This is a genomic window from Agrobacterium tumefaciens, from assembly GCF_013337285.1.
GTDB lineage: Bacteria > Pseudomonadota > Alphaproteobacteria > Rhizobiales > Rhizobiaceae > Agrobacterium > Agrobacterium burrii.
Genome location: NZ_SUPW01000003.1, coordinates 285,784 through 343,454 on the forward strand (window position 1 = coordinate 285,784; position 57,671 = coordinate 343,454).

Here is a 57,671-nt window from a genome sequence, read left to right on the forward strand (position 1 = left end):
GGGCCGCTTCCGTTTCCGGCAACCAGTCGAAATTCGAAAGCGCTGCCGAATTGACGAGGCTCGGATTGTCGATTTCGAAACCGGAAGGCAAGAGATCCGTCACGAGAATGCGCGACTGCCAGTTATTTTGCGGCACGACGTTAAGCACCGCGACATAACGCTCATTTTGCGTGACCTCGCTCGGGTTCACCTCCTCGCCATCCATGGAGTAATAGGTGCGGGTGATGGTGAAACCCTCGCCGCCCGCCGCAAGCGGTTGCGCCGGCGGCGCCACGGTGGTGACAACAGCCGTGACCGGATCGGCCGAGGCATTGGCGATCTTCAAGGGAGCGGCCAGCAATTCATCGCCGCTCATCCGCTTGCCGAAACCGCCGGTCTGCAGATCACCGTTCACGTCGAGGCGGATATCCTTGTCCTCGCCTTTGACGGCACGGGCGGCCAGCAACATCCACGCCTGTTCCTGCGTGCTGGTATAGGGCTTCTTTTCCCATTCCTTCGCCACCGCGCCGGCAAGCTGCGGCACGACGGCCGGAACCGGACGGCTTTCGGCCGCGAGCGCCAGCGTCGCCGCGCCGTCACGCAGGGCGGAGCCATAATCGGCACGCGCAAAGCTGACATTGGTGGTGCGGCTTGCCATATCGAGCGAAGCGCCGAACACGGCTTTCGAACGGGCCTGATCGCCATAAAGCGAAAGGGCTGCGGCAACCTGCGCCTTGGCAAGCGGGGTCGGGAAATCGGCAAGCGCCGTATCCGCGTAGTAACGCAGATCGTTGATCGCCGCCTTGCGGTTGCGCGCCAGCACATAAAGCGAATAGGCGATCTCGTTGCCGCGATCCTTGACGTTGCTGTCAGAGGAAAGACCGTTCTGCAGGTTGTTCAGCGCCTGCACCATGGCCTCATCGGGAACATCGTAACTCTGTTCGCGCGCCCTTGTCAGGAAGTCACTGATATAGGCATCGAGCCACAGATCGCCGTAACCCGGCGACCAGAGGCCGAAACTGCCGGAACTCGACTGGAAGGACAGCACGCGGTAGATCGCTTCCTGCACCCGCTTGCGGGTATCGGGGTCTTCGGCCATGCCGCTATCCTTCGTCAGCTCCGAAAGGTAGAGCAACGGCAAAGCGCGGCTCGTCGTCTGCTCGGCGCAGCCGTAAGGATATTTATCCAGCATCATCACCAGCGCCGGAATATCGAAGGCGGGCGAGCGCGTGACATTGACGGCGACCGAAGAGCCGAGCAGCATGCTGTCGGCCAGAAGATCGCCGTTGATCGTCAGGCTGCTGTTCGGCGCGATCTTGATTTCGCGCCGCGTTGTGACAGGCAGAACGGCCGGGCGCACCGGAACATTCAGAACCTGCTCCAGCGAGACGCCTGATGCATTGGAAACCTTGATGGTGATCGCGCCATTGCCGGGCTGTTCGCCCGTCAGCGGAACGGTCAACGATGACTTGCCGCCCTTTTGCAGCGCCAGCGTCTGCGACATCTCGCCCTGATCAACTGTCAAGGCCGTGTTGCTGGTCACATCCAGCCGGTAATCGCCGGCATCGCCATCTGTATTGGCGATATCGAGCCGCAATTGCGAGACATCGCCGGGGGCGAGGAATTTCGGCGCGCTGGCCGTCACCACGACCGGATCGCGAATGATGGCATCGGAGACCGCATGACCGACGCCCGTTTTCGTCCAGGCCACAGCCATGATGCGGGCCGTGCCGTTGAACTGCGGAATATCGAAGCTCACCGTCGCCTTGCCGTCCGCGTCGAGTTCGACCGGACCGGCAAAGAACGCCACCAGCTTTTCGGTGGGTGGGCTGCCCTGAAGGGCCGCCCCGCCGCCATCGCCGCCGGTGCGCAGCCGGCCGGTGGCGCCCAGCGAACCGTCGATCAGGCGGCCATAGAGGTCGCGGATTTCCAGCCCCAGCCGCCGCTGGCCGAAATACCATTCGTCCGGCTTCGGCGGCTCATAGCGGGTGAGATTCAATATGCCGACATCCACGGCCGCAACGATGGCATAGGCCTTTTCGCCGACACCAGCGCCCGCAACCGTGATCGGAATTTCAAGCGGCTGGCGCGGCAGCGTCTTCTGCGGCGCGCCGAGGGTAACGGCAAGCTTGCGCTCGGCAGGATCGACAGCAAGCCATTTGATGCCGATGGCGCGCATCGGCATGCGGCTTTCCTGCGCATCGCCGGGCCGGAACAGCGTGGCCGTGACGTAAGCGCCCGCACCCCATTCCTCGGTGACCGGAATGTCGATCTCGCCGCCATCCGCGCCGATCTCGGCATTCTGAACGGAAATCAGCTTATCGGAACCGGAAGTGATCATCAGCTCGCCGGCAAAACGCGAGGAAACCTTGAGTTTCGCCGTATCACCGATCTTGTAGCTCTGCTTGTCGAGAGCGATTTCCAGCGCATCCGGCGTTTCGGTCGAACTTGCCTCCACATAGAAGCCGGCATCGAATTCAACGCTGGAAACCGGCGCACCATTACCGGCACCCTCTACTTCCAGCCGGTAGCGTCCCCAGGTGACAGGCACGGAAATCTCGCCGCCATTGGCATCGACCGAAAGCGTGCCCGCTTCCTGCTGCTTGGTATATTCCACCGGCTCATAGCGCCAGGAATTGCCCTGACGATACCATTGATAGTTCCGCTCGACCTTGATGAGCTTCCAGTTGAGGCCGCTCATCGCCTGTTTGGCGCCCTCGGCACCAACGCCGATGATGTGGAAACGGCCGACGGAATTCTGGGCGAGATCGCCGGAAAATTGCGGCTTGATGCCGATAGCAGAGGTTTCCGCCTTGATAGGCAGCGTCAGCGAACGCTCCACGGCACGCCCACCGGCCTCCTGCATGCGCACGGTGATGTTGGCGGAAAGCAGCTGCGTGGTGGACGGCAGGTCGGTCAGATCGACATTGAAGCTCGCCTTGCCCTCTTCATCCAGAACCGGCAGATCGGCAAGCGTGGTGCGGTTCTCCTCTTCGCTTTCCTCATCCGCCAGACCGAAGAAATAACCTTCGAAATCGGCGCTGGTGCGGGTCGGCTTGATGGCGACCTCGCCTTCCAGCGTCAGGCCGGCAGCGGGCGCGCCATAGAGATAACGGCCGTCGACATCGATTGCCGTTTCCGCGCCCGGATCGATCTGCTTTGCCTTGCTTGAAAGATCAAACTCCGTGCGATCAGGCACGAAATCATCGACGAGGAAGCTCTTTTCACTGATGGCAGCTGTCTTCGGATCGGTATGAATGCGCAACGTCCAGGTGCCGCGCATGGCATTTGCCTGCAACGGCAGATCGACCGCATGACCGCCCAGCGCCTTGCCATCGCTGACGAAGCGCCGGTCCTCGACGCCATCGGGACGCGAGAAGATGAAGGTGAGCGGAAGATCCTCGATTGCCTTGCCGTCGACATCACGGGCAAGCGCTGCGGCATGCACGGTCTCGCCGGCGCGGTAGATGCCGCGTTCTGTCCAGCTGAACACATCGATCGCGCCCGGTGCTGCACGTCCCGTCACGCCACGGTCGGAGAGGTCGAAGCCGGCGCGTGTCATATCGAGGAACACGTAGTCCTTGTCGCCGTTGCGCGCCGTCAGGATTGCGGGCGCCTGCGCAGCCGTGCCGCGCATCAGGCCGGCGGAAAACACCGCGCGGCCGTCCGCATCAGTCTTCGCCGTGCCCAGTACCTCATTATTTTTGGCAAGCAACTGCAAATCCACGTCTGCGAGCGGCTTGGCGCTGCCAAGGGCGCGGACAAAGACATTGAGCCCGTCGGTTCCGGCATAGGTGGTGATGCCGGTATCGGATACGAGGAACCATTGCGTGGCGCGCGAGTCCCAGGTCTCCGGTGCGGTACCCGGCGGCACGGCAGTCAGCACATAGATGCCGGGCTTGCGCTCCGGCAAAGCTTCATCCACCGGGAAACTCGTCACCACATCCTTGTTGAGATCCGGCTGGATATCGATCGCGCCCTGCCAGACGAGTTCCCCGATTTCGTTTTCGATGCGGTCGGCGTTGTATCCGTCCATCTGCGTCAGAAACTGCGAATTGGAAAGAAGCGAAGTGATGTTGCGATCACCGACGCGATAGAGCTTCAGATCAGCCTTGTCGGCATTAACAGAAACGATCGGAATGCCGCGGCGCGCAGTACCCGGCAGCACGAAATTTTCGCCCGTAAAACGCACGCTGGCGGCGCGGTCGCGCACGTAAATATCGAGATTGACCTGCTTTTCCAACGGCTCTTCCACCGAAGACGGCAGGCCGGCGCGCAGCGCGATCTTGTAGCGCTGGCCATGGGTCAGGCCTTCCACGCAGATTTCGCTGCCCTTTGCCTCGATGGCCTTGGGGGCTGCCCCATCCAGCGTGATGAAGGAGGAATAATCGACACCGTTCTTCACCAATGGTTCGGAAAACTGCACGCAGGCGCGTGGACTGACACTATCCGTATCCACCGTGTTGTTGATGACGCGGAAACCCTGACGCGTGCGCAGATCGGCATAGGCCGCCTTGGTCTGTGCATTGTCGGTAAGCGCAAGGCTTTCCTTATAGGCATTGAGTGCCGCGCGATAATTCTGGGTTCTTTCAAAAGCCTTCACCAGCCGGTTCAGGGCCTCGGTGCGGGCGCTGACCGTGCGGCTCAGCTGATAGGCGTTGATGGCGGCAGACGCCGCCTGCCCGGCAATCGAATAATTATCGGTGACCTGCGCCGCCTTTTCCGACAATTCCGCCCAGAGCGCGCCGTCATCAGGTGTGATCGCAAGAGCCTGTTTATAGGTCGTGACCGCATCGGGAACATTGCCCGCGGCGGCCTGCTGCCGCGCCGTCTGCACAAGCGCTTCCACGCCCTGTTCGTCACCGTCACTGGCAGCAAGGCCGGCTTTCAGCCGGCGGGCTTCCTGCTGCAGGCTGTCGGTCACGAAGGAAAGGCGCTGCGGCGCGCCGATATCGGCTTCCGTCGCCACTTCCACGATCTTGCCGGCAACGGCGCCGGGGAAAGCGTTCAGCTGATTGAAATCCGATTTAAGGAAGCACCATTTCACCTTGGGATTGTAGGTGAAAGCCTTGCAGGCAGCGTCGCCAACGCAAATCTCGCCGCATTGTTCCAGCGAGACATTCTGCTCCGTCCGAAGATCGAAGCCGAAATAATCGCCGTTTTGCGTGGTTACCACTTTTCGCGAAGGTTCGGCCGCCGTGGCCGGGAGAAAAATCAGGGCGGTAGAGACCGCAACCAACGAAATCCGGACGAGCGCGCGCAACGACATCAGTATTCTCCCGCAACAGACATGTCGGGCGGGACTCTGGTCAAATCCACGCATGGTTGTCAACGCATCTTCGTCAATTCGCAACAGGAGGATGCGTGGAGGCCAGCAGACGGGGAGGCTAGTCTTCTATTTTACGCGCTTCGGAAATCAGCATGATCGGCACGCCGTCGCGGATCGGGTAAGCAAGCCTCGCGCTTTCGGAGATGAGTTCGTTGTGGGTCCGGTCATAAGAAAGACGTCCCTTGGTCAAAGGGCAGACCAGCAGCTCCAGGAGCTTCGGATCGACATTGCTCATCCGGTCGTCCATGGGGCGATCCTATTGCAGCACGGTGCCGCCCTCGCCCGATCCCTGGGCAAGAACGATCTCGGTGATGGCAATCAAGGTTTCGGCCCGTGTCTTCAGGTCGGGCGCTTCAAGCAGCGCCTGTTTTTCGGCAGGACCGAAGGGAGACATCATGGAAAGGGAGTTGACGAGAACACGATTGCCCGCCCTTTCAACGCTTTCCCAATCTGCCTCCAGCTGGTTTGCATCCAGAAACGCGCGGAATACCCGGAGGAGGTTTTCGCGATCCACCGCTTCCTCATTATATTCGCCGGAAAGATCGGCGATGAAGGGCGCATGGTGGAAACTGCGATAAGGCTTGCCGGCCTCCGCCTCTTCCAGCAGGCGGAAACGGCAAACACCGGTGAGGGAGATGACGTAACGGCCGTCCCCCGTTTCAGAAAAGGAAGTGATGCGGCCGAGACATCCGACGGCGCTCAAAGGCCCACCCTCAAGTCCTGACTCCATGACGTGAAGGGCCGGCTGCACCATGCCGATGAGCCGATGCCCGGCCAGCGCCATATCGATCATGGCAAGATATCGCGGCTCGAAAATATTGAGCGGAAGATGACCTTCCGGTAGCAGCAGCGCGCCCGGCAAGGGAAATACCGGCACGATTTCCGGCAGATCGTCGTTCTTCACATATCTCGCATTTCCGACATGCATGGGATCAAGCCCCCTGTTCACTGCTGCCCGGCCGGCGGATCAACCGCCGCGGCCGGGATATGCCCGCATTATGAAAACAATATTGCCGAAAGCTTACGGCGGCCGGCGACGGTTGCCGGGTCCTTGAAGCCCCAGGCCTCGAAAAACTCCAGAAGCTGGCGGCGCGCGCCGTCATCGTCGAAGGTCCGATCCTTGCGCATGACATAGAGCAGATGGTCTGCCGCTTCATCGCGCCGCCCTTGAGCGTTCAGCACCTTGGCGAGCTTTATCCGCGCCTCGTGATGATCGGGATTAAGCGCCAGATCGCTTTCCAGCGCCACCGGATCGCCGATCTTTCGGGCTTCCTCATATTGCGCGATCTTTTTCAAAACGAGCTGAATGCCCGCATCTTCGTTGAGCTCCGCAGGCAGGGAGGAGAGCAGTTCGCTTGCCCGCTCATATTGCCCGGCAGCGATCATGCATTCGGCGATACCGGCAATCGCCGCAGGGTTTTCCGGATCGGCCTGCATGACGGCGCCGAACAGCTGTGCTGCGCCATTAAAATCGCTATCCGCAAGAAGCTGTTTCGCCTCAGTCAGAGCCGCCTCGATTTCGGCTTTCGGATCACCCGCATCCGGGCCGGCAATCTTGTCAATGAACTGCTTGATCTGGCTTTCCGGCACCGCGCCCATGAAGCCATCCACCGGCCGGCCATCGGCAAAAGCGACGATGGCGGGAATGGACTGGATGCCGAGCTGGCCCGGAATGGACGGATGATCGTCAATGTTCAGCTTCACAAGCTTCACACGACCATTCGCCTCGTTGATGACCTTTTCGAGCACCGGCGTCAGCTGCTTGCACGGACCGCACCAGGGCGCCCAGAAATCCACCAGAACCGGCTGGCGGCGCGATTCCTCAAGAACATCCTTGGAGAAAGCAGCCGTCGTTGTGTCCTTGATGTGACCGGAGGCCGCACCATTCAGCTCGCCGTGATGATGCGCGCTCGCAGACATCTGCCCGCCATAGGAACCGCCGTAAGGATTATTGGTGTCGCTCATGCCGGTCTCCCGCAATTTCTGTCATCTGTCTCAGTTGAAGCAAAGATCGTATCTCACTCGCTGACTTTCAAGACAAGCGGCGTATGTCCGGTCGCCTCAAGAAAGCGGATAAGATCCTTCGACGCGATCGTCGTCGTCTGGTCGTTGGAAAGCGGATGGCCATTGACCTGCTCGTTTTCCAGAAGATCACTGTCGAGCACGAAGGTGACCTGCCTGCCAGTGTCGTTGATCGCCCCAAATACCGTTACCGATCCCGGCACGACGCCCAGATATTCGAGCATTTTTTCCGGTCTGCCAAAGGACACGCGGCTTGCAGCCCCTATCGTCTTGTGAACGCTTTTGAGATCGACGACGGCATTTTCTTCGACAGTCAGAACAAAATATTGATCCTTCTTGTCCTTCACGAAAAGGTTTTTCGTGTGACCGCCGGGAATGAGATCGCGCAGCGACTGGGATTCTGCAACAGTAAACACCGGTTCGTGCTGTTTCGTGGCATGAGAAATGCCGAGCCCATCCAGAAACTGGAAAAGCTCCGTTGCCATCCTGGGAGAATTCTCCGCCATATTCCGCCGCCCGCCTCTGCCGATTTCGATATCACTGCATTCCTGATTAAGGGGGCAACCGGCGCTTGGCAACACAGGAAAAAACGCAGAGATGAAAAACCGCCAATCATTTCCGTCGCTTGTCGCATTTTTCAAAGAAATTTTCGCGTTTTTGTCATTTCCCTGTTGCATTCCAAAATCGATTGAGCGATATAGCGCCCGTCGCCGCAACGTGGTGACCCACGGTTCAGCGACTACCCCGGACCGGTGGATTTGAGCGGGTGTAGCTCAGGGGTAGAGCACAACCTTGCCAAGGTTGGGGTCGAGGGTTCAAATCCCTTCGCCCGCTCCAAATTTTCCAAAAGATAGAATCTACGACTGAATACTGAATTCAGACCGGCTGAGTTATGCGGTTCGGCGCTCAAGAGTTCGTCATCCTCCCTTGTCAGAACATTTGTGAAATTATCGAGCGGATGGAACCTCCGGCAGAAATGGCCGTTTCAGATTCGAGGCTCCTAACCTCAGTTCCCCTATGAATTGCCCGCCATGAGCGGGCATTTTTTTAAGGGCGCCTGTCGCCAAAAAATAAATCCGCCCGTCCGGAACATCGCCCACACACGGGGCGTTTCCCTGTGTTGATCAACACCGGGGGAACACCCATGTCCGCAATTTCGAAAACTCTTTTGATTGCAGCATTCGCCGCCGTGACTATGCCGGCCGCTTCCTTCGCCGCAGACATGATCATTTATGGTCAGGATCAGCCTCCGCGGCACAGAACCCACCACGAACCGCGCGCGACTGCGAACACCTATTCGAATCATGCGGAAATGCGCTGCTCCGAGAACATCGTCTCCTATCGGGCGCCTTACCAGCGGCACACGGAACTGGTAACGCTCTGCCATCCGCCACTAAATTGGCGAACGGAGCCGTCCACGGCAACAATATGGTCGCCATGATCTTGCCATAATTCATTCGATGTGCTTTTGTGCAGCCGCCCTTGTGGGAGGGGGTAGAGGTCGAGACCCGCTGGTTGCTTTTGGCAGCAGGCGGGTTTCCCTTTTTTTGGCGACCGCCCTTCCTATTGTAATCCTATAGTCAGGTAGATAATCAAATTAGGCGACCTGAGGCGGATATTTGTCGTGTATCCTTCTTTGGACACGATTACCCATATCGGAAAAAATTTGGAAGAGCCTTGGAAGGTGTGGCAGTGGGTCCTCTACTGACCTTCCCTTTTGAGTGATTCCGTTCCTATGTACGCAATCATGACGAATCTGCTGCATACTAAGTAAGAACTTCCTATCCTCGTCAGTGTCCGGAAAGATATCAACTTTTAATGCGGTTAGAAAAATGGACTGCACGAAAACAAAGTTATGGAAAGATACCGTTTCTATAAATTTTTCGATCTTTTCCATAACTATCGCTGGGGATTTTTCGATCTGGGCGAGAGAAAATTTTGTGTCCTTAAGACCATCCAGACGTTCGACCATTGCAAGTCTCGCCGCCGAATCACGGCTTACAAAGCTATGTAAGCTGTCAGATAACAAAGCCTCAAAATTTGAGAATGCTTGCATCAAATACATACGGTGAAGCATAGGATTGGGCTTGTGAGAAAGCCATTTTATGACTTCTTCCAAGCTAGCTTGAGCGTGATAAAATGCCTCCAATCCTCCGTTATTAGGATCGAAGTAAATGGGATATTGGACCTCATTCGCGATCGCCACTTTGTGGCCATCCGGCAATATTTTTGCAAAGAATGAAGACAGGTGCCCAGACACCTCAATAGTCGTCACTGCTCCGCAAGCTTTACATTTTTCATTCAGCGTTGTTGATGCTTCAATTTCGCTAACCCAGTCCTGCCCTGGTAATGTCGGAGCCGGACGCTCAAAACGAACAATGTCTCCGCATTCCGAGCAGTTGATTGATCCAGTGACTACTGTGCGCATATCGGATCTTCTTGTAGTGAACCACTGGTAGTCGATCGGACGAACAAATTAACACTTATCACAGACCGGCAATATTTATTGTCCAGAATATAAACCAAAATCTACTTTTTTAAATTTCTAAAAATGGTAGCGGGAGAGGGACTTGAACCCCCGACACGCGGATTATGATTCCGCTGCTCTAACCACCTGAGCTACCCCGCCACAGGGGAAACGTGACAGTCATGTGACCGGCCGCTCCATCAGGATGAGCGGCTTATAAGGTGCCGCTCCCCAAAGTGTCAAGCGCAAGATGCGCAAAAAATTCGCTTTCCGCCTCGCGGCAAAAAGTGAACTGTTTCAGGCCGCAACCGGCTTTTCCAAAAGCGCCTTAAGCGAGGCCTCGGCTTCCACCGAGCGTTCCGAACGTTCGATGAAACCGCCGCCGTAAACGCGGGCATCCGCGCCCGGCGCGGAATAGAGCACGCAGGCCTGGCCGGGGGCGACGCCGGCCTCGCCGGTCATCAGATCCACATAGATGCCGTTTTCATCTGCGTGCAGCACTGCTTCCATTGGCGGGCGGGTGGAGCGCACCTTGGCGAAACAGGCAAAGCCCTGCCCGGCATCGTCCGCCAATGCGCCATCTCCCAGCCAGTTCATGTCACGCAGATAGACACGGCGGGTTTCCAGCGCTTCACGCGGGCCAACAATGACCCGACGGCCCCGCGCATCGAGATGCACGACGTAGAGCGGCTCTCCTGTGGCGACGCCGATGCCGCGGCGCTGTCCGATCGTATAATGCACGATGCCGTCGTGACGGCCCAGTACACGGCCGTCCAGATGCACGATATCCCCGACCAAAGCCGCATTCGGCTTCAGCTTGTTGATGATATCGGTATATTTGCCCTGCGGCACAAAACAGATGTCCTGGCTGTCGGCCTTCTTGGCGACGACGAGCCCCATATCTTCCGCCAGCGCCCGCGTTTCGGCCTTGGAGAGACCGCCGAGCGGAAACCGCAGATAATCGATCTGCTCCTGCGTCGTCGCGAACAGGAACCAGCTCTGGTCGCGGTCACTGTCGATGGGACGATAGAGCGCGCGGTGTCCCGACTGGCCGGAGACCGGATTGGGGCGTGAACGGATATAATGTCCGGTCGCCAGCGCATCGGCGCCCAGTTCTTGCGCGGTGGCCAACAGATCGGCGAATTTTACCGTCTGGTTGCAGGCCACGCAGGGGATCGGCGTTTCACCCATCGCATAGGCTTCGGCGAAGGGATTGATGACGGTTTCGCGGAACCTCGCCTCATAATCCAGCACATAGTGGGGAATACCGAGCGTTTCGCAGACCCTGCGCGCATCGTCGATATCCTGTCCGGCGCAACAGGAGCCGGCGCGGTGCACCGCAGCACCGTGGTCATAGAGCTGGAGCGTAATGCCGAGAACATCATAGCCCTCGCGCTTGAGGATACCTGCCACAACAGAAGAATCGACGCCACCGGACATGGCGACAACGATCCGGGTATCTTCCGGCCTCTTGTCAAAATCGAGCGTATTCACGTTTTTTCCCATCGTCAGTCATAACGGGGGTAAAGGCCCCGCCGCCTGTCGGTCATCCGCCACGTGGGCATCAGCCGGAAAAAACCGGACTGTCATGCCTCGTCATCCTGCGGATTTAAGGGCTGCATATAGAAAAGAAAGGCCGCGCACGCAAGTACGGGGCGGAAAACCGCCCCGTAAAGACATACCAAACATGAATAGCGCCGAAGCGTTTAGGCGCCGGCAGCCTTCTGGCCGCTGTTGCCAGTCCACTTGTCGCGCTCCCGCCACAGGGCCGGCAGGGCCAGCAGCCCAATAGCCGTCAGGGCGATCAGCGTCTTGTTCAACTGCGACAGTTCCACCGTACGGCCATCCAGATAATAGACGCCGTAGACGATCGCCACATGCCAGACGTAAACCTGCAGCGAATGGCGGCCGAGTAGCTGAAGGAACTTCAGCGACAGCACCCAGATGACGCCTTCGGCAATGGAGCGCACAAGCGGGCGATGGTGCCTCGGACCGGCGATCACCAGCCATGTCAGGCCAATGCCAACGGCAAGAAAGTTGATGAGATAGACGGGGCCGAAATCGGCGCGGATTTCCATGGTGGAAAACTTGCCCATCATGAATTCCGGCATCAAGCCCCAGGCTGTCGCGATGCGCAGCGGCATGAAGAACAGGCAGGCGATGAGTGCAGCCTTGGGAAGCCAGGTTCTCTCAGGCGAGAAGATAGCCTTCCACGGAATGCGGTTTTGCGCTGTCATCGCTCCAAGCACGAGCGCCGAATAAAACACCAGCTGCCAGCCGAGCAGATTGAAGCTGACGCGGATGCCCTGTTCGTCGGCGCCCTTGACGAGTTCGTTAAGCGGCGCAGTGACAATCTGCTGGAGCCCGAGCTGACCGGCCATCCACACCAGCATTGAGCCGGCGAGAACATAGGCCCACTTGCCGTCGAGGCAGAGCTTGATAAGGATCGGCGCAAACAGCATGTAGACGATATATTGCGGCAAAATATCCATGAATGTCGGCTGGAACAGGAAAGCCGCAATCGCCGCCAGACGTAACGGATCGTCGAACGAGGTCATACCGAGCCAGTTGTACCAGATATAGGGCGCATGCGGGATGACCATACGGAAGAACAGCACGGCGATGACGAGGCCCATCGCATAACGATAAAGCTCCATAGCCCGGTTCCAGATCGCCTGTTTGCCGGCGTCATAACCGTATTTCATCATCTTGCGGGCATAGACCATGCCGATCAAAAGGCCTGACAGGAACACGAAGCCCTGTGCGTCTTCCACGAAGGCAAACTGGCGATGGTTGATTTCCACCAGCCAGAAACCGCCGGCAAACACCAGATGGTTGATCAGCATGAAGACGAGGAAGTAACCACGCATTCCGTCGATCAGGTCAAAGCGTTTCATCTCGATAGCTCTCCGTTCTCGCAGGGGCCTGCGTTGCCCGGCCACCTGGCCCGGCTTGCGGGAGGCTGGCCGGGGGTCGGATTGTCAACGCGGCTTTGCGCCTGTGGTTCCCTTTCCAAAGCGGTTTAGAACCGGCACGAAAAGTCACATTGGCGTGTGTTCCCCGTGGTTAGGCCGCAGGGACTGAATGCTTGATGAATAAAAAAAGGCAATTCCGTGGAGCGTCCAAGCTATGCGCCAGCGAGATATCTTGGCAAAAAGAGCGCAAAGCCTTGCATGGCAGGGCGAAGGCGAACGGCTCGACTTATCGGCACTACAGATATTACCCGTTAGATTTATCAGGCATTTTTCTGGAGAGTTGCCTTGGCTCGCGCATCGCTGGAAAAGCCATGCAGCGTAATGAGGCCAGCGGGCCGAATCACGACAAAGAAAAGCCCGAAGGTTTGTAAAACCTCCGGGCTTTTTCATTCACAAAAAGACTATGTGTCGCCTCATGCAGCGGCCTGAATAGCGGCGACCTGCCAGTTGTCGTTGCCGCCACGGCGCACGAAGGTCCACATTTCCACCGCTTCGGAAGGCTTGTGCTCGTCACCCTCAATAACCTTGCCCGAGGTGCGATCGCGCATGATGTCGATGGCGGAATAACGCATGGCCACCGTCGCGTAGTCCTGGCCCTCTTCGTGCCATGCTTCGGCAACATCACCCTGCAGCAGCGTCACGTCACGGACGTCGTTCTTCACACCGCTCGTGGCGTTATCGCTCAGTTCCTCGGCAAGGTAGGACATAGCTTCCGGCGTCGTCAGCTTGCGCAGCGCACCGTAATCCTCGGCGCCATAAGCGGACTGAACGTCCTGCAGCATTTTCTGGAAGGTTTCGAGGTCGCCTGGGGTGATGCCGATCTCGTCGCCTTCGGAAACAGCGTTCTCATGCGCTACCGGCTTCGCCGTTGCGGCAGTGACTGCCGCCGCGCCGCCCGCAGCACCGGCAAGCGCGCCGATCTTCGGGATTTTGAACGAGGACGCGGACGGACCTGCCTGTGAACCACCATTAAAGGAAGAGCCCGAGTGATCCGTGCGCTGCGAGCCGCCGGCTGCACCATAAGCGGGCTGGCCCTGACGGCGCGATGCGAAGAAACGCATGGCGAGCATGATGAGACCGCCGATAAGCAGCCCCTGCAACAACATGCCGAAGAAACCGGCCATGCCGCCAAAACCGCCGCCCATCAGCATGCCGAATAGGCCGCCCATCAACAGGCCGCCCATCAAACCACCCATCATGCCGCCGAAAAGGCCACGGCTCTGCTGCGGGGCCGCCTGCGCGCCCGGACGGGCCGGCTGTGCGGCACCCGGCGTTGCCTGGTTGGTATTGGGCGTCATGCTGCGGTTGATCGGTGCTGTCTGGCCCGGCGCAGTGCTGGTCGAAGGCGGTGCGGAGTATGTCCGCGTACCACGGCTGCCAAAGCCACCACCGGCACGGCGTGCCTCTGCCATATCAACCGCCACGAAAGACACCGCGATACCAAGTGCGGCGACTGCGAACAAACCCTTGAAGCGCCGAAAGGCAGCAAACATCACTCTCTCCTGTTGGCCGCCCTCCCATGAGCGGCATGTCAGCAGCCGATATAGCAACTCATGATCATCATTTTTAGACCACTCGGCTTAAATTTTTCGTGATATGCAACCAAAACGCGAGACAGCCGCGTATTGCCGTAAAACCAGTGGCTAGAAAACCGAAAAACCCGGCACAGGGTCTCCCCTGCACCGGGCCTTATTGTCCCCTTGGGAGGAACGATAAGTGTATCAATCGACGTTGAAAGTCAGCGGCTTGACCTGGCGGATCGCCGGGTTGGCGCGCAGCTTGTCCAGTACGGTTTCGGAAACCGGACCATCGACGTAAAGCAGCGCGATGGCGTCACCGGCTTCCTTTTCACGGCCGAGCTGGAAGTTGGCGATGTTGACGCCAGCTTCGCCGAGCGTGGTGCCCATGAAGCCGATCATGCCGGGAACGTCGGTGTTGGTGATGTAGATCATGTGCGATCCGACATCGGCATCCATGTTGATGTTCTTGATCTGGATGAAGCGCGGCTTGCCATCCGAAAACACCGTGCCGGCCACCGAGCGGATCTGGTTTTCCGTCTTCACCGTCAGCTTGATGTAGCCGTCGTAGACGCCGGTCTTGTCGCGCTTGACCTCGGAAAGGATGATGCCCTTTTCCTTAATCATGACCGGAGCGGAAACCATGTTCACGTCGGAAACCTGGCTGCGGATGAGGCCGGCCAGCAACGCGCTGGTCAGCGCCTTGGTGTTCATGTTGGCGGTGGCACCGTCATAAAGGATTTCGATTTCCTTGGTGGCGCTTTCCTGCACCTGGCCAACGAAGGAACCGAGAACATCCGCCAGACGGATGAAAGGCTTCAGGCGCGGTGCTTCTTCAGCCGTGATCGACGGCATATTGATGGCGTTGGAGACTGCACCCTTGACGAGGTAGTCCGACATCTGCTCGGCAACCTGAAGCGCGACATTTTCCTGTGCTTCCGTGGTCGACGCACCGAGATGCGGCGTGCAGACGACGTTTGGCAGGCCGAAAAGCGGGCTTTCGGTGGCTGGTTCGACTTCGAACACGTCGAAACCGGCGCCGGCGACATGGCCGGACTTGATGGCTTCGGCAAGGGCCGCTTCATCCACCAGACCGCCACGGGCGCAGTTGACGATACGCACGCCCTTCTTGGTCTTGGCAAGGTTTTCAGCATTGAGGATGCCGCGCGTCTTGTCGGTCATAGGCACATGCAGGGTAATGAAATCAGCCTGGGCCAACAGCTCGTCGAGTTCAACCTTGGTCACGCCCATTTCCTGCGCACGCTCCGGCGACAGGAAGGGGTCATAGGCCAGAACATGCATCTTCAAGCCCAGTGCCCGCGAGCAGACGATGCCGCCGATATTGCCGGCACCGATGACGCCGAGCGTCTTGCCGGTGATTTCGACACCCATGAACTTCGACTTTTCCCACTTGCCAGCCTGCGTGGAGCTATCGGCGGCCGGGAGCTGGCGCGCGACGGCGAACATCAGTGCGATGGCATGTTCGGCAGTGGTGATGGAGTTGCCGAACGGCGTGTTCATGACGATGATACCACGGCGCGAGGCGGCCGGAATATCAACATTGTCCACACCGATGCCGGCGCGACCGATGACCTTGAGGTTGGTCGCCGCTTCGATCAGCTTCTCGGTCGCCTTGGTGGCGGAACGGATGGCGAGACCATCGTAATTGCCGATGATTTCGGCAAGCTTGTCCTTGTCCTTGCCGAGCTTCGGCTGGAAATCAACTTCGACGCCACGATCACGGAAAATCTGGACGGCGGTTTCCGACAGTTCGTCGGATACAAGTACGCGAGGTGCCATGGTTCACGGGCTCCTTGGAGGAAACGATTGAGATGTGCGAATGGAGAATGCGCGGCCCTGCATCTGCGCAGGGCCGATATCAAAATCAGGCGGCAGCCTTGGAAAGTGCTGCCTTCTGCGTCTGGTAGGCCCAGGCGAGCCAGGGCATGACAGCTTGCATATCCGCCGTCTCGATGGTGGCGCCGGCCCAGATGCGCAGACCGGACGGTGCGTCACGGTAAGCGCCGATATCGAGGGCGACATTTTCCTTTTCGAGCAGGGCGACGATGCCCTTGGCGAAATCGGCCTGTGCGGCCGCATCCAGCGCCTGTACCTCGGGATCGACGATCTTCAGGCAGACGGAGGTGTTGGAGCGGGTTTCCGGCTTGACGGCCAGGTTGGCGATCCAGTCATTCTTCTCGATGAAGTCGTAGATGACCTTGGCATTGGCATCGGCACGGCCGATCAGCACCTTCAGCCCACCTAGGTTCTTCGCCCACAGCAGCGCGTCGATATAGTCCTCAACGCAGAGCATGGAGGGCGTATTGATCGTTTCGCCGGTGAAGATGCCTTCGATCAGCTTGCCGCCGGAGACCATGCGGAAGATTTTCGGCAGCGGCCATGCCGGCGAATAGCTCAGCAGACGCTCGACAGCGCGGGGCGACAGAATGATAACGCCATGGCCGCCCTCACCGCCCAGAACCTTCTGCCAGGAGAAAGTCACGACGTCGAGTTTCGTAAAGTCCATGTCCTGCGCAAAGGCCGCCGAGGTGGCGTCGCAGATCGTCAGACCCTTACGGTCGTCAGGAATGAAATCGGCATTGGCAACGCGAACGCCGGATGTCGTGCCGTTCCAGGTGAAAACCACGTCACGGTCGAAATCGACTTCAGCAAGGTTCGGCAGCAGGCCATAATCGGCCTCGAACTTGCGAACGTCCTTCAGCTTCAGCTGCTTGACGACGTCGGTGACCCAGCCGGCGCCGAAGCTTTCCCAGGCGAGCATATCGACGCCGCGTTCACCGAGCAGCGACCAGAGCGCCATTTCAACGGCGCCGGTGTCGGATGCGGGAACGATGCCGATGCGATAATCGGCGGGAACATTCAGAATTTCACGGGTGAGATCGATGGCCTGCTTCAGCTTGGCTTTGCCAACCTTGGCGCGATGCGAGCGACCGAGCGGTGCATCGGAGAGAGCATCTAGCGACCAACCGGGACGCTTCGAGCAGGGACCAGAAGAAAAATGCGCATTGCCCGGACGGAGGTCCGGCTTCACTATATCTGTCATTTGACTACCCTTTCAGATAGGCGCCTCTCGTTAGGGAGAGGTGTCCTGCCGTCGTTGCTATTCCTGTCGTCGGTCTCAGTCAAGCGGAATATGTCGCTGCGCATGGGAATTTTAGTCCATATGCGTCACGCACCGTGTCAGCTGCCGCCAAAACAAAACCGCCCGCACCCGAAGGATGCGGACGGTTTGAAACTACCAGTCTGGCGTGACGTTTATTTATAAACGGCAGGCTGCAGCGGAATATCGGCAGGCGGCATGTATTGCGCCGTATCGCAACCGTTGAAGACATAACGGCCACCGACGCGCACTTCATGCGAATAGAGACCCTTGTCGCGGCCGGGGCCGCCACCGTTCTCATAACCGAACATGTCGCCCTTGTTGATGTGACGGAAACGGTAGCCGATATCGGCCTTCAGGTTACAGGTCACGTCGATAGACGCACCTGCCATCAGGGCGTAAGCGAAGCGCCACTTGCCCTTGCCGCCGTGCTCGGTGGTTGGGTCGCAGCCGAGGCCATTAACGCTGCACGATGTGTTGCGCAGCTTATCCCACTTGACGTACGAGCCACCAATACCACCGCCGACATAAGGGGTGACGCGGCCATAGGTGCCGAGATCGACATAGGCGTTGGCCATCAGCGTATAGGCTCTCAGCGAGCTCAGATCGGCCGAAACACAGCGACCGGGAACGGAGCCGCAGAAACCGCTCGTGGAACCGCGGAAATCCGATTTTCCCATATAGTCGAAGGTCACGTCGCTGCGGAAATAGTTGTTGAACTGATAACCGACACCGGCGCCAATGACATAACTGTCCTTGATATCAGCCGTATCAAAATCCTGCAGATAGCCGCCCGGTCCGCCCTGATAATAATTGGCGCCGCGCAGTTTGTTGAAGGAATAGCCGACGTCGCCGCGCAGATACCAGCCGCTCGACTGGGTGATCGCGACTTCAGGGGCATCGACATAGGCGGGTGCTGGTTCGGCTTGATATAGGTCGGCGCCGACGGCGCTTGTGCCGGTCAGCAGAACGGCCAGAAATCCGGCCAGGGCGTTTTTCATGACTTCCACTCCAGAAGAGGCACGTGCGTTGCGGCAGCTGCCAGTGAACTGTTCAGTTCTGGAGAGTGGCGTAAAATGGTTAAGTCCCGATTAACCACGATCATTCACTATATTTATTAGCAAACACTCAAAGAAAAAGCCGGCTGGAAGGCCGGCTTTTGTCTTGCGTTACTGTCGCGATAACTCACGCGGCCGAGCGGGCGCTGGAGATAACGCCGACCAGATCATTGACGATCTTCTCCACCTTAGCGCTGTCGTCGCCCTCCGCCATGACGCGGATCAGCGGCTCGGTGCCGGAGGGCCGGATGACGAGGCGGCCATTATCGGCCAGCGCACTTTCCGCATCCGCAATTGCCTGCAGCACGATCGGGTTTTCCAGCGGCTTGCCACCGGAAATACGCACATTCTTCAAAAGCTGCGGCACCGGCTCGAACTTGCGGCAAACCTCACTGACCGTACGGCCCGAACGCTTGACCTTGGCGAGAACCTGCAATGCCGCGACGAGACCATCACCGGTCGTGCCATAATCCGACAATACGATATGGCCGGACTGCTCACCGCCGACGTTGAAATTGTGGTTGCGCATATGTTCGACGACATAACGGTCACCGACCTTCGTGCGGGCAAGGGTGAGGCCCTGATCGCCAAGAAAACGTTCCAGGCCGAGATTGGACATCACGGTGGCGACAATGCCGCCGCCGCGCAGCATGTTGTCGGCCGCCCAGCTGTCAGCGATCGTCGCCATGAGCTGGTCGCCATCAACGATCTCACCGCGTTCGTCAACAATGATGACGCGGTCGGCATCGCCATCGAGCGCAATGCCGATATCGGCGCGCACTTCATGCACCTTTTTCTGCAGGGCTTCCGGGTGGGTGGAGCCGCATTCGAGATTGATATTGACGCCGTTCGGCTCGTTGCCGATGGTGACGACTTCGGCACCCAGTTCCCAGAGGGCTGCGGGAGCCACCTTGTAAGCCGCGCCATTGGCACAGTCGATGGCGATCCGCAGGCCGCTCAGCGTCACGTCGCGCGGCAAAGTGCGTTTCACGAATTCGATATAGCGGTAGATGTCGCCATCCACGCGCTTGGCGCGGCCGATCTCGCTGGGCTTTGCCAGCTGCGCGTAAATATCCTTGTCGAGAAGATCTTCGATCTCCAGCTCCAGCTCGTCGGAAAGCTTGTATCCGTCCGGTCCGAACAGCTTGATGCCATTGTCAGAGAAGGGATTATGCGACGCCGAGATCATCACGCCGATATCAGCACGCAACGACCGGGTCAGCATGGCGACGGCAGGCGTCGGAATAGGTCCGAGCAGGAAAACATCGAGGCCGGCTGCGGTGAAACCGGCAACCAGCGCGTTTTCCAGCATATAGCCCGAAAGGCGCGTATCCTTGCCGATGACGACGCGATGGCGATGATGGCCACGGCGGAAGATCGTGCCGACCGCAATGCCCACACGCATCGCCAGATCCGGTGTCATGGGGAAGACGTTCGATTGTCCGCGGATACCATCGGTTCCGAAATAACGGCGTGCCATTTGAACTCCAAATCTTTCGAGCATTCCGGCAAAGCTGAAAACAACCGGAAGCGTTTTTGGCTAGATGCCACAAACCACGATAAACAGCACGTAAATTACCGCAAAAATGGCTTATATCTTGTTACCAAACTGAAAAGGCCACCCGGAAAACCGGATGGCCTTTTACAACAGGTCAGCTTGCGCAAGCGATCAATGTGGCTGCGGCTCCATGCCGCCTTCGGCCTCGCCGTCGCCCTTGGCTTCGCCATCACCCTTCACTTCACTGGGGCCGTCTTTCTTGGCGCCGGCTTTCGGCACCGCCGAACCACGGCTGCCGGGAGAATCGTCACCCAGATCGCGGGCGGGCTTTTCGCCCCTCAGCAATGCCTTGATCTCCTCACCCGTCAGGGTCTCATATTCGAGAAGACCCTCGGCAATTGCAACGAAGCCATCGTGATTGTCCGTCAGAATGCGCCTTGCTTCGGTGTAAGCCTCTTCGATCAGACGGCGAACTTCGGTGTCGATCGTCTGGGCCGTCGCCTCGGAGACGTTCTTCGACTGCGAAACGGAATGGCCGAGGAACACTTCCTGCTGGTTTTCACCATAGGCCACCTGCCCGAGAGCATCCGAAAAGCCCCATTGTGTCACCATGGCGCGGGCAAGCTTGGTGGCCTGCTCGATATCCGAAGACGCGCCCGACGTAATGTTTTCCTTGCCGAAGGTCAGTTCCTCGGCAACACGGCCACCCATCATGATGACGAGGCGCGACACCATCCACTTGTAGCTCATGGAATAACGGTCGCCTTCCGGCAGCTGCATGACCATGCCGAGCGCACGACCACGGGGAATGATCGTTGCCTTGTGCAACGGATCGGCCACGGCAACCTTCAGCGCGGTAATCGCATGGCCTGCCTCATGATAGGCGGTCAGCTTCTTTTCGGCCTCGGTCATGGCGGAGGAGCGGCGTTCCGCACCCATCATGATCTTGTCCTTGGCGTCCTCGAACTCCTGCATGGTAACCACGCGCTTGTTGCGGCGGGCGGCCATGAGGGCGGCTTCGTTGACGAGGTTCATCAGGTCCGCGCCTGAGAAACCGGGGGTGCCACGGGCGAGAATTTTGAGATCGACATTCGGCGCCAGCGGCACGTTGCGGATATGCACCTTGAGGATACGCTCGCGGCCGACAATATCCGGGTTCGGCACGACGACCTGGCGATCGAAACGGCCGGGACGCAGAAGTGCGGGGTCAAGAACATCAGGACGGTTGGTGGCGGCGATCAGGATGATGCCTTCATTCGCCTCAAAACCGTCCATCTCGACCAGCAGCTGGTTCAGCGTCTGTTCGCGCTCATCGTTACCGCCGCCAAGACCGGCGCCACGATGGCGGCCGACAGCGTCGATTTCGTCGATGAAGATGATGCAGGGTGCGTTCTTCTTGGCCTGTTCGAACATGTCACGGACGCGGCTTGCGCCGACGCCGACGAACATTTCCACGAAGTCCGAACCGGAAATCGTGAAGAACGGCACATTGGCTTCGCCGGCGACGGAGCGCGCCAAAAGCGTCTTACCCGTACCGGGCGGACCCACAAGCAGCACACCGCGCGGGATTTTGCCGCCGAGGCGCTGGAACTTCTGCGGATCGCGCAGGAATTCAACGATTTCCTCAAGGTCCTGCTTGGCTTCGTCCACACCGGCGACATCGTCAAACGTTACGCGGCCATGGGCTTCTGTCAGGAGCTTGGCCTTGGACTTGCCAAAGCCCATCGCGCCGCGCGAGCCGCCCTGCATCTGCCGCATGAAGAACAGCCAGACGCCAAGGATGAGGAACATCGGCAGAAGCGTGCCGAGATAGCTCAGGAAGCCGGAGGAACCGTCGCTTTCGGGACGCGCCACAATGGTGACGTTCTTGCTCTGCAAGCGCTCCATCAGGCTGTCGTCGATGACGGGGGAATAGGTCTGAAAGGCCGTGCCGTTTTCGGTATAGGTTCCGAGAACCCGGTTACCGGTGACGGTCACGTCGCGAACTCGCCCGGAATCCACATCGCGAATAAACTGGGAATACGGAATTTCCCGCGAACCCGTTTGCGTCGGCGACGTCTGGAACATGCTGAACAACGCGATCAGCAGGAGGGCGATCACGGCCCACAAGGCGAAATTTCTGAAATTTGGGTTCATCGAACTCCCCGAACTCACACGGACATGTCTGCTGCCCGCTATTATGTGCCCCTAACATAAGGACGACATTTGCCGTTGCCAAGGCGAACGGCGTTATCTGATGCGTTTTGGTGTAAAAAGTATTCCATGGCAATTCACGAAAAAGAGGCGGGATTTAAACCGGGGGCTGTGGATATGCGGCGCGACCGAATAAAACAGCGATTGCATTCGCCAACTCAAGGTCGAAACGCGGCAGGAAAAGATCAAAGGGTGCAAGCCTTGGCGTAATCTCGACGCCCCCCGCAAGGAAGGTCGACCCGGCAACCGCTACGGCGATTTGCGGCAGGCCCGCCATCGCCGATTTTGCCACCCCGGGCGGCACCGAGGAAAAAGGGGTGGCCGCTTCCGCAGCATCACCCACCCTTTCAGCCGCAACGCGGATCGGAAACGTGGAACCGTTCTTCACAAAAAAACGATCGTCCCACAGCCCCTGCTCGGAAACCTCGAGACAAAGCTCCGGCAAGTTTCGCTGCTCGCGGAAAATATAAAGCCCATCCCGCCGACGATCGAGCAGGACGCGGCCGACCGTCATCCGACCGTTTTCACCGGTTTTGAGAAATTGTAGAACCCGCCCCATGCTGCTCCCGGCCGGAAAATAGGCCCTCCCGCCAAGCGTGGCGATGAGCGCTGCCAGCCCGTGCCGGAATTCAGGATGATCGGCCAGTTTGTTGTCCACCGGCAATCTGGCGACCGCGGCATGAAAGACTTGCGCGTGCCCACGCAGGAAATCGGCGCTTTTTTCAGAAAGCGCCTGCCTTTTGGCGGCGGCCTCCACATCAGGCGGCACCTGAGAATCAGGAAGCGCTTGCCGAACGCGTACGCGCTCATATTTTGTATTCTCGTTGCTCGGATCATCAAACCAGCCCCGCGAGCGGGATGATACGAAATCGCGGATCGCCTGTCTCTCACACGAGAGAAATGGCCGCATGATCCAGTGACGCCCATCGTATAAAACAGCATCTGCCATGCCCGAAAGGCCGAGATTGTCTGCACCGCCGCTTCGGGCGGCTCGCATCGCCACGGTTTCCCGCTGGTCGCCAATCGTATGCCCCGTCACAACGAGATCGGCGCCGCCCTCTTGGGCGACCTCGGCAATCAGGCGATAGCGGGCAAGGCGGGATGCTTCGGAGATACCAGAGGCCGGCTTGTTGCCATCCCATCGGCGTGTGGCATGAGGGATGCCCAGCTCGGCGCAAAGCGCGGCAACCTTGCGGGCTTCGTCGGCGGACTCCGCTCTCAACGCATGGTCGACCGTGACGGCGGAAAGTCGCATTCCGTCGCCGCCCGCCTCCATTGTTGCTTCATGCAATGCCAGCAACAGGCCGGTGGAATCACTGCCGCCGGAGATTGCGACGAGGATATGGGCGGGTTTGCGCAGATTTTCGACGAACAACCTTGCCGCCGCAAGCGGCGGAACTGCCTTTTCGCTCAGAATGCGGGCATCAATCGGCATGGAAAGACCGCCATCATGGCAGGAGAAAAATCAGCAGCTCAGTCGCTTCTGTTCGCTCGCAACCTTGTTCAGCACGGTCTTCGACGCACTGGGGTAACGCTTAGGCACCTCACGCAACGTGGCGCAGGCGGTTTCGGTATTGTCGAGAGCTGCAAGCGACATGCCGAGCTTCATCAGCATTTCCGGGGCTTTCGGAGATTTGCCATAGGTCTGATGGCCGTTGAGGAAGGTTTTCGCCGCCTCGTTGAACTTGCCCTGCGAATATTGCGCCTCACCCAGCCAGAAGCTCGCATCCGCGGCCTTGGTGCCTTTGGGGTAACCCTGCAGGTACTGCTGGAACCCCTGTTCCGCCAGCCTGTAATCGCCGGAAAGAACATGGCCATAAGCGGCCTGATAGATATCGCTCTCGCTGGTCAGCGCTGCCGTGTTGACCGGATCGGTCGTCTTGCGCGGTGTATTGCCGGTCGTCACACCGGGAAGGTTGCCGGAAGAATTGTTGGCACCCTGATTGAGCGTACCACCGACAGGCATACCCTTGGAATCAAGCTCAATGGAACCGAGCGTGGTCTCTCCCGGTGCATTTGTCGGGGCAGACGGAGAAACGGAAGCGCCACCCTGGGGTGGCGTTTCGATGATCGTTGCAACGTCGTCGGTCGGCGGCGTGGCCGGACTTGCCGGACTGGCCTCCGCCTTCTTTTTCGGTGCCGTCGGGCTTGCGCTTTTGCCGCCGGCATTGCCGCTTTCCAGTTCCTGGAAGCGGAATTCGTTATCTTCCTGCGCCTTGCGGATCGTTTCCTGCATCTGCAAAAGCTGGAAGCTCATTTCTTCGATACGGCCGTTGAGCTGCCGGATCTGTTCTTCAAGCTGTTGAACCTTATAGGCTTCATTGGCCTGAACCCGCACAATCGGAGCTTGCTGAGAGTTGATCGTGCCGAAGCTACCCCCCGCACCGAACAGCGGACCCGAAACGGCGATGCCGCTCAGACCGGTGCAGGCTGCAAGCCCCAGCATTCCCGCCACGACAAGTTTCTTCATCTCATTCGTCCTGCCTTAACTGATTTGCACCGGAATGATGCAAGCCGGATTTTTTCCATATCAACCAAAAAAGCAACTTAACTTCGGCCAAACTATGAAAAAAACGAAAGGCGGCCCGAAGACCGCCTTCCATTCGAGATCACAATAACGTCAGGCAATCACATGCCCGCGCCACCGAGAACCGTCACGGCGCGGCGGTTCTGCGACCAGCAGGAAATGTCGTCGCAAACTGCGACCGGCTTTTCCTTGCCGTAGGAGATCGTCTTCATGCGGTTTGCCGGAACGCCCTGGGAAGCCAGGAAGTCACGGGTCGAAGCGGCACGACGGGCGCCGAGCGCCAGGTTGTATTCGCGCGTACCGCGTTCGTCGGCATGGCCTTCGACCGTGATCGCGTAGTTGGGGTAACGGGCAAGCCACTGTGCCTGGCGCTGCAGGGTCTGCTGCGCATCGGCGCGGATCGAGGTCGAGTCCGTATCGAAGAAGATGCGGTCGCCGACATTGACCGTGAAGTCCTGCTGGGAGCCCGGCGTTGCGGAACCCGCGCCACCGAGACCGAGTTCACCGGCGTTGTTCGGCATGTTCTTCTTCGCGCAGCCTGCGAGAGCAAGCGCGAGAGTCATGGCGATAACAGCCGGGTTACGGGCCAGTTTCTGCATCGGGCTGAGTGCCGAAATGTTTGTACGGCTCATCGCCGGTCTCTCCTTGGAAATTTCAATAACGTTGCCAGACACTAACTGATCGCGGTTAATAGCCGGCAAACGCTTATGGTTAACAGAAAGGAAACGTCCCACTTTTTTGCTCCCTCACAACACTTTGCGGCAAGAAAGAGGCATTTTCCCGTGTGGCATGCGTAAAACATGACGGCGCCGGAGTTGCCGGCGCCGTCATGGCAGTCAATATCAGTCCAGAAGCGGCGACCATGCCGGGTCTGAAGCAAAGGTCGGCGTCTTGATGAGCTGTTCATTGTAGCCCGTCAGATCGATCGAATAGAGCTGCGGGCCACCTGCACCAGCGTTCTGGCGGAAGAACATCAGCACGCGGCCATTCGGCGCCCAGGTGGGGCCTTCATTGTGGAAACCGCTGGTCAGAATGCGCTCACCCGAACCGTCGGTCTTCATCACACCGATCGAGAACTTGCCGCCCGACTGCTTGGTGAAGGCGATCAGATCGCCGCGCGGCGACCATACCGGGGTGGAATAAGAACCGTCGCCGAAAGAAAGGCGCTGCTGGCCGGAACCATCCGCATTCATCACGTAAATCTGCTGGCGGCCGCCACGGTCGCTTTCAAAGGCGACGCGCTGGCCGTCCGGCGAAAATGACGGCGCCGTATCGATCGCCGACGTGTTCGTCAGGCGGGTCGTGGTGCGCGAGCGCAGATCCATGGTGTAGATATTGGCGTTACCATCCTGCTGCAGGCTCATGATGACTTTCTGGCCATCCGGCGAAAAGCGCGGCGAGAACGTCATGCCGGGGAAGTTGCCGACCACTTCGCGCTGTCCGGTTTCCAGCTGCAGCAGGTAAACGCGCGGCTGCTGGCCTTCGAAGGACATGTAGGTCACTTCCTGGCGGTTCGGCGAGAAACGCGGCGTCAGAACGATGTCGTTCGAATTGGTGAGATTGCGAACGTTGAAACCGTCCTGATCCATGATCGACAGCTGGCGCTTGCGGGCCGTCTTCGGGCCGCTTTCGGAGACGAAAACCACGCGGGTGTCGAAATAACCCTTTTCACCGGTAATGCTCTCATAGATCGCATCCGCGATGATATGCGCGACACGCCGCCAGTTTTCCGGCTGGGTGAAGAATTGTTGGCCGGCCATCTGCTTATTTGCAAACGTGTCCCACAAACGGAACTCGGCACGTAGTCGGCCATCGCTTTCGCGCGTCACGCGGCCAGTCACAAGCGCCTGTGCATTGATGACTTTCCAGTCCTCGAAACGCGGCTGCTGATCCGGATTGGTGATCTTTTCGATGAAGGCGCTCTTGTTGACCGGTTTGAACAGGCCTGAACGCTGCAAATCAGCCGCGATCACCGCGGAAACCTGCGCACCGATTCCATCTCCGGATATGAAATCGGTGATGGCGATGGGCAGAGGCTCGACGTTACCCTTGGTGAGGTTGAGTTCCACCAGCGCAAAAGCCGGTGCGGAGAAAACCGACATAAGGGCCGCGACAGCGAGCACCAGCCGGATCGGCGAAAATATCTTCATGTTGCCAGGCCTTTCAGCATTCATAGCAATTCACTGGGATCGAAGTTCACAATGACTTCGTTCCACGCATCATATTTATCGGCAGGAAGGTTCGTGAACGGAGCAGAACGCATGATGGCGCGATAGGCTCCGCCGGAAAGAGCACGGCGCGTTCCTTCAGAACCACCCGTCGCCTCGATCTCGGGCCGACCGATGATCGTTCCATCACGATCGAGCTTCATGGTGACCCGAACGCGAACGTCCGAGGCATCCGCCATGCCGGGAATGATTTGCCAGTTTTTCTCGATCGCGCCACGCAGCGCATCCATTTCCGTCTGGCTGAGCGTCGAACCGCCCGTCGTCTTTTTACCGCCAAGCGACGCCGTCTGTGTCGACCGCTTCGCGCCGCCACCGGAGGGCGCCTGCTTGTTCAACAGGGCAGCAACATCGTCGGCGTTGAAATCACTTTCCTTGGATGAGGCGGATTTAGCCGTTTCCTGCTTCTTCTCGCCCGGCTTCTTGTCGGAAGGCTTGTCGGTGGACTTTGCCTGATCGGGCTTGGTCTCGGCCGGCTTTTCAGCCGGTTTCTGCTCGGCAGGCTTGGTTTCTGCCTGCTTCGGCTCTTCCGGCTTCGGCGGTTCGGGGCGGGAATTCGGGCGCGGCACGTTCTGCGGCACGGGAATCTCTGCCGGCTCCTGTGTGGCCGGCGGCGGTTCTTCCGCCTTGGTTTCCTGCGGCGGCGGTTCCGTCTTCGGCTGTGGCGTAATTTCCGGCTTGGTCTGCGGCAAGGCGGCCATTTCCTGCGGCTTCGGAGCCGAGGTTTCTTCCTTGACGATTTCCTTTACTTCATTCGCCTTGGTATCGACGACCGGCTGCGGCTTTTCCTGCTTGGGCGGAGCAGCGGCGGCCATATTGTCATTCGGCTTGGTCGTCGGCGTCGGCGGCGCTTCGATATCGGCCGTGTTATTGCCGATATTCTGGGCGTTTTCGATGATGTCAGGACGTGTAGTCGGAACAGGAGCCGATTTTTCAGCTTTCGGCGCGTTCTTGTCGCCCTGCTGGATCTGCGTCAATTCCTCGATGGGCACCAGTTCCACCGGCAAGGCCTCGGCCTGCGACACGTCAAGGGGCTCCGGCGAGCCCAGGGAAACCAGGGCGAAAGCCAGAAGCGACGCATGCACGATCGCGGATGTGGTGATGCTGCCCTTCATCGTTTTACGTCAATTGTCCTGTTTCTGCTGGGTCACAAGGCCGATATTCTTAAAGCCCGCCGCCTGGATACGCGCCATCACATCGGCGACGACGCCGTATGCAGCAACGGAATCCGCGCGCACGAAGATACGTTCGTTATAACCTGTCGTGGCGATTGCCTGCAGCTTGTCAGCCACCTCGGCAGCCTGGATTTCGGTTTCCTGCAAATGGATCTGGCCATTGGCATTGACGGAAATCGTGATCGGCTGCGTGTCCGAATTCAGCGCATTGGCGGATGTCTGCGGCAGATCGATCGGTACGCCCACCGTCATCATCGGTGCCGCCACCATGAAGATGATGAGCAGCACGAGCATGACGTCGACCAGCGGCGTCACGTTGATCTCGCTGATCGCGCCGCCTTTGCGCCGTCCGCCGCGCCCACCCCGGCGTCCACCGGAACCGCCACCGCTGCCACCTGCTGACATACCCATACTATTTACTCCATTTTGCCTTGCGGCAAATTACTGCACGGCATGCAAGTTGCGCGGCCGCTTACTGGGCGGCCTGCCGTGTCTGAAGTTTTTCATCGATCTGGCGCGACAGGATCGCGGAGAACTCGTCGGCGAAACCTTCCATGCGGGCGGAAAGCTTGTGCGCATCGGCCGTGAACTTGTTATAGGCGATAACCGCCGGAATAGCCGCGACAAGGCCGATGGCCGTTGCCAGAAGCGCTTCAGCGATACCTGGCGCCACAACCGCAAGGTTGGTGGACTTCGAACCGGCAATCGCCTGGAACGAGGTCATGATACCCACGACCGTACCGAAGAGGCCGATGAAAGGACCGGCCGAACCAATGGTCGCCAGCGAACCGAGGCGGGCCTCATATTGTTCGCCTTCACGCGCAATCGTCACGTCCATTGCCCGATCGATGCGCATCTGCAGACCGATGGGCGAACGTGCGCCGCGTTCGAATGATTTTTTCCATTCCCGCATGGCGGAAACGAAAATTGCCGCAAGACCGCCATTCTGGCGTTCCGCCAGTGTGCGATAAAGCTCCTCAAGCGACTGGCCCGACCAGAACACCTGTTCGAACTGGTCGAACTGGCGCTTTGCCTTGCCGAAGCTCACATATTTGTCGAAGACGATCGCCCACGTCCAGACCGAGGCGGCGATCAGTCCGATCATCACGAGCTTCACGATGAGGCCCGCCTGCATAAACAGTGCCCAGAGACTTACATCGTGCGTCGCCGCTGCCAAACCTGCCTGTTCCATAAATATCCAATCCCCGAATCCAAACGCCCGGTACGGGACCGGGCGATTCAAACGCGTGTTAACGCTCGAAGTCATGCGGCCGCAGCCGTCAACCCCTTTGCCATACCCCGATACTTGCCAGTAAGCCTTACTTGCCAATAAATTTGGTGAAAGGAAGGCGTGCGCCGCACAAATGCCAGTTGCTAAAGTAAGACACCATTATGGTTAAAGGAGTGTTACAACCGCGCCACGCTGCATGGATTTACTGGACCGGCCCCTCAATTACTTCAGGAATTTTTCCGCCACCGTCTCCGGAAGACGCCTTGGCCGGCCATTGGCATTGATGACGGCGATGATGACCTTGGCCGCAACAAGCAATGTTTCGCCACGCCGGATTTCCTGATTGAGCACCATTTTCGCGCCACCGGCCTTTTCAGTCACGGTGGTGATCGTCAGCACATCATCCATACGCGCCGGGGTCTTGAAATCGATCTCCATTCGATGAACGACGAAGACCAGACCTTCCTCGTCAGCGGTCAGCAGCGTGCTTTGCTCACAACCGAGGCAACGCAGGTAATCGGTGCGTCCGCGCTCGAGGAAATGCAGATAACGCGCATGATAAACGAGACCGGAGAAATCCGTGTCCTCATAATAGACCCGCTGCGTCAGGCGGTGCCCATGTTCGATGAGTTCGCCGGAAAGCGAAACCACAAGCTCGCTCATAATGTCTCCCTGGTAAATTCGTCCGTGTCGATATCGCCTTCGCGGACAATAAGATGCTCGTGGCGCGGCGGCAGCCCCTCGATACGTTCTGCGATAAACCGGGGTCGGAGATCATTTTCCAGCAAGGCGGCGGGCTTGGCGGCAAACCAGCGGAACTCCACTTCGACGCCATCCAGCACCCGATGCACGATGTCGCTCCCGTGGAACGGCAAAGGCTGGGGAAGCGAAATCAGATAATAAAATCCCAGCTCATGCGCTGCGTAATCACCATAGGTGAAAAAATTCTCGACGGACCACAAAAGACGCTCGACTGAACAGTCCCGCTCAAGTTCCTCGCCGATTTCGCGGATGATGGTTTCTTGCGAGCTTTCGCCGATTTCCGCCCGTCCGCCCGGCAAGGCCCAATAGCTGTCGCCAGCACCGCGCTGAACGAGAACATGATCATTCTGGAAAATCAGTGCCGCCACGCGCATGCTGAAAAGCTGCGGCTTCCGGTCCAGCCGGATCATGTGGCGTTCAGAGGCAGAAGTCATTTGTCATCCAGATCGCCGTCATGCCAGACGAGATGTCTCGTGGTCTGCGGCAGGTGCTCGATTTCGTCGGCGATGAAATAGGGCGGAATATCGAGTTCCGTCAATGCCTCACGGGTTGCCGCGACCCAGCGGAATTCCAGTTCATTGTCGCCATCCTGAACGCGGTGAATAATGTCGGTCGGATGAAAGGCCAGTGTCTCCGGCAGTTCCATCAGGTAATAAAAACCGAGTTCGTGCCAGTCCCTGCCTTCATAATGGAAGAAATTCTCAACCGCCCAGAGAAGCCGCCCGACCTTGGCCTCGACGCCTAGCTCTTCAACCATTTCGCGCGCAAGCGTTTCGTCAGAACGCTCGCCCATCTCGGCACGACCACCCGGAAAGGTCCAGAATTTTTCGTGCGATGCGCGATGCACCAGCACATGGCCATCGCGAAACGCAAGTCCCGCAACGCGCATCTGGAAGATGCGCTTCGGCTTGAACTTCATGCGGATGCGGGTGTCTTGGCTTTTGCTGTCATGCGTCATTATCTGGACCTGCCGGCTGGAAACATCAAATCGGTTTCCGTCCATCCTAACGCATCCATTTCGTCTTTTCTTGCCTTCGCATCGTCTCCCACAATGAATTCGTCGAGCTGAGGCGGTTTGATCCCAACATCGCATGCGCCTGTCCACGATGATGCGTCTGGTGCTGAAAAAGATGAGAGAGGACATCATCGCACCGATCCTGCTGGATGCGTGCGCCACGATGGATATTAACGGAGGTGGCGAGGCCGTCTTCATCCAAACCATCGACAAATGCGATCAGCGTTTCATCAAGCTCCGCCTGGGCAATACGCAGTTCCGCCACCGTGGCGAAGGGCTCCACTTGCGCAAAGGCGGCCGGACCGAGCATCCCGCCTTGCAGGGCATCGATATAAAAGCGGTCTACGATGTAGATGTGGTTCAGCGTTGCCCTCAGCGTCGGGAAGAAACTGACACGGGGTGCGATCAACGCTTCCTGCGAAAGTCCGAAGCAAGCCTGATGAAGCCGGAAATTGGCCAGCCGGTTGTTACGTGCGAGTTTGCAGAAAACCCGCAGCGGATCGTAAGCCATCAGCGTCCCTCCCTTGTCGCCGATTGACGGCGTCCTTCAATCGCCCCGCTCAAGCTCCGATCGGCTTTTCAGAACCTTTGCGCCGTCTTCCTGCTCGATAAAAAAGCGGGCTCGTCCTTGCTCGCCTTCCGCTTGATCCTGGAGCCGGCGATTACGCGCTCGACGTCATCAGTGAAGGTCTCGACAATCTTACCTTCGCCTGTCCCACGGCCCCAGTTCCAACGAACTGTCGTTCCTATGCGAAATGCCGACATAATCATCTCCTTACCAAAGACGATCAAATGCCGGCATGCCGGGCTTGTTCCCTCAATCGTCTTCCAGCGTCAGCCGGAACTGCGCGGCCTCGAGATCCTTCGGCGGCTGCATGCCGAGATGTTTCCAGGCGGTTGCGGTCAGAATGCGCCCGCGCGGTGTGCGCTGGATGAAACCCTGCTGGATCATATAGGGCTCGATGATGTCCTCGATGGCATCGCGCGGCTCAGAAAGGCCAGCTGCGATAGTTTCGATGCCGACCGGGCCGCCGCCGAAATTGACGGCGATCATGGTCAGATACCGCATGTCCAGCTGGTCGAGGCCCATATTGTCAACCAGCAACCGCGTCAAAGCCTCGTCGGCAATCTCGCGTGTCACAGCTTCTGCCCGCGCCACCTCGGCGAAATCGCGCACGCGGCGCAAAAGCCGACCGGCAATGCGCGGCGTACCCCGCGCGCGCCTTGCGATCTCCCGCGCACCGCCATCGGTCATATTGAGCCCCATCAGCCGCGCGCCACGCCGGACGATCAATTCCAGCTCATCGACCGTGTAGAAGGCGAGCCGGACGGGAATGCCGAAACGATCGCGAAGCGGTGTCGTCAGCAGGCCGAGGCGGGTCGTGGCCGCGACAAGGGTGAATTTGGACAGATCGATCTTCACCGAGCGCGCCGCCGGCCCCTCGCCGATGATGAGGTCGAGCTGGAAATCCTCCATGGCCGGATAGAGGATTTCCTCCACAGCAGGGTTTAGACGGTGGATTTCATCGATGAAAAGAACGTCGCGCTCCTCGAGATTGGTGAGAAGTGCGGCAAGATCGCCTGCCTTGGCAATGACCGGCCCTGACGTGGACTTGAAGTTGACGCCAAGCTCCTTGGCCATGATCTGCGCCAGCGTCGTCTTGCCGAGACCGGGAGGGCCGACGAACAGCACGTGATCGAGCGCCTCGCCCCGGTTCTTGGCGGCTTCAATAAATACCTTGAGATTGGCGCGGGCTTCTGCCTGGCCGGTAAAATCGTCCAGCGACTGCGGACGCAGGGTGGTGTCGATATCCTCACCGCGCTTTTCCGGGGTAATCAGTCTCTCCGCATCGCTCATTCAGGGCATTCCGTTGTTATAGCCGAATTCATCAGGTAACCGCCGCCGCTATATCATGAGTATCGCAACAAGGCGCTTCACGAAATTCAGGATAGGCCTGGGCTACACGCCCGCTTGCCAAGCCGTTCTTACCTCGAAAGTTCCTTCAGCCCCAGCCGGATCAGCTTGGCGCTATCGCCGCCCTCCCCGCCATTCTTCAGCGCGGCGGCAACCGCATTGGCGGCCTGGTCTCGTGAATAGCCGAGGTTGGTGAGCGCGGAGACCGCATCAGCCACCGGCGCGGAGGCGACGCCCTCCCCAAGTTCCTGCTTCAGCCCGATGGACGCCGAAGCATCCCCGGCGAAAGCGGGCGCCTTGTTGCGAAGTTCAGTCACGAGACGCACCGCCACTTTCGGCCCCACACCGGGCGCACGTGAAATCATCACCTTGTCCTGAAGCGCGATCGCATTGGCGAGTTCGGAGGGCGACAGGGTGGACAAGACGGCCAGCGCCACTTTCGAGCCAACCCCCTGCACGCTCTGCAGCAGGTTGAACCACTCCCGCTCCAGTGCGGAGAGAAAGCCGAACAGCTTCAACTGGTCCTCGCGCACGTAGGTTTCGATGAACAGCACCACCGCCTCTCCGGCGGAACCGATTTTCGACAGTGTGCGCGCCGAACAATAGGCGACGTAACAGACGCCGTGCACATCCACCAGCACATAATCCGCGCCGATTTCCTCAATGCTGCCCTTCAGTTTTCCGATCATGATGCCGCCCGCTCAATGAGACCTTATATTCAACCGGCCGCCAGAAGCCGCCGCATCCTGTCACCGCCGCGATTATGGGCGTGGCAGATGGCGATGGCGAGCGCGTCCGCCGCATCGTTACCCTTGAATTCGGCCTTCGGCATTAGGATTTTCAACATCATGTGAATTTGCTGCTTTTCGCCGTGCCCGACGCCGATGACCGCCTTCTTCACAGCGTTCGGCGCATATTCGAAGACCGGCAATCCCGCCCGTGCCGGAACCAGCATGGCAATGCCACGCGCCTGGCCAAGTTTCAGTGTAGCCACTGCGTCCTTGTTCACGAAAGTCTGCTCCACCGCCGCCTCATCGGGCTGGTGGTTGTGCACGATATCCGCCAGCCCGTCATGCAGCTGGCAGAGGCGGGAGGCGAGATCCATATCGCCATCCGAGGTTACCGTGCCGGAAGCGACGAACCGCAGGCTGTTGCCGAGGGTGTCGATCACACCCCAGCCGGTGCGCCGCAGTCCGGGATCGATGCCGATGATTCGAATCGTCTTTTGCATGAGTTACCTTATCTTTCCGGCTGCGACCCTGCCAGCGATAAGTGAACAAAACGACAACATTGATCAAATTTGCAACACAGCATTTACCTCTGCTTAAACCGCGTACCGCATTGTTCCCCCACAAAACCAACAAAAGGGGAGCTGCGGACATGATGATCCGCAGCACAATATTTTCGCCATATCAGCCGTCCGATGGCGCCATTCATGCATGGCGCGGGAACTGATCCGGCATTGGGGGCTGCTTCGGCCATGCTGAATCGTTTTCATTCCATATCCACCAAAGTGCTGGTGATTTTCCTGGCGCTGATGGCGATCTCCACCGGGGCTCTGACGCTGCTCGGTTATCAAAGCAGCAGTGGCGTTCTCGAAGAACAGGCGTCGAGATCCATGGAGAGCATTCTCGTCTTCCGTGGCGACATGCTTCAGGAACGCCTTGAACAGCTGAAGACGCAGGCGGACTCCATCGCCAAGATCGAAGCACTGCAAATGGCTGTTGTTTCCATGCGCAGCGGCTGGGCGACCGTACAGAAGAATTCCGGTGACGCAAAAGCGGAACTGCAGCGTGTTTTCGTCAGGGAAAATCCCTTTGGTGAAAAGGAAAAGCTGATCAAGCCGGAAAGCCCAAGCGGCTTTTATTATTCGACCCATGAAAAGACCCAGACGGATATCGGCGGATATCTGCAGGGAACGCCGTTCAGCGACATCCTCTTCATCGATCCAGCCGGCACGGTCTATTACTCTTATCTGAAGGGAGCGGCCTTTGCGGAAACCGTGACCGGCGGCGTCTGGGCGGAAAGCGGCCTCGGCGCGGCATTTGCACGCGGCACCGCGAATGCCGAAAAAGCCGTCAACGACATGGCACAAACCAGTTTCTCCGGCTTGCGGATCGACACAGCAACAAAAGAGGCCGGTATTTATTTCGGCGTTCCGGTCGTCAAGTTCGGTGCCTTCAAGGGCATCGTCCTCTTCCGCGTCAAGGAAGACGTGTTCAGCCAGATACTCGCAAAGGGCATCGCGGCCGGCAGCTCCGAACAATCGGCAATCATCTCGGCCGATGGCAAGGTTTTGGGCGAGCAGGGCGAAAAGCTCATCGGTCTCGACCCGGCAATCTACGGTTTCCATGGACAGGCGCTGAACGCCACCGGCATGACGATTGCCAAAATCGACCGCCCGGATGGTGAGGCCAATGCCTATGCCCGTCCCTTCTCCTTTGCAGGTGAAAAATATCTCGCCGTCGAAAGCATGTTGCGCAGCGAGTTGAACGCGGGTTCCATCTCGATTGCCGGCACACTTGCCGTGATCGGCCTTTGCGTTCTGGCCGCCATGTGCGCGGCGACGGCCTTTTTTGCGCGCCGCCTGTTCGCCCCGCTGGAAAAGCTCGCCGGGCTGACCGGCGAGGTGGCGGCAGGTCGTCTTGATGCGGAAATTGGCAATCAGGACCGGAAGGATGAGATCGGCCGCATGGCGCGGGCGCTCGGCAGTTTCCGTGAAAAGCTAATTCTGCAGCGGGAGATGGAAGAGACCGCAGCGCGCACGCAGGAGGAAGCCGAAGCAGCCCGCCGTGCACATCTTGAGCAGCGCGAGGCCGAGGCCGGTGCACTGCAGATGGTCGTGCAGTCTCTGGACGAAGGTCTGGACCGGCTGGCCAATGGCAATCTTGCCTATCGTATCGACACCGTATTCCCCGAGGATCTCGAAAGCCTGCGCCACAACTTCAATACGGCGCTTGCCCGGCTGAGCGAAACCATGCAGGCCATCGGCGGCAATTCCACAGCCGTTCGTGGCGGCTCCGAAGAAATGCGAGTGGGCGCCGACCAGCTGGCGGAGCGCACCGAGCGGCAGGCAGCCTCCATTACCGAGACGGCAAGCGCCATCAAGGCCATCACAGAGGCCGTCCGCGACCAGATCGAACGTGCCGAACAGGCAACGCGGATCGCCCATGATGCCAGCACGGAAGCGACGGCATCCAGCCGCGTGATGGAGCAGACCATCGCCGCCATGGAGGCGATCCAGACCTCATCGCGCCAGATCAACCAGATCATCGGCGTCATCGATGAAATTGCCTTCCAGACCAACCTTCTCGCATTGAATGCGGGTGTGGAAGCCGCCCGCGCTGGCGACGCCGGCAGGGGTTTTGCCGTCGTGGCGCAGGAAGTCCGCGAACTGGCACAGCGTTCGGCCGCCGCCGCCAAGGAAATCTCCAGCCTGCTGAAACGCTCCACCGACGAGGTTTCCGCAGGTGTTGTGTTAGTCGAAAAGGCGGGCGCGTCACTCACCGGCATCGGCAAGCATGTACAGACCATCAGTTCCCGCATCGAGGAGATAATGGAATCGACCCGCGAGGAAGCGCAAACGCTTGCCGAAATCAATGGCACCGTCACCAGCCTCGACACCATGACCCAGCAAAATGCCGCCATGGTGGAGGAAACGACGGCCGCCATTCATAACCTCGCTTCCGAAGCGGGCGAGATGGACGGCAGGCTCGGACAATTCGTGCTGGCCACTGACGGGCAAGCGGCGCGACATGGCAAAACCCGTCAATTCCGGCGGGCCGGCTGAGTAAGGGGCCTCTTCGGAGGCCCCATTTTTTTTGAACCATCCATCAATTCTATGCGACTTCTATGGTAAATCGGGACACGCGCCTTACATCCGCAGCAAAGATTTGAATTTACGCAGGAGCGTCGGATGATCCCCTTTTCCATTCTCGACCTTTCGCCCATCGGCGAAGGCGAGAGCGTCAGTGAGGCGCTTGAAAATTCCCGCCGCATGGCAATCAAGGCCGAAGACCACGGCTATAACCGCGTCTGGCTGGCGGAACATCACGGCATGCCGGGTATTGCCAGTGCTGCGACATCGCTCGTCATCGCCCATGTGGGGGCAGCCACGAAACATATCCGTGTCGGCTCCGGCGGCATCATGCTGCCCAACCACTCCCCTCTCGTGATTGCCGAGCAGTTCGGCACGCTTGCAGCGCTGCTGCCCGGCCGGGTCGATCTTGGTCTTGGCCGCGCGCCCGGAACCGACATGCGAACGGCAAGGGCGCTTCGCCGCAATCTCGATGCCGGTGCGGAAAACTTCCCGCAGGACATCATCGAGTTGCAGCGTTACCTCGGCCCGCCGCAGCAGGATCAGGCCATCCTTGCAGTGCCGGGCATGAATTCCAACGTGCCACTGTGGCTGCTCGGCTCCAGCACCTACAGCGCGCATCTCGCCGCGGCACTTGGCCTGCCCTATTCCTTTGCATCTCATTTTGCCCCTGACATGCTGATGGAAGCGATCCATATCTATCGCGAGCGCTTCCAGCCTTCGGAGGTGCTGGACAAGCCCTATGTGATGGTGGGTGTGATGGGTGTCGGCGCTGAGACGGACGAGGAAGCGCAACATCTCTTCACCTCGTCGCAGCAGCAATTCGTCAATCTGCGCCGCAACGTGCGCACTCCGTTCCCGAAGCCGGTGCACAGCATGGATGATTACTGGAATGAAATGGAGCGTTTCTCGGTGGAGCACACATTGCGTTTCGCCGCAGTTGGCTCGCCGGAAACGATCGGGCGCCATCTCGGTGGTTTCCTTGCCGAAACGCAGGCAGACGAACTAATCGTATCGATGCCGATCCACGATATCGACAAACGTCTGCGTTCCGTGGAAATTTTCGCCGATGTGCGAAGTTCCATCAGGAAGGCTGCCTAAACAAAAAGCCCCGGAGCGAAAACGCTGCCGGGGCTTTTTTTAAAAAATCTGAAACGTCAGGCGGAAAGCTTGGCGAGAATTTCTTCGGAAACCTCGAAGTTGGAATAGACGCTCTGCACGTCGTCATCGTCTTCGAGATTGTCGATGAGCTTCATCAGCGACTGCGCCTTTTCTTCGTCCACTGGCACCGTGTTCTGCGGCTTCCAGATGGCCTTGACGCTTTCGGCTTCGCCAAGCACGCCTTCCAGCGCCTTGGAAACCTCGTTCATCGCTTCGAAACCGCAGATGATGGTGTGGCCGTCTTCGGAAGATTCGACATCGTCAGCACCCGCTTCGATGGCCGCTTCCATAACCTTGTCGGCATCGCCAACTTCCGCCTTGTAGGTGATTTCGCCAACGCGGTCGAAGGAGAAGGACACCGAGCCGGTTTCGCCGAGTGCGCCGCCAGCCTTGGTGAAGATGGAGCGTACGTTGGAGGCGGTGCGGTTGCGGTTGTCGGTCAGGGCCTCGACAACGACGGCAACGCCACCCGGGCCGTAACCCTCGTAACGGACTTCATCGTAGTTTTCGCTGTCTGCACCGGAAGCCTTCTTGATGGCGCGCTCGATATTGTCCTTCGGCATGGACTGGGCCTTGGCGTTCTGGATTGCCAGACGCAGGCGTGCGTTCATGTTCGGGTCGGGCATGCCCGTTTTTGCCGCAACGGTGATTTCACGCGCAAGCTTGGAAAACATTTTGGACCGAACGGAGTCCTGCTTGCCCTTGCGGTGCATGATGTTCTTGAACTGTGAATGACCAGCCATGGAAAACCTGATTGCCTAAATTTGGAGATTGCGGGCCTTATAAGTGCGATACGCCCGTCGTTCAACCCCGCAGGCACTTTCTCTTCCGTGAACAATAGAAGGAACTGATTTATCCGCTCCTCGTTTTGATCATGAACGCAGCAGATGAGGAGATGGTTTTCTCCCCGTCGCAGCATCAGACCGGAAGGAGAAAACATATGGTCAGCCTGACTGAAGCACGAGAAGCCCCGGCCCGTCAGCTCTGGGACGAAATCAATTCCGTCCATGCCGGCATGCTCGGTCTCGAGGGCCTGCACAACCACATGCAGCCCATGGCGCCTCATGCTGACCCAAAGACCAACACCATCTGGTTTTTCTCCAAAAAAGACACCGATCTTGTGAAATCGCTGAAGTCCGGCTCACGCGCGCATTTCTGCGTCATCGGCAAGGATCACGACTATCACGCCTGCCTTTCCGGAGTTCTGGAGACGCGTGACGACAGGTCGAAGATCGACGAATACTGGAACTCTGTCACCGCCGCCTGGTTCGAGCATGGCAAGACCGATCCGCAGCTGACGATGCTGGCGCTTCATGTCGATGATGCTGATATCTGGGCCTCGACCGACAGCACGCTGAAATTCGGCTGGGAAATCGCCAAGGCCAACATGTCGGATGACAAGACACCGGATGTCGGCGTCCGCCAACATCTTTCCTTCGCCTAGTTCCGCCCCCGATTTATCGGCTCCCCCGGCCTTCCTCGCCCGTCGCCAGACTACATGCCCTTGGGCACCAATATCTGCGGTTGGCGGGGAAGGTTTCTCATCGAAACCCGGATTACCGGATCGGTGGCATAGGCAATCTGGAAACTTTCGCCGAACATGGTCAGAAATTGCTCGAGCGGCGCCCCGGTACGGTGCATCGGCAGGATGAGCGCTGAGCGCAGACGCTTCACCACCCGGCTCATGCTGTCGGCTCCCATGGTCAGACCGCCATCCACCGGCACCATCAGCACATCCAGACGTCCAATCTCAGCGTAATGCGTATCCGTCAATTCATGATGCAGGTGGCCAAGATGGCCGATACAAAGTCCTGCAACTTCGAAGATGAAGATGGAATTGCCGTTTTCCTGGAAGGATTCGTAGTCACCCCAGCGGTTGCGGATATCGGTCGCGACGTTGCGGATATAGACATCGCCCACCAGAACCTTGTGCTCGGCCTTTTCTCCCGGCGTATCACTCCAGCCATGCAGCACGTGTTGAATGGCCGGATCCGGGTTCAGGGTGAAATGGGTCGAATGCGCCCGGTTCATCGTCACCACGGTCGGGGTAAAGGGAGGGCGGTAGACGCCATTATAGTCGGTGGCGATCGTCACCCCACCGGGGCTTTCGATCAGATAGGTGGAATGGCCGATAAAGCTGATCTTCACTTCTTCCCGCGAAGCGGCCTGGGCAAGCTGAGCCCCGGGTGGATTGAAGCTGGCGAACATCACACCGGGAATATTGCGGGCAATCGCCTGGCACTGGCTGACGGGCGGGCGGCTTTCCGCCTGGGCAAAGGTCACTCCCGCGCAGGTGAGCAATCCCGTTATTGCAAGCATTAGCACGCGTAGCATCATGCCACTCTCCTGAACTTGCGAAGGCTCGGAGGATGAGACAGGTTTTGCCGGGCGTCCAGTTGCAAGAGTGGCGGGAACGCTCACAATCTCGTCATTGTGAGCATCGCTGAAGGAAGGTCAGGCCCAGAAAGACGGTAGGGTTTCGGCAAGCCGCGGTCCGATGCGCAGCGGCGCAATCTTTTCAGCGAGGCCAGTACGGTCGGAAATCTCCACACCGACGCCGCAGATCGTCGCAGGCCCGCTTGCCGCCTCAAATCGCCCCTTCGGCATCTTGGAGATGAAGCGGTTGATCGGCTCTTCCTTCTCCATACCGAGCGAGCTGTCATAATCACCGCACATGCCGGCATCCGACATATATGCCGTTCCGCCATTCAATATCTGGGCGTCAGCGGTCGGCACGTGGGTATGGGTGCCGACAACGAAGCTTGCACGGCCATCAACGAAATGGCCGAAACACTGCTTTTCGCTGGTCGCCTCGGCATGGAAGTCGAAAATGATGGCATCGGCCTGCTCTTTCAGCGGGCAGGCGGCAAGAATAGTCTCGGCCGACTTGAAGGGATCATCAAGCTCGGGATGCATGAACACCCGCCCCATGATGTTGGCGACGAGGATACGTGCGCCATTACGGGCGTAAAAAATGCCAGAGCCCTTGCCCGGCGTACCGTCAGGATAATTGGCGGGCCGCAGGAACTGGTCATGGCGCTCGCAGAAGGAAACCGCTTCTTTCTGGTCCCAGACATGGTTGCCCGTCGTCACCACATCGGCGCCGGCATTGATGGTCTCGAGATAAATATCCTCGGTAATGCCGAAACCGCCGGCGGCGTTTTCACCGTTGACGATGACAAAATCGAGCTTCAGATCGGAAATCAGTCCCGGCAACCTGTCCCAGACCGCCGTGCGTCCGGTCTTGCCAACCATATCTCCGAGAAAAAGAAGTCTCATTCACCGCCTCGTTTGCGTATGTTCTTTGGATTGCGTCCCTCTAGCGGGTAATCCGTGTTTTAAAAAGTGCTAAAGCGCCGCAGGCCGCTCTCCGTCAGAATTGCATCAAGCGGCACGTCATGCGGCTCCGCCGGCACCGACGGTACTTCCTGACAATCAAAGGCGACACCGATGAGAACGGGGCTCCGACCCTTGCCATGCAATCGCGCAATGGCGCGGTCATAGTGGCCCGCGCCATAACCGATACGCTGACCCTGACCGTCGAAAACAGACAGCGGCACGAGCAGAATATCCGGATCGAGAACATCCGCATCCACCCCCGGCCCGGTCGTGCCGAAGCCGGTCTTCACCAGTGTGGTATCCGCCTCGAAGGCGCGGAAAACGATGGTTTCGCGGTCCAGTACAACGGGAAGCACAAGACGCCCTCCGCTCGTCCGCAGCGCCTCCATCAGCGGCCGGATATCGGCCTCGGAACGGATCGGCATGAAACCGGAAATGATCGCGCCCGGCGCAAAGGGGATGGCGGATGCGCCATTGGCGGTGATCGCCCGGCTCTTTTCCTGCCGCTCGGCTAACGTCAGAGCATCGCGCGCGGCAAGCCTTTCGCCGCGCAGTCTCGCTTTTTCGGCAATGTCGCCAGACATCAGGCGGCCCGGCTCACGAGCACCTTGTCGATACGATGGCCGTCGAGGTCGATAACCTCGAAACGCCAGCCGTTGCGAGTGATATGCTCGCCCAGTTCCGGCAGACGACGGAACTCATCCAGCACCAGACCGGCAACGGTCTCGAACTCGGCATCCTCGTCAATCTGGAAGCCCATGCGGTAAGCGAACTCATCGGCCGGCATCCAGCCGGCGACAAGGAACGAACCGTCCTCGCGCTCGACCATGGCCGGCTCCTCGTCGTTATCTTCCTGGAAGGCACCGGTGATGGCCTCCAGAACGTCGCCGGAGCTGACGATGCCTTCGAAATGGCCGTATTCGTCGTATACCAGCACCATATGCACCGTGGAACGGCGCAGAGACTGGATGACGTCCACAGCACTCGTCAGGTCCGAGACAACGGGAACTTCGCGCAGAAGCTCGCGGACATCCAGCTCCTTGCCGGAGGCAAGCGCATCAAAGGCGTCCTTGGCGAAAAGCACGCCGAGAATTTCATCGGAAGCGCCGTTGCGTACCGGCAGGCGCGAACGCTGCGTCTGGCGAAGCTGCTCCCGGATTTCCTCCGCGCTGTCTTCGATATCGACCACTTCCACATCGCGGCGCGGCGTCATCAAGCCGCGTGCATTGCGGTCCGCCAAGCGCATGACGCTGGTGATCATCGCCGATTCCTCGGTTTCGATCACGCCGGCGCTGTGCGCCTCGGCCAGTACGGTGCGGATTTCGTCGTCGGTCACCGAGGCGTTGGACTCACCACTATGGCCGAGAAGGGCCAGAACAGCCTTGCCGGATCTGTCGAGCAACCACACCAGCGGCGCGCCAACCCGCGAAAGCATCACCATGGTGGGCGCGACACGAGCGGCAATCTTTTCAGGATCGCGCAAGGCGATCTGCTTGGGCACCAGCTCGCCGACAATCAGCGACAGATATGTGATGGCGATGACGACTGAGCCGACACCGATTGCATCGGCAGCACGATCAGGAACGCCCTGCTCCAGAAGCCATGAGGTGAAACGGGCGCCAAGTGTGGCGCCGGAAAATGCGCCGGAGAGAACGCCAACCAGCGTGATGCCGATCTGCACCGTGGAAAGAAAACGTCCGGGATTGTCGGAAAGGCCGAGCGCCATGGTGGCGCCCCTGCTGCCTTGCGCTGCAAGCACCTTGAGCCTCGCCGGTCTGGAGGAGACAACGGCAAGCTCGGACATGGCAAGCACACCGTTCAATACGGTGAGCAGGACCACGATCATAATTTCAGTAAACAAGTTTAGCTCTTTGGGCTGTTGAACGGCACGTCGCGGTTTTGGCCGCAGCGCCCTTTAAAAGGGCATGACAGACATACCAATCCGGATAATAGGGAATTGTTCCGCTATTGCAATGACGGCAATGTAAAAAAGCCGCATCCGGCAGCAGTGAAAAATAACTGTCGACGATAAAATAGTCAGGTGAAGAACCGGGGTTAACCCAAAACTTCAAGTGCGATCCACGGCGACCGATGGAGATTTACGATCCTGGGTGCCTACAAATGTAGGTGGGCACCGTGTGTCCAGCCCCACGGGACTGGCCAGGGACAGCTCCCTTTGGATCGAGTATGGCCCCAGGGATTGTGGTTCCTGTCGGGAAGCGCAGAACGCATCCAAGATATAGGACGGATCGGATAAAACCGCCAGAGGGCGCGGTGCGAAATTTTGCCGCCTCAGAACTCTTCAGCCAGTCAATGCGCTGCGGGCTTCGGTCGGGCCAGCAATTTGTCGGTTATCCCGTTCAGGCGCTCAGCCAGATCGCCGATGGCAAGCGCCACCATTTCGTCCGATTTCGCCTTGTGCTCGGCCATGCCATCGCGGTTGCGGGAAAGGGAGGTAACTTCGCCTTCCAGCTTCTCGAGCTTGCGGTTGATTTCGGAAAGCTCATCCATCACCATGATGCCGGCCATGACGGTGAGCCTGAGATCACCGATTTCACCGAACTGGCTCTTGAGGTGCCCGACGTAACGGTCAAAACGCGTGGCAAGGTCGGTCAGGTGATCTTCCTGCCCCGCCTCGCACGCCATGCGATAGGCCTTGCCGTCGATCATAACAGTGACTTGCGCCATGAAACGGCTCCTATCGATCCAGCACCGCGCGGATTGTCTCCATCGCCGTCACCAGACGGCGGGAAACCTCGCGATTGACTTCTTCAAGACGGTTGGCGCGAAACTCGGCCTGATCCAGTTCCTGCGCCAGCCTGGCGCGGTCAACATGGACCCGTTTGACCTCATTATCGATCTCGCCCGTCTCCCTTTGCCGCTCGATACGCATATCGATGGCATTTTCGAGATTTGTGATGGCAGCATTCAGCTCCGTCAGCGCAGATTGTACGGTCTTCTCAGCCGACATCGTTTTTTCCAACTCGCACGCAACCGGCCGAATCGTCCGGTTTCAGGCCTTTTCCACATTCAAGAGGTTATTACCCGATTTATCATCCCGTCAATCAAACCAGTGCATTGAGGCGTTTTGCTCTGTGGATGAACGAAGAAGTGCCGGCCCATATCGCACGAATTTTGTTGGGACACCCGATTTTCTAAACGATTTTTTCTCCCGCAGCGAACCGCAAACGCCCGTGGATTTATTGACTTGCCTGCCTCACCTGCTATGGATCAACCCGCTTTTTGGATAGTTGCGTAAAACTATCTCCTTTCACCCGGAACAGACGGAAAAGCCATGATTTCTCGCGACAAACACAACCGGATGGCAAATGCGATCCGCTTTCTTGCCATGGATGCAGTGGAGAAGGCCAATTCAGGCCACCCCGGTCTGCCGATGGGCGCCGCCGATGTCGCCACCGTTCTTTTCACCCGCTATCTGAAATTCGATCCCAAAGCATCGCTGTGGCCGGATCGTGACCGCTTCGTGCTGTCTGCGGGCCATGGTTCGATGCTTCTTTACTCGCTGCTCTATTTGACGGGCTACGAGGACATGACGATCGACGAAATCAAGCGTTTCCGTCAGTTCGGCTCCAAGACCGCCGGCCATCCCGAATATGGCCATGCGACCGGCATCGAAACCACCACCGGCCCGCTCGGCCAGGGCATCGCCAACGCCGTCGGCATGGCAATCGCCGAGCGCAAGCTGGAAGAAGAATTCGGCTCCGACCTGCAGAGCCACTTCACCTATGTGCTGTGCGGCGACGGCTGCCTCATGGAAGGCATCAGCCACGAAGCCATCGCGCTTGCCGGCCACCTGAAGCTCAACAAGCTCGTTCTGTTCTGGGATGACAACAACATCACCATCGACGGTGAAGTGGGTCTTTCCGACAGCACCGACCAGATCGCCCGCTTCAACGCGGTTCACTGGAACACCATCCGCGTCGATGGCCATGATCCGGACGCGATTGCCGCCGCCATCGAAGCTGCGCAGAAATCCGATCGCCCGACCTTCATCGCCTGCAAGACCGTTATCGGCTTCGGCGCGCCCAACAAGCAGGGCACCCACAAGGTTCACGGCAACCCGCTCGGCGCAGAAGAAATTGCCGCTGCCCGCAAGAGCCTCAACTGGGAAGCCGAAGCTTTCGTCATTCCGGAAGACGTGCTCGATGCATGGCGTCTCGCCGGCCTGCGCTCCACCAAGACCCGCCAGGACTGGGAAGCCCGCCTCGAAGCTACTGAAGCCGGCAAGAAGGCCGAGTTCAAGCGTCGCTTCGCCGGCGATCTGCCCGGCAACTTCGACAGCTCCATCGATGCCTTCAAGAAGAAGATCATCGACAACAACCCGACGGTTGCCACACGCAAGGCCTCCGAAGACGCGCTCGAAATCATCAACGGCATTTTGCCGGAAATGGTCGGCGGTTCGGCTGACCTGACGCCGTCCAACAACACCAAGACCAGCCAGATGAAGTCCATCACGCCGAGCGACTTCTCCGGCCGTTACCTGCATTACGGCATCCGCGAACACGGCATGGCGGCGGCAATGAACGGCATCGCGCTGCATGGCGGTCTCATCCCCTATGCCGGCGGCTTCCTGATCTTCTCGGACTATTGCCGTCCGTCGATCCGCCTTGCCGCACTCATGGGCATCCGCGTCGTCCACGTTCTGACGCATGATTCCATCGGCGTCGGCGAAGACGGCCCGACCCACCAGCCGGTGGAGCAGATCGCGGCACTCCGTGCTATTCCGAACCTTCTCCTCTTCCGCCCGGCGGATGAAACCGAGACGGCGGAATGCTGGCAGCTGGCTCTCGAGCAGAAGCATCGCCCGTCCGCGCTGGCGCTTACCCGCCAGAATCTGACGCCTTCGCGCAAGGAATATGAAGAGAAGAACCTTTCCGCTTACGGCGCTTACGAGCTCGTATCGGCAAGCGACGCGAAGGTTTCGATCTTCGCTTCCGGTTCGGAAGTCGAAGTGGCGCTGAAAGCCGCCGCAACGCTGAAGGACAACGGCATTTCGGCCCGCGTCGTCTCCGTTCCCTGCTTCGAACTCTTCAAGGAACAGCCGGAAACCTATCGCAACGCCATCATCGGCAAGGCTCCTGTCAAGATCGCGGTGGAAGCCGCCATCCGCCAGGGCTGGGATTATTTCATCGGCTCCAACGGTGCTTTCGTCGGCATGCATTCCTTCGGTGCATCCGCGCCGGCGAAGGATCTCTTCAAGCACTTCGGCATCACGGCGGAAGCCGTTGTCGCCGCAGTCGAGGCAAAACTTGCATGAGGGCTTCCCAGCCCTCACTAATTTCAGCAAAGACCACGCACATATCTTGTTCGGGAGACTGTAAATGACTGTAAAAGTTGCCATTAACGGCTTCGGCCGCATCGGCCGCAATGTTCTGCGCGCCATCGTCGAGTCCGGCCGCACCGATATCGAAGTCGTTGCCATCAACGACCTCGGCCCGGTTGAAACCAACGCGCACCTGCTGCGCTACGATTCGATCCATGGCAAGTTCCCGGCTGACGTGAAGGTCGAAGGCGACACGATCACCGTTGGTGGTGGCAAGCCGATCAAGGTAACGGCTGTTCGTGATCCGGCAACGCTGCCGCACAAGGAACTGGGTGTCGACATCGCGCTCGAATGCACGGGCATCTTCACCGCCCGCGACAAGGCCGCCGCTCACCTGACGGCCGGCGCAAAGCGCGTTATCGTGTCTGCTCCAGCGGACGGCGCTGATCTCACCGTCGTTTTCGGCGTCAATGACGACCAGCTGACCAAGGACCATCTGGTCATCTCCAACGCGTCCTGCACCACCAACTGCCTGGTGCCGGTTGTGAAGGTTCTCGATGACGTCGTTGGTATCGATCATGGCTTCATGACCACGATCCACTCCTACACGGGCGACCAGCCGACGCTGGACACCATGCACAAGGATCTGTACCGCGCCCGCGCCGCAGCCCTTTCCATGATCCCGACCTCGACGGGTGCAGCCAAGGCCGTTGGCCTCGTTCTGCCGCACCTGAAGGGCAAGCTGGACGGCACGTCTATCCGTGTTCCGACCCCGAACGTTTCGGTTGTCGACTTCAAGTTCATTGCCAAGCGCGACACGAGCGTTGAGGAAATCAACGAAGCGATCAAGTCCGCTTCCAATGGCAAGCTGAAGGGCATTCTCGGCTATACCGAAGAGCCGCTGGTTTCCCGCGACTTCAACCATGACAGCCATTCGTCGATTTTCGCGATCGACCAGACCAAGGTCATGGAAGGCCGGTTCGTGCGCGTTCTGTCGTGGTACGACAATGAGTGGGGCTTCTCCAACCGCATGTCGGACACAGCCGTCGCCTTCGCGAAGACCATCTGAGCATAAATCGCTCCATCAAAAAACCGGCAGGAGCAATCCTGCCGGTTTTTGTTTGCCGAAAAAAACCGGCGGGACTGAGGGATCCCGCCGGCGTCGATCCAGAAGCAAGGCGGGGACGCTTCGGATCGAAAACGGTCGCCGGCCAAAGAACTGGCCGTTCCTCATCGCGACGGATGAGGCACGCACATTCGTCATCTTTTATTGTTGATGATGACCGGTCCCCGGTCGCCGGCATTGCTCCAGATCGTATCGAAAGTCTGCTGTCGCAGGTCGCTTTGCTGCATGGAAAGCTTCATCATGCAGTCTGCAAAATCACGCGAACCTTCGGGGTAGCCAAATACCCGGCAGCGTTCGCGTTGCGCGGCCATGTTTTCAGCTGTCTGCTCCGTGCTGGAGCAACCCGAAACGATCGAGCCCGCCGCCAGTAATATAATGATGGATATTCGTTTCATCCGATCGCTCCGGTAATGATGAAAAGCAATTCGGAGGTGACAACTAGCGCAGCTGGATTATCGCTATGTTACGTGAAAACACGGCTGACTAATCTATTTTGGCAATCTGCTCATCCCTTTCAGGCAAAAGATCGAGGCGCGGAACAGGTGTTGCTTCAAGCGACGCACCTTCGCCCGCTCGCCGAAAAAATTCCCATTTCCTGCCTTTGTCTGGTCCATTTTGAGACCGACAAGAAGCACAGGGACAACGGTCGTGCGCAATGCACTACGGCCCTGCCGTATCATTCGATACACCCCGCCTTGCGTCGCCTTTCAACGTCATCGACTGAAGCGCTGACAGGCCGCAACCCGTGGCGCATTGGCTGCAGACGCGCAGAGCATTCATTGCAGCGGCCAGCGCGGTTTGAATGAGGCGGTGGACGTGGAATCATTTTATCTTCTGTTGCTGGTGGCAACTGTTCTGGTTCTCGTCGCAGCCTTTTCCAGCCTCATCGCCTTTCGGTTCGGCGCGCCGCTGCTGCTGCTCTTTCTGATGATCGGCCTTGCCGCGGGCGTGGATGGCCTCGGCATCGAATTCACCAACAATCCGCTCGCCTATATGCTCGGCTCGCTTGTGCTTGCCGTCATTCTTTTCGATTCCGGTTTTGGTACGTCGATACAATCCTTCCGACTTTCGGCAGCACCCGCCGTCGCCCTCGCCACAGTCGGCGTCATCCTCACATCCGTCTTTTTTGCCGGAGCGGCCGCCCTTTTGCTCGGCCTTTCGTGGCTGGAGGGCCTGCTGCTTGGCGCCATCGTCGCCTCCACGGATGCGGCAGCCGTATTCTTCCTGCTGCGCATCGGCGGCATTCACATCCGCGATCAGGTGCGCTCGACGCTGGAAGTGGAATCCGGCACCAACGACCCGATGGCGATTTTCCTCACCGTCGCGCTGGTGGAGATCATCGCCAAGGGTCAGGGGCTTTCCGGTATCGACAGCGGTTTCCTGCTGCTGTTCATCGAACAAATGGGCCTCGGGGTGATTTTCGGCTTGCTCGGCGGCGTCATGATCGCCACCGTGGTCAATCGTTTCGCAGCAGATCGCGGGCTTGCGCCGATCTTCGTTCTGGCGCTGGCATTGCTGGTCTTCTCCTTTACAGGCACAATTGGCGGCAGCGGTTTTCTGGCAGTCTATGTGGCGGGCATCGTCGCTGGCAACCGCAGGATTTTCGCCAAGGAAACCATCCGCCGTTTCCATGAAGGGCTGACATGGCTTGCCCAAATCATCATGTTCCTGATGCTCGGCCTTCTGGCCACGCCGTCGCAATTTCCGGCAATCGCCATCCCGGCCGTGCTGCTGGCGCTTTTCCTGATCTTCGTCGCTCGCCCGCTAGCGGTCTGGCTCAGCCTCATGCCCTTCAGCTATACCCAGCAGGAAACATCCTTCGTGGCATGGGTCGGCCTGCGCGGCGCGGTTTCCATTCTGCTCGCCATCATGCCGATTCTCGGCGGGCTGGACGATGCACAGATCTATTTCAACGCCGCCTTCATCATCGTTCTGGTATCGCTCTTGGTGCAGGGCTGGACCATCAAACCGGTGGCGACAAGGCTAGGGCTGATCGTGCCGCCGCGCATGGGCGACGTCGACAAGCTGGAAGTGGACCTTCCCGGCACCGCCAATCACGAACTGATTTCCTACCGTGTCGCCAAGGGCAGCGCCATCATGCAGGGCGAGCGCATTCCACGCTGGGCGATGCCTTCGCTGGTGGTGCGCGACGGCAAGTCGATCCGCTACCAATATGCAGGCCGGCTGCGGGAAAACGACCTCGTCTATCTTTTCATTGCACCGGGTTATTCGCGGCTGATCGACCGGCTGTTCGCCAGCGCCCTGCCGGTTGCCGACGACGATGCCGATTTCTTCGGCACCTTCGTTATCTCTCCAGCCCGCCCGGCCAAAGAGCTGGATGCGGCCTATGGTCCCGGCCTGATTTCTCAGACCGAACAGGCGATGAGCATTGCCGAATTGATCGAGGCGCGTCTTGCCGGAAAGGCCGATTATGCCGACCGCGTCCGCCTCGGCTCCATTGTCCTCATCGTTCGGACGCTGGACGAACATGAGGCCATTACCGGCATCGGTATCTCACTGGAACCGGTTGAGCCCGCCACCAGCCTGCCGATCTTCATCAGCTTCGGCGAGATCATCCGCCGGGTGCGCAAGCATCTGGCGCAACGGCGTCAATCGCGCTCCGGCAACGCCATCGAAGACACCGCCGCGCCTTCGAACGCGGTGAGAGAAAATGAGGGCTGACCGGCTTGCGTCGGCAATCAGGCATAGTATGGTCCGTCCCGAACTCGCAACCAAATCAGGATCGCCCCATGCCCGCCTTCAAGACCATCGACGACCTTAACGACATTGCCGGAAAGCGCGTTCTCGTCCGCGTTGATCTCAACGTGCCGGTTGCGGATGGCAAAGTAACGGACGCGACCCGCATCGAGCGGGTTGCACCGACCATCCTGGAACTGTCCGGCAAGGGCGCGAAAGTCATTCTGCTTGCCCATTTCGGCCGGCCGAAGGGCGAACCGGTGGCCGACATGTCACTTTCGCAGATCGTCCCCACCGTCGAGGGAGTGTTGGATCACGCCGTTTCCTTCGCGACCGATTGCATTGGCGCGCCGGCAGCGGACGCGGTCGCGAAGATGAATGATGGCGATATCCTGCTTCTGGAAAATACCCGCTTCCACAAGGGTGAAGAAAAGAACGACCCGGCATTCGCCGAGGCACTGGCCGCCAATGGCGATATTTATGTGAACGACGCCTTCTCCGCCGCCCACCGCGCCCACGCCTCCACCGAGGGTTTGGCGCGCCACCTGCCCGCCTATGCCGGCCGCACCATGCAGGCCGAACTCGAAGCGCTGGAAAAGGGTCTTGGCCAACCGGTCCGTCCGGTGGTCGCCATCGTCGGCGGCGCCAAGGTTTCGAGCAAGATCGATCTCCTGATGAACCTCGTCAAGAAGGTCGATGCCCTCGTTATCGGCGGTGGCATGGCCAACACCTTCCTCGCCGCCCGCGGTGCGCAGGTCGGCAAATCGCTGTGCGAACACGATCTGGCCGAGACCGCAAAACAGATCATGATAGAGGCGGCGACATCCGGCTGCGCGATCGTGCTGCCGGAAGACGGCGTTGTGGCCCGTGAATTCAAGGCAGGTGCTGCAAACGAAATCGTCGATATCAATGCCATTCCGGCTGACGCCATGGTTCTCGATGTCGGCCCAAAATCGGTTGAAAGCATCAAGGCCTGGATTTCCCGCGCAGAAACGCTGGTCTGGAACGGTCCTCTCGGCGCCTTCGAAATCGAGCCTTTCGATGCGGCGACCGTGGCAGCGGCAAAACACGCAGCCGAATGCACGAAATCAGGAAAACTCGTCTCCGTCGCCGGTGGCGGCGACACGGTCGCGGCACTCAACCATGCCGGTGTTTCCGACGATTTCACCTATATCTCGACGGCGGGCGGCGCCTTCCTTGAGTGGATGGAAGGCAAGGAATTGCCGGGCGTTGCCATCCTGATCGCCGCCAAGTAAACTCATTTCACTTGCCTGACACAAGGCCGGACAAGCCCTGCTTGTCCGGCCTTGTTTTTTGGTAAGTGCACGTGGGAGGAAAAGTTTCAAACGATTGAAATCATTTCAATCGTTTCAATGAGTTAGCGTGCCATTTCCCTGCCCTGGAACTTCTGTTATCGGGAATTTATTGTGCCTTGGGAGAATAGCAAATGACCGAACGTCTCGAAGACATCGCAATCAAAATGGTCGCCGACGGCAAGGGCCTGCTCGCGGCCGACGAATCCACAGGAACGATCAAAAAACGTTTCGACAGCATCAATCTGGAGTCCACCGAGACCGCCCGTCGCGACTATCGCGAGATGCTGTTCCGCTCCGACGACGCCATGAAGAAATACATCTCCGGCGTCATCCTTTACGAAGAAACCCTGTTCCAGAAGGCTGCCGACGGCACGCCTTTCGTTGACATCATCAAGGCTGCCGGCAGCCTGCCGGGCATCAAGGTGGATATCGGTGCAAAGCCGATGGCTTACCACCCGCATGAATTCATCACCGAAGGCCTCGACGGTCTTTATGAGCGTCTGCGCAAATATCACGAGGCTGGCGCGCGTTTCGCCAAGTGGCGTGGCGTCATCACCATCGGTGAGCAGCGCCCGAGCTGGGGCTCCATCAAGGCCAACTCCCAGTCGCTCGCCCGTTACGCCGCTCTCTGCCAGCAGGCGGATATCGTGCCGATCGTGGAGCCTGAAGTGCTGATGGATGGCGAACCCGGCACGCACGACATCGATCGCTGTGCGGAAGTCACGCAATGGGTGCTCCAGACCGTCTTTGCGGATCTGTTCGACGCCCGCGTCAACCTTGAAGGCATGATCCTCAAGCCGAACATGATCATCGACGGCAAGAAGGCTCGCAAGGCTTCAGTCGAGGAAGTGGCGGAAAAGACCGTCAAGGTTCTGAAGGCCACCGTGCCTTCCGCCGTTCCGGGCATCGCCTTCCTTTCCGGCGGCCAGTCCTCCGAAGAAGCGACCGCGCATCTCTCCGCCATGAATTCCGGTTACGACCTGCCCTGGTCGCTGACCTATTCGTATGGCCGCGCGCTCCAGGACACCGCACTCAAGACATGGGGCGGCAAACAGGAAAATGTCGCTGCCGGCCAGCGCGCCTTCACGCACCGCGCCGCCATGAACAGCCTTGCCGCCAAGGGCAACTGGAAGCTGGAACTCGAAAAGGCCGCATAAGGCCCTTCGACAGGCATGTAAAACAATCAAAGCCGCCCCGATGGGCGGCTTTTTCTTTACGGGCGCAGGAGAAGCGTCGCCGACCAGATGACAAAGGCGGCCACCGCTATCTTCCAGCAATCGCCTCTTTTCTTAAGGCCCGGCAGACCCAAAGGCCGGATGATCTGGACCACCATGGCCAGCAGCAAAAAAAGCCCGATCGCCTTCGTCATTTATTGAGCCTTTTCTTTATTTCTGCATCGTCACAGGCTGGACATTTTTACCGTTCACCAGAAGAGTGCAACTCATTCGGGTAATCCCGTTTTATGGCCTGTCCGACCGTCCGTCCGAACGCATGAGAGTGTTTTCATGAGCAGAAATCTTCTACCCGTATTCGCTCTTTTATCCAGCACTCTGTTTCTTTTTCTCGGCAACGGCCTTCAGGGCCTCGTGCTGCCGGTTCGCGGTTCGGCCGAAGGTTACTCCAATGAAATCCTGGGCTTTCTCGGCACCTCCTGGGCCGCCGGCTTCGTCATCGGCTGCTTCGTGGCGCCCGCCATTGTTCGCCGGGCGGGGCATGTGCGGGCTTTTGGCTCCTTCGTCGCGCTGATCTGCCTGACGGTGCTGATGACTGGACTCATTGTCGATGATGTCTGGTGGATTGCCCTGCGCGCACTTACCGGCTTCTGCACGGCCGGCACCTCGATGATCATTGAGAGCTGGCTGAACGAGCGCGCCACCAATGAGAGCCGTGGCATGATCTTTTCGCTCTATATCGCCATAACGCTGCTCGGCGTCGTGGCGGGGCAGATGATCGTGCCGATGGGCGACATCAGCAATACCTCACTGTTCATGATCTGCGGCATCATCTATTGCATCGCCATTCTGCCGGCCACGCTTTCCAAGGCGGCAAGCCCGCAACCCTTGCAGAAGGTCAGTCTGGATTTACCGGCGCTCTACCGCAACTCACCGGTGTCCTTCATCGGTATTCTGATGATCGGCATCGCCAACGGCGCTTATGGTACGCTCGGAGCGGTTTTCGGCGCGCGGGCCGGTCTTGACCCGACCATGATCGCCATCATGGTATCCGTCACGATTTTCTTCGGCGCGCTGGCGCAATTTCCGGCAGGCCGTCTTTCAGACCGGATAGACCGCCGTTACGTGCTGGCCGGATTGGCCGGGCTTGGCGCCGTCGCAGGCCTTGCCGTTGCCGTGGTGCAGCCGCGTGATGTCTATGTGCTGATTTCCATGGTCGCCATTTACGGCGCCGCCGCCAACGCGCTTTATCCCATCGCCGTGGCGCATGCCAACGACTATGCCGCCGCGGAAGATTTCGTCAAGGTCTCGGGTGGTCTGCTGCTGCTCTACGGCATCGGCACCATTATCGGCCCGACACTCGGCGGCGCGGTCATGACCTATTCCGGCCCTTATGCCCTGTTTTTTGTGACAGCCGTGGCCCACGTGCTGATCACCGCCTATGCCATCATCAGGAGCCGTCAGCGCGCCGCCCTTTCAACCGGCGAGAAGGACAATTTCTCGACGATGATGCCAACCACACCTTCACCGCTCGTTACACCGGAAAGTATTGCGCTTGACCCGCGCGCGCCGCAATATTCCGAAGACGATGGCGACTATGTGGAAAAAGGAGCAGGCATATGAGCCTCTTTGACGATGACCGCCCACAAAAACCCGTGGCGCACGAGATAGGCAGCGATCTCAGCCTTCTTTCAGTCGATGAGTTGAGCAGCCGTATCGACCTTCTGCAGGCCGAAATCACCCGGCTGGAGGAGGAGAGAACCCAAAAATCCGCCGGGCGCCTCGCGGCGGAGAACCTCTTCCGATCCTGACAGCAATTCAAGAAAAGGCCGAAGGCGATGCCCTTCAGCAGCAAGCTGCAACGCTGATGGTAAACGGGAATAAATATTCTGGCGCAGTCTTTCGTTTACCATTAACCAAAAATTAAGCTTTCTGAGAGATTACTATACATGTCCAGTTCTTCTGGACCTCAGGCATCTTCTCCATACGGCGAATTGGTCTGATTTTTCTCCCTGTTTTACCTTGAGAGCCGCTTTCGCGGCTCTTTTTTTACCGATCAACGGATTCGGTAAAACTGTGGGTATTAACCCTTCTTTAATAATTGCCTTGCGCATTTCGGGTAAAGATACCATCCTGAAAACACTAAAAGACCGGAACAAAACATCCGAGTCTTCGTTGCCTGACAGTGTGGTGCGTGAGCAGGGATTTAAAGAAATGTCGGAACAGGTTTTAAATACCATAAGCTTTGCGGGGCGCGCTGCTGCTTCCAACCAGTTCAAAACCCTCTATACTGAGGGCATGACTTTGGTTGAGGAAACGGCAAGCTATCTCGATGGCGCCGGCCGCGTAGCCTCGAAGGTTCTGCCGCGCATGGCCTCGGTCCTTTACGCAGCGGAATCGATGCGCCTCACCACTCGCCTGATGCAGATGGCCTCCTGGCTGCTTCTGCAACGCGCCGTCAACAATGGCGAAATGACGCGGGATCAGGTTCTGAACGAAAAGAGCAAGGTGCGTCTCGACAGTTTCAATGTCGACCGCAATGCGCCGGGCTGGAACGATCTGCCGGAATCTTTCCGTGACCTCATCGAACGGTCGCTGCGCCTCCAGAACCGCATCGCCCTTCTCGACCGCGAAATCTATCGTCCGTCCGAAGCCACCAAAGTGCCGGACAACGAAAATAGCGTGCAGGCGCAGCTTAATCTCCTGCGCACGGCCTTCTCCATCAACTGAAAAAAGACGACCTTATCCGGACAATTTGAAAAGCAGGCTCATCGGCCTGCTTTTTTGTTTCTAACAATAGAACAGCGCGGTGCCTGATTATTGCCTTTGTTCAAGGCAACAAATGATCATCAATACTAACGACCGTAAATTCCGAATTGTTTTTATCACTCATGCTTCAGTGTGGCTACGACGCTTCCCAAAGAGTAGAAAATGCGGTTTTTAATGTATATTGCAGTGGCGTCTGGATGGGCATTACTCATCATTGCTTACATTTGTTTAAAGCCACTTCTGGACGCGAGCGACCGTATTGACCGCTGCTCTGATGACTCCTCTCCGGCGTATATCCACGATGACGCTGCAAGAGCCGCAGCCTGCGACTGATCGAGCCGACTCCCCGCGAAATTCAAAGTCTCTGGCAGCTGTCAACAGGACTGTTGCAGTCGCGCAAGACAAATCCAGGCAGAGCAACACAACAAAAAAGCCCGGCAAAACCGGGCTTTTTTAAACAATCCGTCCGCAAGTGGATCAGAGGCCGAGGCCGCCGAAACGCTTGTTGAACTTGGAAACACGGCCGCCGCGGTCCATAAGCTGCTGGTTGCCGCCCGTCCATGCCGGATGGGACTTAGGGTCGATTTCAAGGTTCATGACAGCGCCTTCCGAACCCCAGGTGGAGCGGGTTTCGTATTCGGTGCCATCGGTCATGACCACCTTGATCGTGTGGTAAGCGGGATGGATATCAGCCTTCATGACAATCTTCCTGGTTAAGTGACGTGCGGTCCATTGCCGCAATTGCGTCAATTGAGCCATTTCAATAAATGAAGCCATAGACCAGATGGGCTATGGCTTCCCAATTCGATGCGGAGCCTATACATGAAGGTCGCCGAGATAACAAGAGCCTGCCATACCCTTGTGAAAGGAGATGGCCGCAGGGGCAGAAATTTTACCGCACGCCGGAAATCTTCTCCCTAAAAAGCCGAAAATGGCATGGAACGAGGAGCATCAGGCACGTGGCAGACATAGAAGAGCAGAAAGCGGCGAAACAGCGAAGCCTTAAACCGCTTCTCAGCCTGTTTCCCTATCTCAGGCGTTATCGCGGCCTGATGGCGGCCGCCCTTTTTGCGCTCGTTCTTTCTTCCGCCACCACACTGGCCCTGCCACTCGCCGTTCGCCGCATCATCGATCACGGTTTTCAGACGCCGGATGGCGGCATGATCAACAGCTATTTCGCCGTGCTTCTGGCGATCGCCGTCCTGCTCGCGCTCGCCAGCGCCATGCGTTATTATTATGTCATGACCATCGGTGAAAGAGTCGTCGCCGATCTGCGCCATGATGTCTTTGCCCACCTCACAACATTGTCGCAGCAATTTTTCGATAGCAACCGATCAGGGGAACTGACCTCGCGGCTCACGGCCGATACGGTGCAGATCCGCTCGGCCTTCGGTTCCTCGGCATCCGTGGCGTTGCGCAACATCATCATGTGTTGTGGCGCGGTCGTCATGATGATCTATACCAGCCCCGGCCTTTCCGGCCTTGCGCTGCTTGCCATTCCCTTCATCGTCTTTCCGCTGATCGCTTTCGGACGGTCTGTTCGCGCCCGCTCGCGCACGACGCAGGATACGCTCGCCAATTCCGCCGCCTATGCGTCCGAAACGATCGCGGCAAGCCGCACCGTGCAATCCTTCAATGCCGAAGCGCTTGCAAATGCCCGTTACGGCGCCTCCGTGGAAGCGGCTTATCAGGGTGCGCGCGCTGCAATCGGCGCCCGCTCCATCCTCACCGCCGTCGCCATTGCGCTGGTCTTCGGCAGCGTCGTCGGCATTCTCTGGTATGGCGCGCAGAGTGTCCTTTCCGGCGGCATGACGGCGGGAACGCTCGGCCAGTTCGTGCTTTATTCGGTCATCGCCGCCAGTGGCCTTGGCCAGCTTTCGGAAGTCTGGGGTGAACTGGCGCAGGCGGGTGGCGCTGCCGAACGGCTTTCCGAGCTGCTAAATGAGCGCTCGCCCGTGATCGAACCCACGGCGCCTGTTGC

At 58.6% G+C, this 57,671-nt stretch carries 51 protein-coding genes, 2 tRNA genes, 1 other RNA gene and 1 pseudogene (2 of these 55 only partly in view); 14 read left to right on the forward strand and 41 right to left on the reverse strand.

Going from position 1 to position 57,671, the window contains the following annotated elements:
* The 5 genes from FCH38_RS11465 to FCH38_RS11485 all read right to left on the reverse strand — a co-directional run.
* On the reverse strand, window positions 1-5,248 hold the 5' portion of the coding sequence (locus FCH38_RS11465) for an alpha-2-macroglobulin family protein (protein ID WP_174373841.1). 206 nt of this gene lie to the left of the window's left edge; the window shows 5,248 of its 5,454 coding nt (coding positions 1-5,248); it begins with the start codon at window positions 5,246-5,248; its stop codon lies beyond the left edge, outside the window.
* Between the two features lie 118 nt (window positions 5,249-5,366).
* Window positions 5,367-5,555: a Trm112 family protein gene (locus FCH38_RS11470; RefSeq protein WP_006310303.1), complete on the reverse strand. Its 189-nt coding sequence runs from the start codon at window positions 5,553-5,555 to the stop codon at window positions 5,367-5,369.
* Window positions 5,556-5,564: 9 nt separating this feature from the next.
* Window positions 5,565-6,236: an LON peptidase substrate-binding domain-containing protein gene (locus tag FCH38_RS11475; RefSeq protein WP_174373842.1), complete on the reverse strand. Its 672-nt coding sequence runs from the start codon at window positions 6,234-6,236 to the stop codon at window positions 5,565-5,567.
* 68 nt (window positions 6,237-6,304) lie between these two features.
* Window positions 6,305-7,273 carry a thioredoxin gene (gene trxA, locus FCH38_RS11480; RefSeq protein ID WP_153514445.1) on the reverse strand — a complete coding sequence of 323 codons (969 nt, stop codon included), beginning with the start codon at window positions 7,271-7,273 and terminating at the stop codon, window positions 6,305-6,307.
* Between the two features lie 53 nt (window positions 7,274-7,326).
* Window positions 7,327-7,836, reverse strand: a complete 510-nt coding sequence (locus FCH38_RS11485) for a prolyl-tRNA synthetase associated domain-containing protein (protein WP_174373843.1) — start codon at window positions 7,834-7,836, stop codon at window positions 7,327-7,329.
* 256 nt (window positions 7,837-8,092) lie between these two features.
* Here FCH38_RS11485 and FCH38_RS11490 point away from each other — a divergent pair.
* Window positions 8,093-8,167, forward strand: a tRNA-Gly gene (locus tag FCH38_RS11490).
* A 760-nt stretch (window positions 8,168-8,927) separates the two neighbouring features.
* Here the strand turns inward: FCH38_RS11490 and FCH38_RS11495 are convergent.
* From FCH38_RS11495 to FCH38_RS11510, 4 genes are all read right to left on the reverse strand, one after another.
* Complete coding sequence (locus FCH38_RS11495) at window positions 8,928-9,758, reverse strand: hypothetical protein (RefSeq protein ID WP_153514442.1); 831 nt, start codon at window positions 9,756-9,758, stop codon at window positions 8,928-8,930.
* A 124-nt stretch (window positions 9,759-9,882) separates the two neighbouring features.
* Window positions 9,883-9,959: transfer RNA gene (locus FCH38_RS11500), tRNA-Met, on the reverse strand.
* A gap of 135 nt (window positions 9,960-10,094) precedes the next feature.
* Window positions 10,095-11,291: a tRNA 2-thiouridine(34) synthase MnmA gene (mnmA, locus tag FCH38_RS11505; protein ID WP_174373844.1), complete on the reverse strand. Its 1,197-nt coding sequence runs from the start codon at window positions 11,289-11,291 to the stop codon at window positions 10,095-10,097.
* Between the two features lie 212 nt (window positions 11,292-11,503).
* Window positions 11,504-12,694 carry an OpgC family protein gene (locus FCH38_RS11510; protein ID WP_149899484.1) on the reverse strand — a complete coding sequence of 397 codons (1,191 nt, stop codon included), beginning with the start codon at window positions 12,692-12,694 and terminating at the stop codon, window positions 11,504-11,506.
* Window positions 12,695-12,885: 191 nt separating this feature from the next.
* Here FCH38_RS11510 and FCH38_RS11515 point away from each other — a divergent pair, with 191 nt between their 5' ends.
* Window positions 12,886-13,143, forward strand: a complete 258-nt coding sequence (locus tag FCH38_RS11515; protein ID WP_174373845.1) for a hypothetical protein — start codon at window positions 12,886-12,888, stop codon at window positions 13,141-13,143.
* A 42-nt stretch (window positions 13,144-13,185) separates the two neighbouring features.
* Here the strand turns inward: FCH38_RS11515 and FCH38_RS11520 are convergent, their stop codons facing one another.
* From FCH38_RS11520 to ruvC, 21 genes and pseudogenes are all read right to left on the reverse strand, one after another.
* Window positions 13,186-14,265, reverse strand: coding sequence for a Tim44 domain-containing protein (locus FCH38_RS11520; protein WP_174373846.1), 1,080 nt, complete (start codon window positions 14,263-14,265; stop codon window positions 13,186-13,188).
* Window positions 14,266-14,493: 228 nt separating this feature from the next.
* Window positions 14,494-16,089, reverse strand: a complete 1,596-nt coding sequence (serA, locus tag FCH38_RS11525) for a phosphoglycerate dehydrogenase (protein WP_149899486.1) — start codon at window positions 16,087-16,089, stop codon at window positions 14,494-14,496.
* A gap of 85 nt (window positions 16,090-16,174) precedes the next feature.
* Entirely contained in the window at window positions 16,175-17,353 is a 1,179-nt protein-coding gene (locus FCH38_RS11530) for a phosphoserine transaminase (protein WP_174373847.1), read from the reverse strand.
* Window positions 17,354-17,565: 212 nt separating this feature from the next.
* Complete coding sequence (locus FCH38_RS11535) at window positions 17,566-18,411, reverse strand: outer membrane protein (protein WP_149899488.1); 846 nt, start codon at window positions 18,409-18,411, stop codon at window positions 17,566-17,568.
* A gap of 184 nt (window positions 18,412-18,595) precedes the next feature.
* Window positions 18,596-19,948, reverse strand: coding sequence for a phosphoglucosamine mutase (glmM, locus tag FCH38_RS11540; RefSeq protein WP_149899489.1), 1,353 nt, complete (start codon window positions 19,946-19,948; stop codon window positions 18,596-18,598).
* Window positions 19,949-20,137: 189 nt separating this feature from the next.
* Window positions 20,138-22,102 (reverse strand): ATP-dependent zinc metalloprotease FtsH, encoded by a 1,965-nt coding sequence (gene ftsH / locus FCH38_RS11545; RefSeq protein ID WP_174373848.1) that lies wholly within the window; start codon window positions 22,100-22,102, stop codon window positions 20,138-20,140.
* A gap of 154 nt (window positions 22,103-22,256) precedes the next feature.
* Entirely contained in the window at window positions 22,257-23,594 is a 1,338-nt protein-coding gene (gene tilS, locus FCH38_RS11550; protein ID WP_174373849.1) for a tRNA lysidine(34) synthetase TilS, read from the reverse strand.
* Between the two features lie 30 nt (window positions 23,595-23,624).
* A complete protein-coding gene (gene ybgF, locus FCH38_RS11555) occupies window positions 23,625-24,629 on the reverse strand; it encodes a tol-pal system protein YbgF (RefSeq protein WP_174373850.1) in 1,005 nt (334 codons plus the stop codon).
* 158 nt (window positions 24,630-24,787) lie between these two features.
* The gene (gene pal, locus FCH38_RS11560) at window positions 24,788-25,318 is read right to left on the reverse strand and encodes a peptidoglycan-associated lipoprotein Pal (protein ID WP_153514433.1); all 531 of its coding nucleotides are present in this window, start codon (window positions 25,316-25,318) and stop codon (window positions 24,788-24,790) included.
* Window positions 25,319-25,528: 210 nt separating this feature from the next.
* A complete protein-coding gene (gene tolB, locus FCH38_RS11565; protein WP_174373851.1) occupies window positions 25,529-26,836 on the reverse strand; it encodes a Tol-Pal system beta propeller repeat protein TolB in 1,308 nt (435 codons plus the stop codon).
* A 20-nt stretch (window positions 26,837-26,856) separates the two neighbouring features.
* Window positions 26,857-28,026: a cell envelope integrity protein TolA gene (locus FCH38_RS11570; protein WP_174373852.1), complete on the reverse strand. Its 1,170-nt coding sequence runs from the start codon at window positions 28,024-28,026 to the stop codon at window positions 26,857-26,859.
* 9 nt (window positions 28,027-28,035) lie between these two features.
* Entirely contained in the window at window positions 28,036-28,497 is a 462-nt protein-coding gene (gene tolR, locus FCH38_RS11575) for a protein TolR (RefSeq protein WP_003506238.1), read from the reverse strand.
* Window positions 28,498-28,558: 61 nt separating this feature from the next.
* Entirely contained in the window at window positions 28,559-29,278 is a 720-nt protein-coding gene (tolQ, locus tag FCH38_RS11580; RefSeq protein ID WP_003497570.1) for a protein TolQ, read from the reverse strand.
* Between the two features lie 261 nt (window positions 29,279-29,539).
* Window positions 29,540-29,980, reverse strand: a complete 441-nt coding sequence (ybgC, locus tag FCH38_RS11585; protein ID WP_174373853.1) for a tol-pal system-associated acyl-CoA thioesterase — start codon at window positions 29,978-29,980, stop codon at window positions 29,540-29,542.
* Window positions 29,977-30,513: an NUDIX hydrolase gene (locus FCH38_RS11590; protein ID WP_174373854.1), complete on the reverse strand. Its 537-nt coding sequence runs from the start codon at window positions 30,511-30,513 to the stop codon at window positions 29,977-29,979. Before FCH38_RS11590 ends, ybgC begins: the two co-directional genes overlap by 4 nt.
* Window positions 30,510-31,037, reverse strand: a complete 528-nt coding sequence (locus FCH38_RS11595; RefSeq protein ID WP_174373855.1) for an NUDIX hydrolase — start codon at window positions 31,035-31,037, stop codon at window positions 30,510-30,512. The genes FCH38_RS11590 and FCH38_RS11595 overlap by 4 nt, the downstream gene beginning before the upstream one ends.
* Window positions 31,037-31,605: pseudogene (locus tag FCH38_RS11600) on the reverse strand (DinB family protein). Before FCH38_RS11600 ends, FCH38_RS11595 begins: the two are co-directional and overlap by 1 nt.
* Before the next feature lie 68 nt (window positions 31,606-31,673).
* The gene (locus FCH38_RS11605) at window positions 31,674-31,865 is read right to left on the reverse strand and encodes a DUF2945 domain-containing protein (protein ID WP_336510799.1); all 192 of its coding nucleotides are present in this window, start codon (window positions 31,863-31,865) and stop codon (window positions 31,674-31,676) included.
* Between the two features lie 46 nt (window positions 31,866-31,911).
* On the reverse strand, window positions 31,912-32,952 hold the full coding sequence (gene ruvB, locus FCH38_RS11610) for a Holliday junction branch migration DNA helicase RuvB (RefSeq protein WP_065117401.1): 1,041 nt from the start codon (window positions 32,950-32,952) through the stop codon (window positions 31,912-31,914).
* Window positions 32,953-33,080: 128 nt separating this feature from the next.
* Entirely contained in the window at window positions 33,081-33,698 is a 618-nt protein-coding gene (gene ruvA / locus FCH38_RS11615) for a Holliday junction branch migration protein RuvA (RefSeq protein ID WP_149899499.1), read from the reverse strand.
* 29 nt (window positions 33,699-33,727) lie between these two features.
* Window positions 33,728-34,240: a crossover junction endodeoxyribonuclease RuvC gene (ruvC, locus tag FCH38_RS11620; RefSeq protein WP_174373856.1), complete on the reverse strand. Its 513-nt coding sequence runs from the start codon at window positions 34,238-34,240 to the stop codon at window positions 33,728-33,730.
* 249 nt (window positions 34,241-34,489) lie between these two features.
* Between ruvC and FCH38_RS11625 the strand changes: the two genes are divergently transcribed.
* Together FCH38_RS11625 and FCH38_RS11630 are read left to right on the forward strand one after the other, a co-directional pair.
* Complete coding sequence (locus FCH38_RS11625) at window positions 34,490-36,799, forward strand: methyl-accepting chemotaxis protein (protein WP_174373857.1); 2,310 nt, start codon at window positions 34,490-34,492, stop codon at window positions 36,797-36,799.
* A 126-nt stretch (window positions 36,800-36,925) separates the two neighbouring features.
* Entirely contained in the window at window positions 36,926-37,927 is a 1,002-nt protein-coding gene (locus FCH38_RS11630) for an LLM class flavin-dependent oxidoreductase (RefSeq protein WP_174373858.1), read from the forward strand.
* 56 nt (window positions 37,928-37,983) lie between these two features.
* Here the strand turns inward: FCH38_RS11630 and FCH38_RS11635 are convergent, their stop codons facing one another.
* Window positions 37,984-38,730, reverse strand: coding sequence for a YebC/PmpR family DNA-binding transcriptional regulator (locus FCH38_RS11635; protein ID WP_149899502.1), 747 nt, complete (start codon window positions 38,728-38,730; stop codon window positions 37,984-37,986).
* Between the two features lie 197 nt (window positions 38,731-38,927).
* Between FCH38_RS11635 and FCH38_RS11640 the strand changes: the two genes are divergently transcribed.
* Window positions 38,928-39,431, forward strand: a complete 504-nt coding sequence (locus tag FCH38_RS11640; RefSeq protein ID WP_149899503.1) for a pyridoxamine 5'-phosphate oxidase family protein — start codon at window positions 38,928-38,930, stop codon at window positions 39,429-39,431.
* A 50-nt stretch (window positions 39,432-39,481) separates the two neighbouring features.
* Here the strand turns inward: FCH38_RS11640 and FCH38_RS11645 are convergent, their stop codons facing one another.
* From FCH38_RS11645 to FCH38_RS11675, 7 genes are all read right to left on the reverse strand, one after another.
* A complete protein-coding gene (locus FCH38_RS11645; protein WP_174373859.1) occupies window positions 39,482-40,324 on the reverse strand; it encodes an MBL fold metallo-hydrolase in 843 nt (280 codons plus the stop codon).
* A gap of 117 nt (window positions 40,325-40,441) precedes the next feature.
* Window positions 40,442-41,266 carry a TIGR00282 family metallophosphoesterase gene (locus FCH38_RS11650; RefSeq protein ID WP_149899505.1) on the reverse strand — a complete coding sequence of 275 codons (825 nt, stop codon included), beginning with the start codon at window positions 41,264-41,266 and terminating at the stop codon, window positions 40,442-40,444.
* 59 nt (window positions 41,267-41,325) lie between these two features.
* Window positions 41,326-41,910, reverse strand: coding sequence for a 5-formyltetrahydrofolate cyclo-ligase (locus FCH38_RS11655; RefSeq protein ID WP_174373860.1), 585 nt, complete (start codon window positions 41,908-41,910; stop codon window positions 41,326-41,328).
* Window positions 41,910-43,172, reverse strand: a complete 1,263-nt coding sequence (locus FCH38_RS11660) for a CNNM domain-containing protein (RefSeq protein WP_174374019.1) — start codon at window positions 43,170-43,172, stop codon at window positions 41,910-41,912. Before FCH38_RS11660 ends, FCH38_RS11655 begins: the two co-directional genes overlap by 1 nt.
* 226 nt (window positions 43,173-43,398) lie before the next feature.
* A non-coding RNA gene (ssrS, locus tag FCH38_RS11665) (6S RNA) lies at window positions 43,399-43,557 on the reverse strand.
* A gap of 79 nt (window positions 43,558-43,636) precedes the next feature.
* Complete coding sequence (locus FCH38_RS11670; RefSeq protein ID WP_149899509.1) at window positions 43,637-44,014, reverse strand: cell division protein ZapA; 378 nt, start codon at window positions 44,012-44,014, stop codon at window positions 43,637-43,639.
* Between the two features lie 10 nt (window positions 44,015-44,024).
* Complete coding sequence (locus tag FCH38_RS11675; RefSeq protein WP_046799912.1) at window positions 44,025-44,297, reverse strand: DUF4164 domain-containing protein; 273 nt, start codon at window positions 44,295-44,297, stop codon at window positions 44,025-44,027.
* Window positions 44,298-44,621: 324 nt separating this feature from the next.
* Here FCH38_RS11675 and tkt point away from each other — a divergent pair, with 324 nt between their 5' ends.
* Window positions 44,622-46,604, forward strand: a complete 1,983-nt coding sequence (tkt, locus tag FCH38_RS11680) for a transketolase (protein ID WP_174373861.1) — start codon at window positions 44,622-44,624, stop codon at window positions 46,602-46,604.
* Window positions 46,605-46,668: 64 nt separating this feature from the next.
* Window positions 46,669-47,679 (forward strand): type I glyceraldehyde-3-phosphate dehydrogenase, encoded by a 1,011-nt coding sequence (gap, locus tag FCH38_RS11685; RefSeq protein WP_174373862.1) that lies wholly within the window; start codon window positions 46,669-46,671, stop codon window positions 47,677-47,679.
* 191 nt (window positions 47,680-47,870) lie between these two features.
* On the opposite strand, the gene FCH38_RS11690 is transcribed toward gap, so the two are convergent.
* Entirely contained in the window at window positions 47,871-48,131 is a 261-nt protein-coding gene (locus FCH38_RS11690; protein WP_149899512.1) for a hypothetical protein, read from the reverse strand.
* A gap of 421 nt (window positions 48,132-48,552) precedes the next feature.
* On the opposite strand from FCH38_RS11690, the gene FCH38_RS11695 reads away from it, so the two are divergent.
* From FCH38_RS11695 to FCH38_RS11705, 3 genes are all read left to right on the forward strand, one after another.
* The gene (locus FCH38_RS11695; protein WP_174373863.1) at window positions 48,553-50,418 is read left to right on the forward strand and encodes a potassium/proton antiporter; all 1,866 of its coding nucleotides are present in this window, start codon (window positions 48,553-48,555) and stop codon (window positions 50,416-50,418) included.
* A 68-nt stretch (window positions 50,419-50,486) separates the two neighbouring features.
* Window positions 50,487-51,689, forward strand: coding sequence for a phosphoglycerate kinase (locus tag FCH38_RS11700; protein ID WP_174373864.1), 1,203 nt, complete (start codon window positions 50,487-50,489; stop codon window positions 51,687-51,689).
* Between the two features lie 191 nt (window positions 51,690-51,880).
* Window positions 51,881-52,906, forward strand: coding sequence for a class I fructose-bisphosphate aldolase (locus tag FCH38_RS11705; RefSeq protein WP_142841549.1), 1,026 nt, complete (start codon window positions 51,881-51,883; stop codon window positions 52,904-52,906).
* Between the two features lie 56 nt (window positions 52,907-52,962).
* Here the strand turns inward: FCH38_RS11705 and FCH38_RS11710 are convergent, their stop codons facing one another.
* Window positions 52,963-53,118 carry a hypothetical protein gene (locus FCH38_RS11710; RefSeq protein ID WP_003497629.1) on the reverse strand — a complete coding sequence of 52 codons (156 nt, stop codon included), beginning with the start codon at window positions 53,116-53,118 and terminating at the stop codon, window positions 52,963-52,965.
* A gap of 136 nt (window positions 53,119-53,254) precedes the next feature.
* Between FCH38_RS11710 and FCH38_RS11715 the strand changes: the two genes are divergently transcribed.
* From FCH38_RS11715 to FCH38_RS11725, 3 genes are all read left to right on the forward strand, one after another.
* Window positions 53,255-54,544, forward strand: coding sequence for an MFS transporter (locus tag FCH38_RS11715; protein WP_153514417.1), 1,290 nt, complete (start codon window positions 53,255-53,257; stop codon window positions 54,542-54,544).
* Window positions 54,541-54,732 carry a DUF1192 domain-containing protein gene (locus FCH38_RS11720; protein WP_174373865.1) on the forward strand — a complete coding sequence of 64 codons (192 nt, stop codon included), beginning with the start codon at window positions 54,541-54,543 and terminating at the stop codon, window positions 54,730-54,732. Before FCH38_RS11715 ends, FCH38_RS11720 begins: the two co-directional genes overlap by 4 nt.
* A gap of 403 nt (window positions 54,733-55,135) precedes the next feature.
* Window positions 55,136-55,651: a DUF1465 family protein gene (locus tag FCH38_RS11725; protein ID WP_149899516.1), complete on the forward strand. Its 516-nt coding sequence runs from the start codon at window positions 55,136-55,138 to the stop codon at window positions 55,649-55,651.
* Between the two features lie 516 nt (window positions 55,652-56,167).
* Here FCH38_RS11725 and rpmE read toward each other — a convergent pair.
* Entirely contained in the window at window positions 56,168-56,389 is a 222-nt protein-coding gene (gene rpmE, locus FCH38_RS11730; protein WP_003506183.1) for a 50S ribosomal protein L31, read from the reverse strand.
* 260 nt (window positions 56,390-56,649) lie between these two features.
* On the opposite strand from rpmE, the gene FCH38_RS11735 reads away from it, so the two are divergent.
* Window positions 56,650-57,671 carry the 5' portion of an ABC transporter transmembrane domain-containing protein gene (locus tag FCH38_RS11735; RefSeq protein WP_174373866.1) on the forward strand. The gene runs 778 nt beyond the window's last position, so only the first 1,022 of its 1,800 coding nucleotides appear in the window; its start codon is at window positions 56,650-56,652; its stop codon lies off the right edge, out of view.

Bases quoted from the DNA above. Each gene is read 5' to 3' on its own strand.
- pal (WP_153514433.1), bottom strand. From the start codon at position 25,318: ATGAGCCGTACAAACATTTCGGCACTCAGCCCGATGCAGAAACTGGCC.
- FCH38_RS11705 (WP_142841549.1), top strand. From the start codon at position 51,881: ATGACCGAACGTCTCGAAGACATCGCAATCAAAATGGTCGCCGACGGC.
- tolQ (WP_003497570.1), bottom strand. From the start codon at position 29,278: ATGGAACAGGCAGGTTTGGCAGCGGCGACGCACGATGTAAGTCTCTGG.
- ftsH (WP_174373848.1), bottom strand. From the start codon at position 22,102: ATGAACCCAAATTTCAGAAATTTCGCCTTGTGGGCCGTGATCGCCCTC.
- FCH38_RS11725 (WP_149899516.1), top strand. From the start codon at position 55,136: ATGTCGGAACAGGTTTTAAATACCATAAGCTTTGCGGGGCGCGCTGCT.
- tilS (WP_174373849.1), bottom strand. From the start codon at position 23,594: ATGCCGATTGATGCCCGCATTCTGAGCGAAAAGGCAGTTCCGCCGCTT.
- FCH38_RS11635 (WP_149899502.1), bottom strand. From the start codon at position 38,730: ATGGCTGGTCATTCACAGTTCAAGAACATCATGCACCGCAAGGGCAAG.
- FCH38_RS11675 (WP_046799912.1), bottom strand. From the start codon at position 44,297: ATGTCGGCTGAGAAGACCGTACAATCTGCGCTGACGGAGCTGAATGCT.
- FCH38_RS11570 (WP_174373852.1), bottom strand. From the start codon at position 28,026: ATGAAGGGCAGCATCACCACATCCGCGATCGTGCATGCGTCGCTTCTG.
- FCH38_RS11645 (WP_174373859.1), bottom strand. From the start codon at position 40,324: ATGATGCTACGCGTGCTAATGCTTGCAATAACGGGATTGCTCACCTGC.
- FCH38_RS11660 (WP_174374019.1), bottom strand. From the start codon at position 43,172: ATGATCGTGGTCCTGCTCACCGTATTGAACGGTGTGCTTGCCATGTCC.
- FCH38_RS11510 (WP_149899484.1), bottom strand. From the start codon at position 12,694: ATGAAACGCTTTGACCTGATCGACGGAATGCGTGGTTACTTCCTCGTC.
- tolR (WP_003506238.1), bottom strand. From the start codon at position 28,497: ATGGGTATGTCAGCAGGTGGCAGCGGTGGCGGTTCCGGTGGACGCCGG.
- ybgF (WP_174373850.1), bottom strand. From the start codon at position 24,629: ATGAAGAAACTTGTCGTGGCGGGAATGCTGGGGCTTGCAGCCTGCACC.
- ybgC (WP_174373853.1), bottom strand. From the start codon at position 29,980: ATGAGCGAGCTTGTGGTTTCGCTTTCCGGCGAACTCATCGAACATGGG.
- FCH38_RS11470 (WP_006310303.1), bottom strand. From the start codon at position 5,555: ATGGACGACCGGATGAGCAATGTCGATCCGAAGCTCCTGGAGCTGCTG.
- FCH38_RS11690 (WP_149899512.1), bottom strand. From the start codon at position 48,131: ATGAAACGAATATCCATCATTATATTACTGGCGGCGGGCTCGATCGTT.
- ruvC (WP_174373856.1), bottom strand. From the start codon at position 34,240: ATGCAAAAGACGATTCGAATCATCGGCATCGATCCCGGACTGCGGCGC.
- FCH38_RS11715 (WP_153514417.1), top strand. From the start codon at position 53,255: ATGAGCAGAAATCTTCTACCCGTATTCGCTCTTTTATCCAGCACTCTG.
- trxA (WP_153514445.1), bottom strand. From the start codon at position 7,273: ATGAGCGACACCAATAATCCTTACGGCGGTTCCTATGGCGGGCAGATG.
- FCH38_RS11625 (WP_174373857.1), top strand. From the start codon at position 34,490: ATGCTGAATCGTTTTCATTCCATATCCACCAAAGTGCTGGTGATTTTC.
- FCH38_RS11710 (WP_003497629.1), bottom strand. From the start codon at position 53,118: ATGACGAAGGCGATCGGGCTTTTTTTGCTGCTGGCCATGGTGGTCCAG.
- FCH38_RS11630 (WP_174373858.1), top strand. From the start codon at position 36,926: ATGATCCCCTTTTCCATTCTCGACCTTTCGCCCATCGGCGAAGGCGAG.
- FCH38_RS11520 (WP_174373846.1), bottom strand. From the start codon at position 14,265: ATGTTTGCTGCCTTTCGGCGCTTCAAGGGTTTGTTCGCAGTCGCCGCA.
- FCH38_RS11670 (WP_149899509.1), bottom strand. From the start codon at position 44,014: ATGGCGCAAGTCACTGTTATGATCGACGGCAAGGCCTATCGCATGGCG.
- glmM (WP_149899489.1), bottom strand. From the start codon at position 19,948: ATGGCACGCCGTTATTTCGGAACCGATGGTATCCGCGGACAATCGAAC.
- FCH38_RS11485 (WP_174373843.1), bottom strand. From the start codon at position 7,836: ATGGCGGAGAATTCTCCCAGGATGGCAACGGAGCTTTTCCAGTTTCTG.
- FCH38_RS11720 (WP_174373865.1), top strand. From the start codon at position 54,541: ATGAGCCTCTTTGACGATGACCGCCCACAAAAACCCGTGGCGCACGAG.
- FCH38_RS11595 (WP_174373855.1), bottom strand. From the start codon at position 31,037: ATGACGCATGACAGCAAAAGCCAAGACACCCGCATCCGCATGAAGTTC.
- gap (WP_174373862.1), top strand. From the start codon at position 46,669: ATGACTGTAAAAGTTGCCATTAACGGCTTCGGCCGCATCGGCCGCAAT.
- tkt (WP_174373861.1), top strand. From the start codon at position 44,622: ATGATTTCTCGCGACAAACACAACCGGATGGCAAATGCGATCCGCTTT.
- FCH38_RS11640 (WP_149899503.1), top strand. From the start codon at position 38,928: ATGGTCAGCCTGACTGAAGCACGAGAAGCCCCGGCCCGTCAGCTCTGG.
- rpmE (WP_003506183.1), bottom strand. From the start codon at position 56,389: ATGAAGGCTGATATCCATCCCGCTTACCACACGATCAAGGTGGTCATG.
- serA (WP_149899486.1), bottom strand. From the start codon at position 16,089: ATGGCACCTCGCGTACTTGTATCCGACGAACTGTCGGAAACCGCCGTC.
- FCH38_RS11530 (WP_174373847.1), bottom strand. From the start codon at position 17,353: ATGACAGATATAGTGAAGCCGGACCTCCGTCCGGGCAATGCGCATTTT.
- tolB (WP_174373851.1), bottom strand. From the start codon at position 26,836: ATGAAGATATTTTCGCCGATCCGGCTGGTGCTCGCTGTCGCGGCCCTT.
- FCH38_RS11700 (WP_174373864.1), top strand. From the start codon at position 50,487: ATGCCCGCCTTCAAGACCATCGACGACCTTAACGACATTGCCGGAAAG.
- FCH38_RS11605 (WP_336510799.1), bottom strand. From the start codon at position 31,865: ATGATTATGTCGGCATTTCGCATAGGAACGACAGTTCGTTGGAACTGG.
- FCH38_RS11590 (WP_174373854.1), bottom strand. From the start codon at position 30,513: ATGACTTCTGCCTCTGAACGCCACATGATCCGGCTGGACCGGAAGCCG.
- FCH38_RS11535 (WP_149899488.1), bottom strand. From the start codon at position 18,411: ATGAAAAACGCCCTGGCCGGATTTCTGGCCGTTCTGCTGACCGGCACA.
- FCH38_RS11650 (WP_149899505.1), bottom strand. From the start codon at position 41,266: ATGAGACTTCTTTTTCTCGGAGATATGGTTGGCAAGACCGGACGCACG.
- FCH38_RS11475 (WP_174373842.1), bottom strand. From the start codon at position 6,236: ATGCATGTCGGAAATGCGAGATATGTGAAGAACGACGATCTGCCGGAA.
- ruvB (WP_065117401.1), bottom strand. From the start codon at position 32,952: ATGAGCGATGCGGAGAGACTGATTACCCCGGAAAAGCGCGGTGAGGAT.
- FCH38_RS11495 (WP_153514442.1), bottom strand. From the start codon at position 9,758: ATGCGCACAGTAGTCACTGGATCAATCAACTGCTCGGAATGCGGAGAC.
- FCH38_RS11655 (WP_174373860.1), bottom strand. From the start codon at position 41,910: ATGTCTGGCGACATTGCCGAAAAAGCGAGACTGCGCGGCGAAAGGCTT.
- ruvA (WP_149899499.1), bottom strand. From the start codon at position 33,698: ATGATCGGAAAACTGAAGGGCAGCATTGAGGAAATCGGCGCGGATTAT.